The sequence below is a fragment of the Micromonospora sp. NPDC049257 genome (assembly GCF_040678915.1).
GTDB classification, from domain to species: Bacteria; Actinomycetota; Actinomycetes; order Mycobacteriales; family Micromonosporaceae; genus Micromonospora; species Micromonospora antibiotica.
Genome location: NZ_JBFAQU010000013.1, coordinates 23,637 through 81,307 on the forward strand (window position 1 = coordinate 23,637; position 57,671 = coordinate 81,307).

Here is a 57,671-nt window from a genome sequence, read left to right on the forward strand (position 1 = left end):
GAAGTCAGCGTGTCGGGATGGTCCTCACCCGACACCCGCACCCGCCGCCGATACGCACCCTCAGCGACCTCCAACGCCCGCCGAAACTCCCCCACACGACCCAACGCGCTGGCCAGATTGTTCGCAGAAGTCAGCGTGTCGGGATGGTCCTCACTCAACACCCGCACCCGCCGCCGATGCACATCCTCGGCAATTTCGCAGGATTGTTGGTAGCTGCCGAAGGCGCTGTAAACCACGGCAAGGTCGGAAGCGGTGCGGAGGGTGTCAGGATGGTCATAGCCAAGGGTCTTGATTTGGCGGTTGAGCGTGTCGTCGACGAGGGGATAGAGCCGGTGCAACTGACCCAGATCGCGGTATGCCCAGGTCAGTTCGGTAGCAGCGCGCAGGGTGTCGATGTGGTCTGGGCCGAGCCTCTGTTTCCACTCCTGGTGCAGGGTGTCGGCAAGCTGTTTGGCAGGGCGGGTGTCACCACGGCAAATCAGGTAGACGATGGCATCGCGGGCCCGCTGGCGTAGGCCCGGGTTCTCGGTGCGTGCCGGTTCGCCGCGAGCAGGTGCGGCAGGACCATACTCCATCTGGGCCAGTTCGCAGAGTTACGGGGATCACCCGGGTTGACCGTGCCGAGCGCGGCCTCAATACACGTCCTCAATTCGGCTGCAACAACAGGGCCGATTTGGTCCCTGAGAACCGCCTGGACAAGACGGTGCACAGTGATCGTTCCGAGTTCAACTCTTGCAAGACCAAAGGCACCAACCGCGCTGATGGAACGCTGTCGCTGAAACGGCTTGTCAATGATCTGTGCCAACGGAGTGATTGCGTCTAGATGACGGTCAGCATGTGCGGCTATGGTGACGACCAGGTCAGTCGGGATGGGCTCGGGTGCCAGGAACGCGCACAGGTGCAGCACGGCGAGCGCGGCAGTGTCTCTGGCTCCCAACGCGCTGGCATTCAAAATCGTGGCCGCAGCCAGCGAATGCGGATATCCGGCGGGACGCCCCTCGTCAAGGACCCCGACGGTCTCTTCATTAAGCGACTGCCGATAATCGGCAGTTGACATACCGGACTCAGCCAGATAGCTCGCCGCCTGCGCCAGGGCCAAGGGCAGATCACCTAAGTCCTCGGCGATCCGGTCAGCCTCGACTGCACTGATGTTCACAAGGCGCAAAGTTAGCAGTTCGACCGCCTCGTGACGCGGAAGAAGGTTGAGCTCGACAGTCTGAGCAATCTCTCCCCAGTTTCTACCCCGAGAGGTAATCAGCACATGCCCTACGCCATCCGGCAGCCAACGGCGCAGGTCTTCCGGCTTCTCGACATTATCGAAGATCAGCAGCCAACGTTCCCTGATCCCCAGAAAATCTCTGACCTTACTCTGAGCGATCGTACTGTCCGCTCCCACATCCAGGACACCCAAAGAGGTTCCCAGGGCACTGAACTGCTCACCGATCAATCCGGGCTGCTCGGCTGAGATCCACCAGACAACGTCATAATCAGCGCGATGCCGATACGCGTACTCCAGGACCAACTGGGTCTTGCCCACTCCACCTATGCCGTACACCGCCTGCACAGCCGCAACGCCGCCAGAAGACAACCGCGCCCGCAACTCAGCTAGTTCAGCGCTACGACCGGCGAAACTTCGATCCCGAGGCCGAAGGTTCCACACTTGCGGCCTCGGGTCTTCCCCGGCAGGTGGAGCGGCCTGATTGCTAGCCGGCCGAGGAGCAGGAAGGCCGCTCGTGCTGATGTTGACCTGGACGCCAGCGCCAACAACAGCACTCATCCCGTGCCCCTCAGTGTGCACCCGCTGTGTAACAGGCGGCAGGTTGCCGGCCTGCTCGGCAGCTGAACTGTGACCCTGAGATGCCTCAGTCATCGGCGCGCTGGTTCGGGGGTCCGAACGTGTTGACCTGACTGCCATGGCCGAGAACGGCCTGCTGTGCGCTGTCCGAAGCGCTGACATGCTGCACCACATGACCGGCTGAACGGCCTCCGGAAGCCACCGCGACCTGCCTCACCAGCGCATCCAGGTCCGCAGCCGCATCGGGACGCTCAATCAGCAGATCCTCCAACCGGCCCGCCCACAACGCCTCATGCTGCGCACGCACCCGCTCGCCATCCGGACCCGCAGCCTCCACAGCCACGCGAGTCCGCTCCAACTGCTGCGTCACCGCGTCCTCCCGCGCCCGATCCCCACGACCGAGCAACCGCGACACACCGGCCTTAGCCAATCCCCAAGCGTCTTGGGCCACCGCGCCCACCAAAGCTGCACCGCCAGCGCTCGCCAAAGCGAGTAACGCCTCCCCAGCCATCACTACCCCCGGATCATCGACCGCCAGATCAACCCACAGGAATACCCCGAGCCAACCGTCGCGGAGTCTCCGACACGACAGGACCCGCCCCACAGTCGGAAAACCGACTCACAAAACCGACAAGCCGGTCCAACGCCTTGACCAGCGGTCAAGATGCGCTACCGGCCCGGCGCACTTGACCGACATGGTCCCCAGGAATGCAGAAGAGCCAGCCCGATGCATCGGACCAGCCCTCTGACCTGTGTTTTAACCCTGTCGGGACGGCCGGATTCGAACCGACGACCCCTTGACCCCCAGTGGACTAGCAGGTCTACCGGCGACTGCCAGTCGATACCGCCTCCTGCCGAATATGCAGGTAATCGGCCAGGCGGCGGTCCGAGGCAGGTCGGGCTCTACCGGGCCTTCCCGGGCCGTCCGTGAGACGGTTGTGAGATCTCACGGACGGCCCGGCTGCGGAGAGGCGCTAGAGAACGACACCAGCGCCTCTCCGCCACCGAACGCTCAAGGCACAGACCTCTCAACAGCTTGTACAACTTCCTCCCGCGCCCGGTACCCAGTGCTCCGACGCACGTAATTGGCGTTGGCGTTAGCGACCAAGCTGTCGATTCAACTCCTTGAGCATGTCGGCTGTCCCGAGCCGGCCGGCGGCGGCTGGCATGATCCGCGTGGTGCCGTAGGCGAGCTCCACCAATGCCGAGCGCGCGGCGGCAAGCTCCGTCGGCCGCCGAGCCGCCGTTGGCCGCCTCGCCTCAAAGAAGGGCAGCTCCGATAGGAGCTGCGGCTGTCGACGGCCACGGAGACCCGGGTGCCGACATCGCCTCAATGAAGGGCAGCTCAAGTGGGAGCTGCGGCGTCGAACGCGATCGGGACCCTCACGTTGAAGTCGACCGCGCCTCAATGAAAGGCAGCTCCGGTGGGAGCTGCGGCCGGCGAGGTCGGCGTACCCGGCAGTGATCATCTCGTAGCCTCAATGAAGGGCAGCTCCGCTGGGAGCTGCGCTTGCCGCCGGTGCGCGCCAGCGACAGCTGGAGCATCTCGCCTCAATGAAGGGCAGCTCCAGTGGGAGCTGCGCCCGGACGGCTACGACTCCCAGGGCAGCGCCGACGGCCTGCCTCAATGAAGGGCAGCTCCGGTGGGAGCTGCGGCCGGGTCAAGATCCTACCCATCCTGAGCTTCGAACTGTCCACCGCGAAGGGTGCACCTCTCAAGGCAAGCCAGCGCAGCAATAACCGCGATCGAGCCACACCACAAGGCACGTGAGCTGGGCCGCCAGGGCGAAGCCGACCGGGGCCAGCGTGACGACCGGCCCACCACCTCGGAGGTGGAGGAGCTGCGCCGGCTGCGGCGGGAGAACGCCGAGCTGAAGCGGGCCAACGAGATCCTGAAGGCCGCCTCGGCTTCCTTCGTCTCGGAACTCGACCCGTCCCGGCGACGGTCGTGACGCTCGTCGAGGAGCTGAAAGATCGCTTCGGGGTCGAGCCCGTCCTCCGGGTACGGCCCGGCTACGGAAAAGCGCTAGAGAACGTCACCAGGCCTCTCGCCACCGAACGCTCGATGCACAGACCTCTCAACAGCTTGTACGACTTTCCTCCCGTGCCCCGTGCCCCGCGCCCGGTGCCCGGTGCCCGGACGCACGTAATTGGCGTTAGCGACCAAGCTGTCGATTCAACTCCTCGAGCATGTCGATTATCTCGAGTCGGCTGGCATGATCCGCGTGGTGCGGTAGGCGAGCTCCACCAACGCCGAGCGCGCGGCGGCAAGCCGTCGGCGCCGCCGCCACGCGCCCACCGGGCCGCCGGTGGCCGCCTCGCTTCATGAAGGGCAGCTCCGATGGGAGCTGCGGCCCGACGCGACGCTGACGTAGTTGGCGCCGACGGCGACGGTGCCTGGATGAAGGGCAACTCCGGTGGGAGCGGCACGTTCGGCCTGTTCCTCGCCGCCCATGATCCCTATGCCTCAATGAAGGGCAGCTCCAATGGGAACTGCCTCCTGCTGCACCGTGCACGACACCACGTTGTCGAGGTCGCCTCAATGAAGGGCAGCTCCGGTGGGAACTGCGGCCCGTCGGCACCCGGGTACGCCGTCAGCGTCACCCCGCCTCAATGAGGGGCAGCTCCGGTGAGCGCTGCGGCTGCCACTCGACTGTGAACGCCTGTACGCCACGACGAAGCCTCAATGAAGGGCAGCTCGGGTGAAAGCTGCGGCGTGGGCCGCCAGGACGCCACTACCGACCCGCAGTGGATGCCTCAATGAAAGGCAGCTGCGGTGGCAGCTGCGCTCCACACGCATCAGCCCGGCCCAGTCCTCGAGGAACTCCTTGCCTCAATGAAGGACAGCTCTGGTGGAAGCTGCGGCCTCTCCCGCCCTCGGCACGAAGCCGCCGATCGGCGAACCTCAATTAAGTGCGGCCCCGGTGGGGGTTGCGGCCTGGGTCCAGATTCTATCCATCTTGAGCTGCGGTTGGGTCGGTCTGCTGCCGCCGAATCAGATCAAGCATCAGCGGCAGCCGGTTCTGAGCAGCTCACCGAGCATGACCCGGCGTTCGGGTGCGCTGCTGCTGGCGCACCGGTGCACCGGGAAGCGCACGACCGCCGGTTCGCGTCGACCGTACCCGCTTTAGGCAGGGGCCGCAGTACGTGCTCCACCACCTACGCCGCCTCACCGCCGACGCGGGGCTTCCGGCAATCCGGGTGTACGACCTTCGACATATCGCCGCCACGATCATGATCAACCAAGGGGTGCCGATCGCCGTGGTGTCCAAGACGCTGCGCCACAGAAACGTGGGCTCTGTCTCACATTCGGTGGTGACCGACAGTGGTCGGTGTCGTTGAGACCTTGTGTGCGAGATCGATGATCTTATGAAGATGGTGTTCTCAGGGTTGTCCCCGCTGGTGATCGATGACGTCACGGACGAGGGCGAGCGGATTCTGGTGCGGGCTCGGACCCCTGAGACGCCTGTGGCCTGTCCGGGCTGCGATGCGGTGACGGGCCGGGTGCACGGGTATCACCAGCGGACTCTCGCGGACGTGTCGGTCGATGCCCGGCCGGTGGTGCTGCGGGTACGCGTGCGCCGTCTGGTCTGCCCGACGCGGGGCTGCCGCCGCACGTTCCGCGAACAGCTTCCGGGTGTTCTGGAGCGTTACCAGCGCCGCACACCCCGACTGATCTCCCAGGTCGCTGCGGTGGTGCGCCATCTGGCCGGCCGGGGCGGCGCTCGCCTGATGTCGGTCCTGGCGATGGTCGTCATGTCCCGACACACCGCCCTGCGGTCGCTGCTACGCATTCCGCCGCCCGAACGGAGAGTGCCCCGCGTGCTCGGGGTCGACGACTTCGCGCTGTGCCGTCGCCGACGTTACGCCACCGTCCTGATCGACGCGGTCACCCGCCAGCGCGTCGACGTGCTACCCGACCGCAAGGCCCATACGTTGGAGACGTGGCTGCGGGAGCATCCCGGTGTCGAGGTGGTGTGCCGGGACTCCTCCGGCGCCTACGCCGAGGCGATCCGCCGCGCCCTGCCCGCAGCGGTGCAGGTCGCCGACCGCTGGCATCTGTGGCACAACCTCGCCGAGGCCGTCCGCAAAGAGGTCACCGCGCACAGCATGTGCTGGGCCGCCGCCGGCCTGCCGCCCCAGGAGGGTAAACGGGCGGTGACCACCCTGCAGCGGTGGCAGCAGGTCCACGACCTGCTCGACAAAAGAGTCGGCCTGCTCGAATGCGCCCGCCGGCTCAACCTTGGCCTCAACACCGTCAAACGCTACGCCCGGATCAGCGAACCCGAACGCCTGGTCCGCGCACCGCAGTACCGGCCCACCCTCGTCGACCCCTACCGCGAGCACCTACGGCGCCGCCGCCAACAAGATCCCGCCGTCGGCGCCACCCAACTCCTGACCGAGATCAGAGAACTCGGCTACACCGGCAGCCTGAACCTGCTCTACCGCTACATCACCCAAGGCCGGGTCGAAGCCGACCGCCCACCTCTGTCGCCCAGGCGTCTGACCCGCTACCTCCCCACCGACCCTGACCAGCTCACAGAACACCAGCGGACGCTCGTCGACGCCCTCACCGCCGCCTGCCCGGAGATGACCGCGCTGACCGGCTTCATCGGCTCGTTCGCCGCGCTCCTCACGCCAGCAGCCGGCAACGACGACCGTCTCGACTCGTGGATCGCCCGAGGTCAAGGCCACCGACCTGCCCAACCTGCACACCTTCACCCGAGGCCTCGGCCTGGACCGCGACGCCGTCAACGCCGCCCTGACCTACCCCTTCCACAACGGCGGCACCGAAGGCGTCAACACCAAAACCAAACTGATCAAGCGACAAATGTACGGACGCGCCGGGTTCGCTCTCCTGCGACACCGCATCCTGCTCGGCTAACCGACACTCACCGTCACCACCGAATGTGAGACAGAGCCGAAACGTCCACCACCATCGACATCTACGGCCACCTCACCCAGGAAGCCGCCACCGACGGCGTGAGCGCCACCTGCGCAGCCCTCGACGCGGCCGACGCCCGGGCCGCCTGACCGCCGCTGCAAGATCCATGTGTGGATGCGACAGCAACGCGACAAAACAGCCCTGAAAAGATCACAGGGGATATGCCTTCGTCGACATATACCCTGATCAGGTGCGTCGGGACGGCCGGATTCGAGCCGACGACCCCTTGTCACGGAACGTAGCGACCATAGCCTTGTCGATGATTGTCAGAGATGCGCACTGAACTGCACTGACACCATCAAGCGATAGCCGTCGATTGCCACTGATTGTCAACCGCTAGCGGGGTTTTCGGGGGGTAAACGGGGGGCCGAAACGCGGATGCAACGCCCTGCGGGCCCGCCACCCCAGAACCCGCCGATACCAAGAGAGCGGGTGATGCTCCCGCCGTCGCATCCCGACCACCGCAGAACCCCGCTCACACGGTCGACCGCACCCTCCGAGGTCGGTCGGCTGCGGAGATCGTCACTCAACGCCGTGGTCCCGGCGGTAACCGAGGCCGTTGTCCTGGCCAAGCTGCACGACCTGGCCGACATCGACCGGGCCCTGGGCACCGCCGCCCTGGCCGGCCGGTTCTCCGACAACGACCTGCTCCGGCTGCTGGCCCACCAACGCGGCGACGACACCCCCGCGACCCGGGCCAGCGAGACCCACAGCCTGTAACCAGGCACTTCTGCCTGGTCCACGTTCGGCACCACGATCGGAGAACAACAGCAGTGACCATCACCCCGCTACGGGTCACCGGCGCCACCGGTGACCCCCTCGCCGAAGCCATCGAGCTCACCAAACGACTGAAACTGCCACACCTGCGCCGGGCCATGGCCGACCTGGCCAAGAGCCCACATCGGACGAACCGGGCCATTCAAGATCTGCATCTGTCGCTCTATCCGACCACCCGGGACATCGTGCACGGTCTTGCCGCCTGATCGGCGGATTGACTCCGGGTCCGGCGGCCGACAAGATCAGGAAGTGTCATCGGTAACCGATCTGTTCGACCCGGCGGTGACCCGGGCTAGCATCATGTTCGAACTGGATGCGGACCGGCCGGTGGTGTTCAGCGAAGTGGTCGAACGCCTCGCGGCCGCTCTCCGGCAGTCCGGATCGGACGCGGTCGAGGTGCGCCGCGGCGGCCAGGTCATCGGGTTCGCCACCCGGGAGCGGGTGAGCCGGTGGAGTGGGACGCTCGCGGGCACCGAAACGGCGCCGGTCAGTAGCGGTGATCAGGCCACGCTGCCCGGCGAGTCCGGCCAGTACCGTGCCCTCCGCTACGCGTGCCCCGAGCCGCACCAGCCGATCTACGAGGAGTTCCGCATCTTCCACGACGCGCGCTACGGTCCCCACTGCCCGGTCCACGACAAGGCGATGGAGTTGCGCGGATGGATCTGAGCTCGCTGAGCGACCCGCTGGACTCCCTGCGCACCGGCCGTTTGCTCATCGTCGGCTACCTGCCCACCGCGGCCGCCGCGATCTTCGTGCTGATCCTGGTGTGGGCGGGCGCGCCGATGTGGTTGCGGCACGGCGACCATCTGTCCTTCAAGCACGCCTGGACGGTCGCGGCCGATCTCGGGGCGGGCGAGATCGTGCTGCTGGTGGTCGGGGTGACGCTGGTGGCGGTCGTCCTCGCGCCGCTGCAGCTGTCGATGATCCGGATGCTCGAGGGCGGCTGGCCCCGGGCCCTCGGTTCCGGCGCCGGCCTGGCCGTCCAGCGGTGGCGGCGGGGCCGGCTGGAGCCCCGCACCATCCTGCCGGACAACCGGGATGCCCTCACTCCCGTCGTCGTCACGGAGGCGGGCCGGGCCGGTGCGCGGCTGCGACGCCGCTACCCGATGCCGGAGCACCTGATGCGCCCGACCGCCCTCGGCAACGCCCTGGCGGCCATGGAGGACAGCGCCGGGCGCGACTACGGTCTGGACGCCGTGATCGTGTGGCCGCGGCTCTACCCGGTGCTGGGCGACAAGGTCAGGGCGATGGTGGACGATCGCCGGGACATGATGGACGCCGCCGGCCGCATGGCGGTAACGGCCGGGCTGACCACGGCCGTGTCGATCGGCCTGCTCGTCGGAGCCCGGTGGTGGATCCTGCTGGCGCTGATCCCGGCCGGGCTCGCTGTGGTGTCTTACGCCGGGGCGGTGTCGGCCGCGGTCGCTTACGGTGAAGCGGTGCGATCCGCGTTCGACCTCCACCGTGCCGACCTGCTAATCGCGCTTCGGCTGCCTGCGCCGCGCAACTCCGGGCAGGAATACCGGCTGAACCAGGAGCTGTGTGCGATGTGGCGGCAAGGCGTCCCGATGGACGTCGACTACCGGGAGGCCAAGTGAAGCCCACGCAGGTGAGCGTCCTGCCGTACGACCTGATCGTCGGGCAGGACGAGCTGCGCCGGGCCTTGGAGATCGCGTACGTGGTGCCGGAGATCGAGGGGGTGCTGGCAACCGGCGAGCGCGGCACCGCCAAGTCGACCACCGTGCGCGCGTTCTCGATGATGATGCTCGGCCGGCTGCCGGTCACCCTGCCGATCGGCGCCACCGACGACCGGGTGCTCGGCGGGTGGGACATCGACAAACTACTGAAGGGCACGAACGCGCTGCGCTCGGGGCTGCTCGAGCAGGCGCATTCCGAGGAGGGCGGCGGCTTGCTCTACATCGACGAGGTGAACCTGCTCGACGACTACCTCGTCAACATCATCCTCGACGCGGCGGCCGGGGGCGTGCTGCCGGTCGAGCGGGAGGGCATCGACGAGCAGGCCCTCTCGGCGCGGTTCACCCTGGTCGGCACCATGAATCCGGAAGAGGGCCACCTGCGCCCGCAGCTCCTCGACCGGTTCGGGCTGGTCGCCACGGTCACCAACGAGGGCAGCGCCGAGGCCCGCCGCGACATCCTGCGCAACGTCCTCGACTTCGAGGCCGACCGCGGCGGCCGGCCGATGCCCCGGATCGAGGCCGCCCGCCAGGCCGACCGGGAGACTCGCGACCGACTCGTCCAGGCCCGGAAGGCGGCCGAGAAGCTCGAGACACCGGACCACATCGTGTCGCTGTGTGCCGCCATCACGGCCGAGTTCCAGGCGGCCGGGCACCGCGGCGATCTGACCATCGCCAACGCGGCTCGCGCCCTCGCCGCGATCGGGGGAGAGCCGGAGATCCGCCCCGCCCACGTCGCCGCCGTGGTCCCGCCGGCCCTGGTGCACCGGCGCGCCTCGGCCGACGCCGGCGCCATCGTCGGCTGGAATACCGGCGACGCCGAACGACTGGCCGCGCTCATCGCCGCCGCGGAGTGAGCCATGGCGACGACCACCGCGTGGCGCATCCGGACGGTGCTGAGCTGTCTCGCGGTCGACCACCGCATCGGCGGGCTGCTGCTGCTGGACGCCCCCCACGGCCTGCTGCCGGCGATGGTCCGCGGCCTGGCCACGGCCCTCACCGACGAGCGGACGAAGCCGAGCGTGGTGACCGTCGGCGCCTGGGCCGGTGAGGACGACCTCTGGCTGCGCCTGCGGCTGGTCGACGGCCGGTTCGAGCTCATGCCCGGCCTGCTGGTCGAGACCGGCGCACCCCCGATCGTCGTCGTCCCCGACCTGGGGCGGGCCGACGTGGCCGTGGCCCGGGCCGCCGTGACCCTGCTCGACGCGGACACCGCCACCGCCGAACGGTACGGATGGAGCGCCGCGTGGCAGCCCCGGGCGCGCTGGCTGACCGCGACCGACCGGCGGTCGGCGGCCGGGCTGTCGCCGCACCTGCTCGACCGGTTTCCGCTGCGCATCGACGCGTCCGGAGTGGAGCCGGCCGAGTACGAGGTGCCGGCCCCGCCCGCGGTCCCGCGGCCATACTTCTCCGCGGCGGCACTCGACGAGGTGATGCGGACGGCCCCCGGCGGGATCCGGCTGAGCCTGGCCCTGAGCCGGACGGCCGGGGCACTGGCCACGCTGGACGGCGCCGCCGAGACGACCGCGGCCCACGTCCGGCACGCGGCCGAGGTGCTCGGCCTGTCCGCCGGGCCACACCCGGTGGTCGACGCACCGACGGCCGATCCCGCCGTTCCGGAGGCCGAGACCGAGGAGCCGCCGCCGGATCCAGGCCCGGCGGCGGTCAGCCTCGCCGACCCGCCGGCCGCGGTCGACGCCGCCGCAGAGCCGGTCCTCTACCCGGAGACCTTGCCCGACGCCCTGCCCGAGCCCGCCTCGCTGCGCAGCCCGTGGGCCGGGGTGAACCGCCGGCTGCGGATGCGCGGCCCGCGGACCGGCGTCGAACGCACCCGCTCCCGGCTCGACCTGGCCGTCATGCCGACCCTGCTGGAGGCCGCGAAGCACCGCCGGACCCGGGCCGAGCTGGTCATCCGGCCCGAGGACTGGCGCCGCTACCGGCACGGGTGGAGCCCGCACCGGCTGCTGGTCCTTGTGCTCGACCACACCTGCCGGCGTGGCTGGGACTGGACGCCGACGCTGGCGCCGTACCTGCAGTGGGCGTATGCCGAGCGGGCCGCCGTCACCGTGATCGACGTCGGGCACGACACCGCGAGCGACGAGCTGCGCGCCGAGCACTACCGGGCGACCGGCGTGCGCGACCCGCGCGTGCTGCGATCGTTGCGCCACCGGCCCGGCCGGGCGACGCCCCTCGCCGCCGGGATCGAACTCGCGGTCCATGAGCTCCTGCGCCGGTTCCGGCGCAGCCGGGCCCACACCGACCGGGCCTGGCTCGTGGTGGTCACCGACGGCCGGGGCAACGTCCCGCTCGAGGCCAGTGCCCGCGGCGCGGTGTCCAGCCCGGTCGGCCGGCAGGGCGTCGACGACGCGATCAGCGCCGCGAGCGGCGCCCGGTCCATCGGCGGATTACGTACGGTGGTGGTCGCGGCCGGTTCCGGCCCGTACCCCGGCCTGCCGTTCGACCTCGCCGACGCGCTCGGCGGTGTGGTGGTGTCGCCGGCGGTGCAGCCGTGATGCCCGAGCGCCCTGCCCCGGCCGGGATGGCCGGCATCGTCGGGCCCGGTGGCCTCACTCCGGGCGAGCCGTCGACCGCCCCGGCCGCACGCCCGGCCGAGTCCGGCGGCGACGCCGGCGCCGTCGCCTCACCCACGGTCGTCCTGCTCGAGCGCCCCCGTGGCCCGATGCCGGCCCGGCTGCCGGCCGGCACCGCCCTGCTGCGGGTCGCCTACCGGATCGATCACGGCGAAGAGTGCTTCCACCTGGAACTGCACACCGACGACGATCTGCAGATCACGGTCACCGAACCCGATCTGCGGGCGCAGCGGCGCCCCGAGCTCAGTTTGGCCCGCGCCGCGGCCGAGGGCCGTTGGCTGCAGTTCCTGCTGCGGCTCACCAGCTGGTCGGAGAACAAGACGACGCTGGAGACGTGGCTGACCGCGCTGCGCCGCCGGTACGAGGATCGCCTGCGCCTGATCATCTGGGACGAAACCGGATTCGAGATTCCGTGGGAGCTGTTCGCGCACCGCGCGGGACTCCCCGGGGAACACGGCTGGCTGGGCGCCGACGTTGAGATCGTCCGCTGGACGTCGCCGCTGTCCGAGACGGCGATCGACTGGTGGGGCACCGATGCCGCGGAGTGCCACGGGCCGGTCCTGAGCTTCGTCGACAGCGGGCTGCCGATGACGCTGAACGGGCTCTTCGAGCGCTGGTCGTGCGAGGACAGCAAGACCATGGACGCACTGCTGACGTCGCTGGCGGAGGACGGCCGCGGCGTCGGGCTGGTGCACGTCTGGACCCATGGCACGGTCGGCGACACCGGCGATAGGGCCACGCTCGGTGGCCTGTCGAGGGACCGGATTGGTGCCTACCGGATGGGAGCGCTGCGGGCCGGCCGCACGCTGGTGCTGCTCAACGCATGCAGCGGCGCGCAGCTGATGGGCGACACCGATTTCGGGGAGCGTGCGTCCCGCAGCTTCGCCCTGATCTTTTTGCGCCGCGGAGCACCCGGCGTGATCGCCACGGCCGGTCAGGTCGAACCGGCGTTCTCCCGGGATCTGCTCGAACACCTGCTGACCGTCGCCGCGGTCGGCGAGGTGCGGCTCTCCGCCGCGCTGCGCGACTACCGCGCCCGTCTCGCCGCCGGCGTCGGGGATCTGACCCGGGCCGGCACCGACCTCTATCCGCTGCGTGCATTCATCTATGGCGTGATGTACCAGTACATCGGCCGGCTGGACACGACGCTGCGGTTGCAACCGAGGGGTGAGCCGGGATGACCGTCGAAGCCGTCGCCCTCGAACCGCACGTCAGCTGGCCGCGAGCGGCCGTGCCGGGCGAGCGCTACCTGGTCACCGTTGACCTGCGGGCGGCCGACCCGGCCGGCGAGTGGCCATACGACCACGAGGAGTACGCGGTTGGCCTGGTGCTGAGCGGCCCGCCCGGCCTGACCGTGGAGACCCTCGGCCAGACCAGCGTGATCCTGCACCGCTTCGGCGGCACCTACGGCCCGGCCCGCTTCGTGGTCTCGGCCGGGACGTCGCTCGCCGAGGGCACCGAGACGGCGCTCTGGCTCACCCTGCTCAGCGCGGGCGGCGTGCCGTTCCACACCGCCAAGCTGCCGATCCTGATGACCATGGACGCCCCGGCCCGCGAGCCGAGCCCGGAATTCCACTCACCGTCCACCGTCACCGGCTACGAGCCGCTGCCGTCGCCCACCGGCCCGCCGGTGGTCGGCTCGGACGTCTGGTCAGTCGCGATCGTCCCGCAGTTCCTCAGCGTGATCCTGGCGCTGGGCGCGGACGACGGGATCCTGCGCCTGTGGTCGCCGGGCACCCGGGAGTTCACGATGGTCCCGATCGGTGACGGGCCGGTCCGGGTGGCGGTCGGTGACTATGGCCGGCGCCTGTTCGCGAGCTCCGGTGACATGCTGACGGAGGTGGATCCGGCGTCCGGCCAGATCTTGAGCCGGATCCAGGTGCGCCGCGCAGGCTTCGCTCCCACCCGGATCATGTCGCTGTGCTGGTTCCCCACCGACAGCGACGACGGCGACGTCGCTGTGGGCACCGAGGACGGCTATATCCAGGCGTTCGACGTTGCCACGCTGGCCCCACGATGGGACGTCGCCCTCGCCCCGGCGGCCGTGTTCGCGCTCCAGGTAGCCCTGGTCCATGGCATCACCCTGGTCGCGGGGGGCGCTGATGGCGCGCTCACCCTGGTGGACACGGGCCCGCGCACGACGCGCCGGATCGAGGGGGCGCACTCAGCGCAGATCAACCAAATCGCGACGACGATGAACCGGGTCCTGTCCGCGTCCGACGACGGATTGTTGCGGTCCTGGGATCCGGTGACCCTGGCGCCGACCGGCCGCCTCCGGTCCGGCGGATGGGTGAACGCGGTCGCCGAGGTGCGCCGCCCGGACGGTGGCGATTGGATCGTCCTGGGCGACAGCCAGGGGACCGTGCATTGGTCCGACGACATGGCCGTGCCGGCTCTCAGCGACCGGCGGCATACGTCCCCGGTCACCGCCGTGGTCCCGTTCGACACCGGCGGGCCACCGACCGTCGCCGTGCTGCGCCGCGGCGGCGTCATCGAGCTCCATCGTCCACCCGAGCCGCCGGCCGCGACCGGCATCGGCGACCAGGAGTTCGTCGTCCACCTGTTCGCGCTGCTGGACGGCCCGGACGTGGCGAGTGCCGTACAGCAGATCCGCGCCGTGTGGGCCGCCTGCCGCCGGAGCCTCGGCATGACTCACCCGATCATGGAGGCCGGCCTCTCCGCCGAACTGCCGGCCGACCTGGCCCGCGCACCGGACGGCGCCATCGCCGGCATCCAGGACGCGACCGCCGACGTCCAGGCGGTCGTGCGTCGCGACCACGACGTGCTCAACCTTTCCCTGGCCATGGCCGCCGACGCGAATCGCAAGGGTGCTCCGGACTGGGCCGAATTCACCCGGCGGTGGACCGCCCTGGCGCCGGAAACAGCCGGCACGCTGCTCGGGACCGCCGTCGTCTACATGGGCCTGGCCGCGAACCCGTCGACGGACAAACTTCGAGCGGCGCTCGCGGCCGGCCGGGACGGCGCGCCCGGCTGGTGGCGCAGCCGCATCGCGATCGACGAGCTCACCGTCTGGGAGGTCGGGCTGCCGGGCGACGGCCCGGCCCGACGGCTGGTCGCGATCGGCCGCCCCGGCCAGCACGACTCGCTGAGCGGGCTGGCCTGGAGCGACGGCAGCGTCGCGATGCCGCCGCTGGCCCGCTACCTGATGCACGCCGCCAAACTGCGCTACCAGTCCCGGGTGCGAAACCGCGACGACCAGCGCATCGCCGAACTGACCGAACAGGCGACGACGCACCCGGAGACCGTCGACCCCGAAGTCTTCAACTCGACCCTGGTAGCGCTGCGCCGGATGCGTCGTTCGGCCGTAACCGCCAGCACGAACATGACCCGATCGCTGCCCGACCCCCTGCCCTCCGACCTGGCCCTGGCCAACACCCTGGTCAACGCTCTCGGCGACGACATCCGCCGTCTCGAGAGCGCCCGGGAACGTATCGGGCGATCCCTGCCCGCCGGGCCGGCCGAGGTCGTGCCGGCCTCCGAGCCGGAGGAAGCGGTGGAGTACCGAGTCGCGTTCGGGATCGATGTCGTCGAGTTCAGCTCACGCAGCTACTCGCGGCAGCTGGACGTTCAGCGCCGTCTGGCGGAGATGGTCGTTCAGGTCCTCGCCGCCCTCGGCCTCGAGCTGCACGAGACCGACCGTCAGGACGCCGGCGACGGCCTCATGATCGTGCTTCCGCCGCGGATCGCCGTCACCCACGCGCTCCCGGCTTTGCTGTACAGGTGGCGCGATGCCGTAGCGGCCAACAACGCCGGCCATCCGGAGGATCGGATCCGGCTGCAGCTATCGATCGTATCCGGGGCGTTCACCGCGTCGGCGCTGGGATTCACCGGCGCCACGATCATCCAGGTCGGCCGGTTGCTCGACAGTGCGACGGTGCGGGCTGCAGCCTCGGACTTCCCGGACGCCGACGTCGTGGCTCTGGTAGCCGACCGGATCTATCAGGACGTCGTCGGCGAGGGATATCCCGGGCTCTCCCCGGACGAGTTCACCTCGTGCACCGTCCAGGTGAAGACACTCCACTCCGTCGCATGGCTGTGGACGGGCGGCGCGGCACCGGTGCCGGCGGCCGCCACCCTCAGCGCGCATTCCGATCTGAGCCTGGGCGGCCCGCCAGGATCGTCGCGGGATGTCTTCCTCCTCCACGGCCGGGACATGCAGGCCGCTTCCGCCGTCGCCGGCCTCCTGCGGGCGCTGGACCTGCGCCCGCTCGCCTGGGAAGACATGGTCGTCCGGACGGGCCAGGGTGCCCCGAACATCGCCGACGTCATGCGGGAGGGGCTGGCCGGCAGCCAGGTGGTCCTGGCAATCCTGACGCCGGACGTCGCCGCGCCGGGCGGCTCGAACCTACTCCTGGAGTTGGGGATGGCGCTGGCCCTGGACGCGAAGAGAACGATCATCATGGAGATCGGCGAGGTGCCGCCGCTCAGCGACCTGGCCGGCCTCAACATCATCCGGATGAACGGCAGCGTCGTGGCTCTCGCCCAGCTCGCCGAACGGCTGCGCACGGCGGGATGTGCGGTCAGCACGAACGGCAGCGACTGGCTCAACACCAGCCGTTTCGAGGGTCTCGACGCACTACGCGAGAGCTAGAGCGGCGGACCGGAGCGTCGCCGCTCGCGGCCCGGCAACCGAGTCAGGGGTTGGCGCGACCTCACCACTTGTGCCTTCGGAACTGCTTCCGTCGCTTGGCCCGGCGATAGGGTTGGTCTCCTCGGCTTCCAGAGCCTCCGGTCGATCTTCCTTGTCGAACCAGTCGAAACGGTCGATCTCGTTTCCGTTACTATCAAGAACTATGACCGTCTTGGGTCGAATCGGATCGCTGTCGCTCTGACGATGCTTCGCCCATCTCTTCAGCCTTTGGGCGACATCCTTCGCGGCAGCCTAAGAGACTCCTCCTTCAATGCGCACAATGGCGCCTAATCAGCACACCAGCGTCCCGATGACCCAACCAGTCCGCGTCCAGAGGGGTACCGAGAGAGACCCCCAAAGGTGGACGACCTCGACATCCACCGGCTTCGCCGCTCGCGCTCTGACAGCGGACTCGCCGCTGAGACAGGTACTGACACGGACTGTTACAACCCACGGCATCGGGTCTGTGACCGCGACGCGCCCGGTCTCGTGGCGATAGATCGCTTTTTCGATGGCCTCAACCGTGGGTGTCTCGCGGATGCCGCGCTGTTGGCCCAATCGGTGGAGCTCTCGCGCGGCGTGCTTGCGGGACTCCCAACGGCCGCCTTTCGGCCTCCTGCCGAATATGCAGGTCATCGGCCAGGCGACGGTCCGAGGCAGGTCGGGCTCTACCGGGCCTTCCCGGGCCGTCCGTGAGACGGTTGTGACATCTCACGGGCGGCCCGGCTACGGAGAAGCGCTAGAGATCGCCACCAGCGCCTCTCCGCCACCGAACGCTCAAGCACAGACATCTCAACAGCTTGTACAACTTCCGGCCGTGCCCCGTACCCCGTACCCCGTGCTCCGACGTACGTGATTGGCGTTGGCGTTAGCGACCAAGCTGTCGATTCAACTCCTCGAGCATGTCGGTTGTTTCGAGTCGGCTGGCGGCAGCTGGCATGATCCGCGTGGTGCCGTAGGCGAGCTCCACCAATGCTGAGCGCGCGGCGGCAAGCTCCGTCGGCCGCCGGGCCGCCGGTGGCCGCCTCGCCTCAATGAAGGGCAGCTCCGGCGGGAGCTGCGGCGCGTTCGGCCTGGTCCCCGCCCCCCATGATCCACACGCCTCAATGAAGGGCAGCTCGGGTGGGAGCTGCGGCGGTTGTCGACGTCGGGGTCGGTGACGACGTCGAGGCGGCCTCAATGAAGGGCAGCTCCGGTGGAAGCTGCGGCCCCCCGCCGATGCGACGCATGTCGGGGATCTTCTCGCCTCAATGAAGGGCAGCTCCGGCGAGAGCCGCGGCTCGTCGGCGCACAACGCGTGTCTGTCGCCGAAGATCGTGCCTCAATGAAGGGCAGCTCCAGTGGAAGCTGCGGCCTCACCCGACGCGGTCAGCCGCACCCAACCCGGCTCGCCTCAATGAAGGGCAGCTCCGGCGGGAGCTGCGGCACGACGTGCAACCGATCTGCCCGTCGGAGCCCACGCCTCAATGAAGGGCAGCTCAGGTAGGAGCTGCGGCTCGACGCCGTCGGGGTAGGCGAGCTGGTCGATCTGGCCTCAATGAAGGGCAGCTCCGGTGGGAGCTGCGACCGGGTCAAGATCCTACCCATCCTGATCTGCACTTCGACCTGTCCACCGCGAAGGGTGTACCTCTCAAGGCAAAGCCAGCGCAGCAATAACCGCGATCAAGCCACACCACAAGGCACGTGAGCTGGGCTGAAACCCCCGCGACAGCTATACGCTCACGGGCGGGCCCCGGATGCGAGGCCACTGTCTCCGAAACCGTCCGCGCACACGGCCTACGCCACTGCCGGTACCGAGGACTCGCGAAGACCCACGTCCAACACGTCCTCACCGCCGCCGGCACCAACATCATCCGACTCGCTCAACACCAACCCGATTACCGCCAACGACCACGAAGCCGCCTACAAGAAATCTTCCACGCCAGTTAATGATCCACAACCAAGATCACGAACAGCATCTAAAATCTGTGCCAGAGCCAGTCTCAGCGCGTCGTCGACACCTACTGCTACACCCGGCGTATGGCGAAGAGGTACAGACTTGCGGCATAGCCGAGCGGGAGATGAAGGCTAGATGACCATGCCACGATCGATGGCCAGGTAGGTGTCGGCGGTCGCGGACTCGAGCTGCTGCGGTCGCCCGAGCCTAACCGGCGGTTCGCGGTCAACGAGGCTACGCCAGTCGGTGTCGCTCCCCTCTTCGAACCCGACACGCGCGGCGGCCAGCAGGTCTTGGCGGTGCTGCTGCGTTAGTCGCCGGTAGCTACTCAACCGCCACCAGTTCTGGACCTCCGGCTCCGTCCGCTCCCACCGTGGCGGCGAAGCGGAAGGCCTCGCCGTAGCAATCCCCGCGCTCGACGCATCATCGGCGAGGCGCCGCGCCATCGAGTCCTCATACTCCTGCTCCGCCTCAGAATCGGCACGCTCCGCTAGAGCCGCTTCGGTATCGATAAGCGACTGGCAGGCCGCGTACAGACGGCGGGACATACCCACCGAGATGCCGGCGCCCGGCAGTTCGGCGGTGAGCATGTCGACGCCGACTTGCGCCGCCAACTCCGCGGAGCGTTGGCGAAGGTCAACGAGGCGGGATCGAAGCAATGTTGAGGACTGGTCCGACTCGATCAGCGTCACGGGCGATGCGCGAGGCCGCGCCTGGGCACGCCGCGGGTCAACCGCAGCGCCGAGCGGTACGACACTGGCATGCAGCCGCGAAACACCAATTAGAGTCCGCCATCCTGTCTGCCGTTGACACGCACGCTGAGGAGCGGGCCGCAGCCCGACCCGCCAGGTCAAGGGGACCTTGACGGCTCGTACGGACGCTGGCGGGGCGGGCTGGGGCCTGCGCGGCTTCCCCGGGTCGATGGATGACAGGATGGCCCACCGCTACCACCCGCGGAGCCAGCGGCCGTAGACGGCCTCCGGCCATCCTGGAGCCGGAGCGCCCTCGCCGGAGGCGCAATAATCCGCAACCCCGCGCGGCACCCCGACTCGCCGACGCAGCGGATGCCCCCCCCCCGCACACAATGCGCATGGTCGCGCTGCCCTGCCCGGTGCCAGCCGAACGCTGGGCCGGTGGTGGCTCCTACCGCAACGGCGGGAAGGTGCTTCTGCCTCACATCAAGCGTTCGACCTGGAAATTAGAACACCAGTACGTTTTTGCCAGGCCATTTGTTTGCGCGTGTCGCTGGCATGACGTCGGCGAGCGCGATACGTTGTGCGGCTCGCTGCTGGGCCGACCTTCGGCCCTCTCCACTCGTTGTCCGGCACGTGACAAACGCGGCGACTGTCCACGGCCGGCAAGCCGAAAGGGCTCTTCGTGGTCGCCGAACACCCTTCGCAGCGCGTCCTGCTCACCTGGGCAGACATCGCCGCCGCCGCAGCGGGCCTTGAGCCGGATATGCGGGATCTGCTTCTGGAGCTAATCCGGGCCAAGAACCCGAATCTGGCGACAAGTGTCACCACCGCCGACGGGCCCTGGTACGTACGGAACGTGCATGTGCGCGGTCACGTCGGGGTCGCCGAGGAAGCCGTCGACCTGACCCTGAAGCCAACTACCGGTCTCACGATTGTCACCGCTCGCAACGGCACCGGCAAGACGAGCATTGCCGACGGCGCCCGGCACACTCTCAGCGGCGGAACCAAGCGGTCCTACCAGGTGCTGGCGAACAATGTCCACTATCCGCATCGCGACATTGTTGTCACAGTTAGCAACGGACGTCGAGACATCGAGATCGTCTGCGGAGCAGACGAAGTTGTCCAGTGGCGCGACACGAATGGCTCGCTCAGCACCCCGCCCAGCGAGTGGACTGAAGCATTCGAACGCTACATGCCGGTATTGCTGTACCCGGAGATGTCTCAGGTCATTCAGGATCCGAGCAATCTGCACGCGTTCTTGAAACACGCACTGGAATTGACCGCGCTTGAAGAACTGCAGGCCCTCCTGAAGACTGACCGGGAAAAGGGCACGGCGGCCCGGCGTGCGGTGGAGGCCGCACACGCCAGCGCGCTGAACGGCATCGCGAAGGCCGGCCAGGAGGAACTGGCCAGGATGGTGCACGAGTACGGCGCGTTCCCAGACGAGCAGGCGCAGGCTCGGATCATAGGGCTGGCCGAAACTCTCCCGGAGTCGGCACCGCCGCCGCTGGGTCTGCCCGACACCTGGACGATCGATGACGGGCTTCGGAACCGGGCCGTCATCGCCCTTTCACGGCTGGACGATGCCGTTCGATCGGATGCGGCCGGGGCGAACGCGCTCCTCGCGGTGCTCCAGAAGGCGCTCGCCCTTGGCGACACGCGGCTCGACGACCTCCGTGACCGGGACGTATGCCCGGTCTGCCGGACGGCCGGGCAAGAATGGGTACGCCGCGCTTCCGAGGATGCCGAGCGGCTGAGGACGGCCACCCGGGAACTGCGCAGTGCGACCGCCGCCACGACTACCGCCCTGCGGGGCCTTGAAAGATGCTTCCCGGCCGCGCTGACCGTCTCCCTGCGCCGGGCACTGACTCAGCTGACGGATCCGGCCACCGAGCTGCGAATACGGCAGTGGGACCGGCTCGTCCGCTTGGCTACCGATTTCGCCACCGTAGCCCCATCCATCGCATCGCTGACTGAGGCGCTGGACGAGAGCACCGATCTGGCCGGCTGGTACGGGAGCATCCGCGACGGCCTTCTTGCCCGGCGTGACGACGCCATCGCCGCGCAGGCGACGGTCCGCGCGCACATCGAATCGTGGATGGACGTCCGCAGCCAGGAACGCCCGGCACTGGTCAGGCTCGCCGTGGCGGAGCGGCTGGACCGCAAGGTCGACCGGTGGATCCGGACTGCGCGCGAGGACATCTTCGCGCCCATCGGCAAGGAGGTGATGGAGTTGTGGTCCGTACTGAACCCAGACGCGGACCTCAAGCTGACCGGCATCGCCCTGACCGGCGGGACGAAGCTTCGGCGGAGTGTGGCGCTAGACCTCGCCGACGGCGACGTGGCCCTGCCAACCGGCAAGAACAGCTCTGCGGTCCTAAGCACCGGTCAGCGCAACGCTCTCTCGTTGGCCACGTACCTGCCCCGGGCAACCCAGCCAGAGAGCCCGTTCGGATTCCTCATCCTCGACGACCCGATCCATGCGTTCGACACCTGGCGAGTGCGGTACCTGGCTGGGCATCTGATGACCCTCGCTGACCGCTTTCAGGTGGTCGTGTTCACCCACGACGACCGCCTCTGGCGTGAGCTCCGCGGCTTGGGCGCGATGCCAACCCACATTCGGATGGACCGGTACGGTGACGGCCGGCCGCAGGTCCGGGTGAGGCACGTGGCCAGTCCGGGGATTCAGCGGCTGGACGAGGTCCAGCGAATCCTCGGAGCCGAGAAGGGAGCGCCCATCGGAACCCCCGACGCCGTCACCGCGATGACTTTGGCAATGTGCCGGCAGGCCGTCGACACCGAGGTCGTCGCACAGATCGAGATCCTGGGCCGGCGGGTTGGCTCACCCGAGGCCACAGTCGTCGCCGACCTCCGAAGCGCCCGGAAGACTCTCGACCAGTTGGCACTCCTGAACAACTATGCCCGCCGTGCGGGTCTGCGCGCCATCGACGTCAACGGCTTTACCCCGACCGTGCACGCACTCAACGGCGCGGCGCATGGCCGCGCCCCCGAGGGGGACCCACAGCTCTGGGTACGCCAAACCCGGAAGATCATCAAAGCTGTCCAACAGGTCGGGAGCTGAGATGGCTACTTATCCGGACGTCGAGCTAGCGGACCTCCAGGCCGCCTACCGCGGGTGGCCCGGCGGCCCGACCGAAAAGGCGGCGCTCGCAGCGCTGGTGCTTCGCGTTCGCATCGAGCGCGCAGCGGCCGGGCTGCCCAGCACGGTGATTGCTGCGAAGCCTGACATCTCCATGGTCGAACGACGGCTGTACCTCAGCATCGGCGAGCCGGGGCTATCGCCTGAGGCCCAGGTTCGCCGCATGCGGGCGATTGCCGGCGCGCTGGAGGCATACGTCGCAATCTGCGAGATCCTGCATGGCCGCAATCCAGATCCGACACCTCCCCTGGAGGATGTCGATGCGTGGGCTTCGGCCGTCGACGCACTCGAGGATGACCTCTACCCGTCTCCCGCCGCTCGGGTCCGGACCCTGCAGGGCGCAGCTACGGGATGATAAAGCCGCAGTGACAGCAGGCCACCGGCCGCACCCCCGTGTGCGGCTCAGAACGCCGTCGAGCCGTGGCTGGTAGATCCCCACCAGCACCCCACGGTCAGACCTGGTTTGCTTCCGGACCCCGGCGCATCAGGCCTACGTCACCTACGAGTCCGTCCGCCGGCTTTGCTTCCTGTCCTCGGCGGCGACGCCTTCGTCCGCCAGTAGTCGAACTTCGCCGCGGCCTGCGTGTCGAGATGGTTCCGGCCTAGGTTCTGTCTTGCGGATCATGAGTCTCGCTCGTTAAGGCTGGTATGGCGCGAGGTGATCTCACGAACCACGAGTGGGCTGTGTTGGCCCCGTTGTTGCCGGCGCAGCCGGTGCGGGGTGGGCGGTGGCGGGATCATCGACAGGTCATCAACGGGATCTGCTGGGTGAAACGGACCGGGTCGCCGTGGCGGGACCTGCCCGAGCGGTACGGGTCATGGAAGACCGCTCACGGACGGTTCTGCCGGTGGGCGGCCGATGGGACGTGGGCCCGGTTGAAGGCCCACGTCATCGCCCTGGCCGAGCTCGACGACGGTATCGACTGGAACGCCCAGGTCGACGCCACCATCGTGCGTGCCCACCAGCACGCTGCCGGTGCCCGTAAAGGGGGCTGAGCCGGGAGGAGTCGCGGGCAGCGCAGGCCATCGGCCGGTCGCGGGGTGGTCTCACCACGAAGATCCACACCCTGGCCGATGGGCGGGGTCGTTCCCTGGCCACCCTGATCACCCCTGGTCAGGCAGCCGACACCCGCCAACTGATCCCGCTGCTGGGCCAGGTTCGGGTGCCTCGTCCCGGCGGTGTGGGCCGGCCACGTAAGCGGCCTGACTCGTTGACCGGTGACAAGGCGTACTCCTCTCGCGCGAACCGGACCGCCTTGCGGGGCAAGGGCATCACCACGGTCATCCCCGAGCCCAACGACCAGATCGCCAACCGGAAGCGGCGGGGACGACGCGGCGGCCGACCACCAGCGTTCGACAAGGTCGCCTACCAGTGCCGCAACCAGGTCGAACGTGGCTTCAACCGGCGCAAACACTGGCGAGGACTCGCCACCCGCTACGACAAGTTGGCCGCCAACTTCCAGGCCACCCTCGACCTGGTCGAAACCCTCGACTGGCTACGCGCCGTCCCCGACAACCAAGATCCGCGAGACAGAACCTAGGAGCCGAAGCCGTTCTCGGTACAGCTCGGCATATGTGCTTGCCGCCCCGCTGGCGTCCCCGGCCTTCTCCCGCCAGTATGCGAGGTTGCCACGAACGACCATGCAGGTCGTGCAATGTGTGTGGGATGGTCCAGCCGTGAGCCGTCGCCGGACCAGGGCAGGTCTGTATACGGCGCGCTGGACTGACTCCACCGCCGCGCCTCAATGAAGGGCAGCTCCGGTAGGAGCTGCGGCAGTCTCCCCCGACGGGTCGCATGGTCGTCCGCCCGGGCCTCAATGAAGGGCAGCTCTGGTGGGAGCTGCGGCATCGTGATGATCGGCAGACCGTGGGAGCCGTAGTAGGAGCCTCAATGAAGGGCAGCTCCGGTGGGAGCTGCGGCCCGGTGCGTGGTCCTGGCAGGCCGCTTCTACCGGCCTCAATGGAGGGCAGCTCCGGTGGGAGCTGCGGCGGGCACGATGGTCTGACCGCCGACCTGCGGGAACGTGCCTCAATGAAAGGCAGCTCCGGTGGGAGCTGCGGCTCGTACCCGTAGATGACCCGCAGCCCGAACCCCTTGCCTCAATGAAGGGCAGCTCCGGTGGGAGCTGCGGCGAGTACGCCCGCCGACCGGAGGCCCTGGTTGCCCATGCCTCAATGAAGGGCAGCTCCGGTGGGAGCTGCGGCCGACCCGGCGGCGACCCGGATGCCCGGCGGGTGTCGCAGCGCCCGATCACGCCGAGGTCGTGGCTGATCACATCGACTGCCCGGTAGCGCCGAGACCGCGACCCGGTCGGGTCGTCGGCCGGGGTGTGGGCTTGCGTTGCGACCGCCATCTGATGCGTGTCGGTCGTCTCCCCCATGGCCTCCAGCCAGGCTCGTCGCGGGCAGAACGCCTGATGCGCCACCAGACTGACGGGGATCAGCTCAGTCATCAGCGGCGACCGGTCTTGAGTAGTTCACCGAGCATGGCACGACGTTCGGGTGCGCTGTCACTGCCGAAACGGTGCACCGGAAAGCGTACGACGGCGGTGACGCCGCGGCTGGCCAGCCAGCGGCGGGCGGCGTCGCCGGGAGGCGGGTCGTCGACCGAGGCCCGGCCAGCGGCGTCCGGGGACAGTCCGGTCGCCGCGAACTGAGCCAGCTGCGCGCTCGCGACAATGGTCCGGTGCCGGGCGGTCCGCCACCTGCCGTCCCAGACGGGTACGTAGAAGTGACCAGCTGTGCTGCGTCCGAGATGGCCGCTGGTCTGGGCGAACTCGTGGGTGCGGTGGGCGATCGGGAACTGCGAGATGCCCCACAGCGCGCACCAGGCCAGCGCGTTGTCGGTCGGCCCTGGTGCGGCGAATCCGGTGGGCGTACGACTGGTTGATTTGTCCTTGCCGGTTTCGTCGCGGACGCTACGACCGATCAGTCCGTCACTGACCTCGGTGGCGGTTCGGGCCGCCACCGCTGCGGCGAGCGGACGGAGCCGGTTGCCGACGAACTCGGAGCCCTGGTTGCGAGGCTGCATCTCCAGCCGGCTGGCACCGTCATCCTGGAGCCGATCGCCCTTGCGGTTCCTTCGCCAGTAGCTCGGTTCCCCGAGCGCCGCGATCAGCCGGAGGTCGAGCAGTGCCCGGGCGTCGGTGAGTTGGTCGAGTACGTCGAGCCGCCGGCGTTGGAGGGACTGCCAGCCCGCACCGGTGGTGATGACGCTGATCCGGGGGCTCATCAGCGCCCGCTGCTCGCCTTCGCTGAGCTGTCGGCTCGGCCAGCTCTCCGGGGTGCTGTGCCGGGTCGCGTGTCGGCGGACGATCTCGCCGATTGTCTCCGGGCTGGCCTGCGGTGCGCTCAGTACCGGCCTGGGTGTCATGCCTGCGGTCCAGGACAACCGGACGCCTTCCATGCCGCCGTCCTCGACGATTGCGGCGAGTCCGCACAGCGCCAGGTGCGACAGCATCGTTTTCGGGTCGGCGCTGGCCAGCACGAAGTCGGTCATGAGCCCTCCGCGGAGACTTGCCCGTCGGAAGCGCGGAGCAGTGCCTCCAGGTAGGCGCAGCCCCACACCCCCCAGCGGATGTGCGTACGTTCGATCAGCTCGTCCCACAGGCCCTCGTCGAACAGCGTGGCGGCGATCTCGTCGGCGTTGTCGACCAGTTGCGCGCTCGTGTGCGGGAAGCCGTGCCGACCGTGCCCGTGGCTCGTGCCAATCAGTCGGGCTGTCAGGTCCCGGTCCTCGTCGTCCAGCGTTGACAGGCCGGGCCAGGCGGCGACCACGGAGAGCTGTTCGTGTCGCCAGCCGGTCGGCAGTCCCGAGGCGGCACGGAGTTTCCGGTCCCTCCGGGCGTCCCGTACCCCGCTCTTGGCCAGCGGCTGCGCCGATGTGGGGTTGGCTGCCAGCGAACGTTGGAACCGGTCGTCTGCCTTCCCGTCGTCGTGGTGCAGGCCGGCCAGGCGGAGCACGTTCACCAGCTCGGTGGTGAGACCGAGCCGGCCGGCGACGGTGCCGGCCCGCTCGGCTACCGCTTCGGCATGGGTGTGAAGGGGGACGGCTCTCCGGCGCGGGGTCCAGGTCTGCCGCAGTTCCGCGTCGGCGGTCGCCTTACGTAGGTCGACGACGATCAGCCGGGCGAGCGCTGGTTCACCGTCGTCCGAGTCCTCCCAGTTCAGGGTCACCTCGGCCCCAGCCGGCCCATCCGCGGGTTGGTCGAGCAGGTCGGCTGCTGCCGCCACCATCGGTCTGCGTGTCAACTTGTCGAGATGCGCCCGGAGCAGCCGTGCGATCTCCAGGGCCTGTGAGTCGGCGTCAGCCGGGTCGACGGCGGCGATGGCGTCGAGGAGTCTGCCGTGCGCCGCATTGTTTCGTTCGATCCGGAGCACCACTTCACCCGGGCGGGGTTCGTCGAGTGCGTCGAGCACGTCGTCGACCCGTTCGGTGCCCTCCGGGTCGACGACCCCGGCGGTGAACAGCTCGGTGGTGTCGTCGACGACGAGTTGGTCGCCGGCTCGGAGCCGGTCGCCGCCGACCAACGGTCGTGGTGCGTCATCGCCGGGGCGGACCAGCACCGAGCCCGGCTTCAGCCGCTCGAGGATCTTCGTGGCCCGCCGGATCGACACCGGAAAGACCTCGTACTTCCGGGGTGGCAGCGTCTCGATCAGTCGCACTGCCGCTGCTTCGTCGGCCGGCAGCGCATGCCGGACCACGATGCCGAACTCGTGGTCGGGCTCGTCGAGGTCGTCGGAGAGCCACAGGTCGAGGTCGTCCTGGGGGGCGGCCAGATCATCGTTGGTACGGGCAAGATGCCAGGCCTGGGCCAGCTCCAGGCGTTGCAGCAGGTCCCGTTTCAGCGCCGGGGCCGGCGGTCGGGGCTCACGTAGCGCCCACGGCGACAGACCAGCCGGGTCGGCGTGCCGCTGGGCCAGCCAGGCATGCGCCGCCGCCAGGTCCTCGCGCTGGTACGGCCCGGACTGGGCGTCAGTGGGCAGGTCGGTTGCCGGCACCACCACGGTGACCTCTGTGGCGCGCTGTCCGAGCCGGTTGACCCGGCCGGCCCGCTGGGCGATGGCTCCGCCCGGCGCCAGCTCGGTCACTGCGGCGGCCAGATCGAGGTCGACTCCGACCTCCAGGCTCTGGGTGCTGACGAGGACGTCGATCGCCGGGTCGCCGGCGATGCTGAGCAGCGTCGACCTCGGGGGCCTCAGTCGGGCGACGTCGTACGGGCGCAGCCGCCCGCAGATCAGCTCCGTTGCCATACCCCGGGCTCGCAGTTCCCCGGCGACGGCGGCGGCGACCGCGACGCTGTTGACGAAACAACCCACCGTCGGGCCGTACACCTCGCGTAGCCGTACCGCCTCGTCCGCCAACGCCGTGACGCCCGCCTTCCGTGCCGGGCCGCTGCGCGGTATCGGCCAGGACTCCAGGGGCAGCAGGTTGACCGGTTTGGGCGTGGTCAGCCGTTGCCGCAGCGTTTCGTCCGCCTCCAGATCGTCCTGCTCGACGCCGACCGCCACACCGGCGTCGACGCGGGGCGTGGCGGTGGTCTCGACCGCCTGGAGGGTCGGCACGCCGAGCGGCTCCTCGGCGACTGCGGCCAGCTCGGCGATCCGGCGGGCCGTGGTCACGAGCTGCTGGGACAGGTGCGCCTCGTCGACGACGGCGACGGTGTCGTACGCGAGCAGACCGGCCTCGCGGGGCCACGCCTGGGCCCGCGACCCGTAGCCGGACAGCAGCAGTCGCGAGCCCCACATGTCGGGCGTGGCACACAGCACGGCGCAGCCGAGCGGGTCGTCCAGCCATTGCCGGGACGGTGGCGCGCCGCCGCGCAGCAGCGCCGTCGACAGCGGGCTGACGGACGGTTCCCTCCGCCCGACGCGTAGCGAGTCGAGCGCGTCGGCCGTCCGGCCGAGGACGCTGGCGCCTCCCCGGGCTTGCGCCAGCTGGTTCGCAATCGAGGTCGCGTGCTCGTGCTGGTCGTCCACGAGGGCCCGCCGGTCGACGACCAGCGCCAGCCGGCGTGGCACCCGGACCGGGTGGCCGGAGGCCATCAGTGCCACCGCGAACACGTGGACGTCGACAACGCTCGTCTTGCCCGCTCCGGTCGGGGCGACGAGTTGGTCCGGCCACCGACCGGTCCGCAGCACATGGTCGAGCAGGCGCTCCTGCCACCGGAACGGCCGGTGTCCACCCCGGACCGCGGCGAAGAAGGCGCCGAAGTCAGCGCGCGCGACGCTCACCGGGTCAACCTCCGCACGATGTCGGACGGCAGGTCCCGTGGCACGAGCAGGCCACCGCCCAGGTGCCGGCTCTGCCCGATAGCCGCGATCGTCCGAGGTCCGGTCAGGTCACCGAGGCTCAGCACCGCCCGGTACGGCTGGATGATCGTGTCCGGGTTCACCTTGTGCACGTAGCGGCCGACGTCACCGTCCATCACCCGCACCGCCGATTCGACCCGGACCCCACGCCCGACCGCCGACTCGGCCAACGCCCGGTAGCGGGCGTCGCCCCGGCCTGGTGCCGAGATCTCGTGCCGCCAGACCATGGCGACCGACAGCGCGGCGGCGTCGGCGAGGGACCAGCGACCACCGCGCGGCGGCCGACTGTCCGGCACGGCGACCGGCTCGGTCTGCCACCACCGTTCGGTGCCGGCGGCCGGGTCCGGCCAGAACCGGTCGGCCGGGACCTCCACCGGTGGTTCGACCGTGAACGGACCGGTGGCGACCCGGACGTGCCTCAGCCGCTGCGCCGCCATCCGGATCAGGGTGAGGTCGACGTCGCTCGCCTCCCGCGGCAGCAGCAACGCCAACGCGGCACCGCCGACGTGCGGCGCGTCGGGACCGAGGAACTGGATCGCGCACCGGTTGCCGGGCCGCGACACGCCCGGCTCGTACGCGCCGGTCAGGATCGCAGGCGCACCGTCACCGACGAGCGCGACGAGTGCCCGGTGCACGGCGACCGCGTACCGCACCCGGCGTTCCGGCGGGATCGGCCGGTCCATCCGGAACAGCAGCACTGACGTCCATGGCGTCGGCGGTGGCGACGGCTCCGGCCGGGTGTACCGGCCGAGTTCCAGTCCGGTACGCGCCACCGGCGGCGCGGCGGTCGTTTCGGTCGACCGGTGTGCGTCGCTCTTCAGCGACGGCGCGACTAACGTTTCACGGTGCGCCGCCTCCAGGGCGTCGGTCCGTCCGGTGGTGGCCACCGCGAGGTCGAGGCCCTCACCGGCGAACAGGTCGGCCTCCCGGTCGAGGTGGTGTGTCGGCTCGGCCTCGGCGACCGTGAGCCGCACCGGCGACTCGCTGGTCCCCAGGTACGGCACCTCGTGGCAGAGCGCGGCCAGCGTGCCGACGACCGACTCGGGCGGCTGCTGTTCCCACGTCCAGGCGAACCGGCCGGTCACCGCGACGCCGGTCACCGCCGGCTTGCCGACCAGCTTCTCCGCCAACGGGCTACGGCCCTCCTTGACGACCAAGCCCTCCCTCCGATAGGCCGTCGCGGCACCGTCATGGGGCAGCGTCTCCGGCACGACAAGGCCGTCCGGGGGATTCGCCTCCAACCAGCGCAGCGCCTCGCGGTCGGCGTCACAGGGCCGCAGCCCGTCGCCGTCAGCAATGGCCCGGACGCCTTGTGCCGCCGCGCACAGCAGCGCGGCGTGCAGTCGCGCCGGCGACGGCAGCGTGTCGAGCTGACCGCTGCCCACGTGCCCCTTGTAGACGCCGAGGAGCGGCTCAGCGACGATGGCGAAACTCACGGGTTGTCGTCCGTCTCGACCGCACCGGAGACGATGTCCGGGTTGCCGGTGACCCGCATGGCCAGCCCTGACCAGGTGACGTCGGCGGCCTTCTCCGCATGCGCGAGCGCCTCACCGAGTAGCAGGTCAGCCGCATCGATGCTGAGCGGCTCGAGGTCCCGGAACACGCCGCCCCGCTGGTCGAGCCGGACCTTCGGCTGTTCCGCCTCGACCAGGTCGCAGTTCGCCCGTAGATACAGCTCGGCGTCGGAGCGGGCCAGTGCGTTGAGTGCCAACGCGGCCAGCAGCGCCCGGCAGGCGGCGTCCCCCTCGACTCCGGCACCGAACCGCATCTGACGCAGGGTGGCGAAGGAGAGCACATGGGTACGGATGATGGTGTCGCAGGCTACGCCGGCCAGCTGGTCGAGCGACGGCGGGATGCCACCGAGGCCGAGCGCGGACGCCGACTTCGCGTCGCCCGGCTTGATCCCACTGGCCGCCTTGACGATCTCGCCGTACTTGGACGGGCTCAGCTCCGCCTGTTGCCGGGTGGCGGTCTCGGTCATCGCCTTTTTGCCGAGGTTGATCTGCATGCCGACCGGGTCAACCCGCGCCCCGCCGCGCAGCCCGACCCCGGGCTTCCTCAGCAAGCCGGTCTGGTCGCGCCCTGCCGCGACAAAACCGATGATCTCCCCGACCAGGGCGCTGCGCCAGCGGCCCTGTCGGTTACGCCGGCTGGAGTCCCAACCGCCGAAGATCAGCGTCACCGGGCTCGTCTCCAGCAGTGCCCGTGCGTTGGCCGGACTCGCGTCCCGCACCGCTCGGTACGCCGGCGTCTGCGTGGTCGGTTGCCCGTCGATCGTGCCGGCCCGGATGTGGCCGTCGAACACCCGGTGCGGCAGCGTGAGGTCGTAGTAGCGTTCGACTGACCCGTCCCGCTCGTAGGTGACCCGGACGTGCGGCACTCGGGACAGCAGCGGGTGCCCGTCCTCGACGGCCTGGGCCACCGTCATCTCGGCCCGGTTGAGCTGCGACTGCTTTGAATCAATCACCACCGCGTAGCGGCTCTCGTCACCGAGGTAACGCTGCTCGTACGCGTAAACGCCGCCCTTTTTACCCCGCTCGGCGAACTTCGCCGGCGCCACCGACGAGTGACGCCCGCCGGCCGGTTCCAGCGTCGTCGCCGACGTCAGACAACTGGGCCCGCCGGACGATCCGGCGGCGAGCAACGTACCAAGATCCAACGAACGCACTCAGGCTTTCCTTCCCTAGCTACTGACAGAAGCGATCGGGCACCAAGACTCGGTGTCGCCGTGAGGCGCGGCGCACTCGTCGCTCAACTCTCGGTTGCGCCAGACAGCCCTTCCCCTTCGCTTGGGAGCGGGGTCTGCCGGGCGCGGGCGACGACATCCTCGGCGGGCAGCGGGGTGGTGGGTGAGGCAGAGCGGGGTACTGGCCTTACGGAACGGCTGCCCCTCGATCGCCAGGTAGACCTGCCCTCTGCTCAGGCGCGAGATATCCGGCACGTCGCCGCCCTTGAATCGAGCCATCTTCCGGGCTGCCTCGATGTGCACCGGGGCGTTGAGCAGCCCGAAGAACTGCGTCGTGGCGTTGCCCGGTATCTGGCTGTTCAGGCCTTTGGGCGCCTGGGTGGCGAAGACCAGACCGAGACCGTACTTACGGGCCTGCGAAGCGAGTATCAGGGTGTTCCGCGTGCAGGCCGCGACCGGGCTGGAAGGGGCCAGCGTCTGCGCCTCGTCCATCACCAGCAGTCCGCCCAGCGGCCGGTCACCGGCGGGGTGGCGTTTAATCCAGGAGAAGATGGCCAGTTGGAGCTGGTTGACGAACCCCTGCCGTTTCTCCTCACCCGGCAACCCGATAAAGCTGATGATGGAGACGCGGGCACGCTTGCCTGGTACCGGTGTAAGCAGCGTGCCCGGGTCGGCCGACTCGGTCGCAGCAGCAAGGCGCATCCCGGCCTTCCGAAGCTGGCGGCGAGCACCCGGGCGAGTCCGAGGGCACGCACCTCGGGCTGATGACGCCGGGAGTTTCGTCCCGACCCGGACAAGGCACCCGTCGCCAGATCGACTAGAAAGGGGCTGTACTGCGCCGTGCGCGATCGCAAGCGCCCTGACCGCAGCGAGCGCGGCACCGACCGCCATTGTGATGCCTTCCGCTTGCGGGAGCCAGGCAGGAGACTGTTGACCAGCGACCCGTTCCATCTCGTCCAGGCTGGAGTTGACTATCACGCTCTTACTCCGAGATCCAGCCGCTCGTTGGACGATGATCGCCGGAGTTTCCGGCGCAGCCGTCGCCATCGCGCCGTCCAGGTCGTTCGAGGAAAACCCCTCATCCATACCACTCGATCGACTGGGACCTCCGAGAGAGATACGATCACGGCTCACCTAACGTGAGAGTTCGGTATCCATCCTGGCGAGGCGGCAATCGGGCCGATAATAGCCCAGCCGTGGGACACTCGTCACTGACCAAAATCTGTCACCAGCCGATCAAGGGACGCCCACTCAGCCCGCTACCATGGCGGTCCTGGCTGGTTCCCGGACTCGTCCCACGAGCGTCTGATGCGTCATCGCCATTCGGACGTAACCTGCGACCGACTGGACCTCCGATTGGAGGATGCTGGTCTATTGCACAGGCCAAGGCACGTCGCGACCACTTCGACGACGGCATGCCTCTGGGGATCAATTCCGGTAGGAGCCGCCACATGTGCAGGATGGCCCGGGTCCCGAGGCAGGCGACGCCTTGATGAAGGGCAGCTCCGGCGGAAGCTGCGGCCCGGACAGGTCCGTATCGCACGAGGTCAGCACAAGGTTGCCTCAATGAAGGGCAGCTCCGGCGGGAGCTGCTGCGGAGGCGGGCAAGCTGTAGTGCGGCCACATACGCCGGCCTCAATGAAGGGCAGCTCCGGCAGGAGCTGTTGCAGGGTCAGGATCCTGCCCATCCTGAACTGCACTTCGACCTGACCACCGCGAAGGGTGTGTTTCCCGAAGGGTAAGGCGGCGCAGTAATACCACGGTCAGTCCGCACCACAAGGCGCGCAAGCTGGGCTGACACTCCCGCGACAGCTGGACCCTCATGGACGGGACGACGGAGGCTTCGCCAGCGGTCTAGAGGACCGGAGCCTGGCCTGGATCGACGACCAACTCGCCGGCGTCACCCGGCCCGGCCGCCGCCAGCGCGGCGACCGGTACGACGAGGACGACTACTGAACCCGGCGCTTTCCGTCATCTACCACCGCGTGACCGAAAACTGTCCGCAGCGATGAAGTGCAGATGTCGGCGCAGGATGCCGCCCCGGAAGTCGGAGTCTTTGCCGTCAGGTGGTGACCTTCTTCGTGCCCGGGTAGGTGGCCTGTGTCGGACCGCTCTGGCACGCTGGCGTGGCGGTAACACAGGGCAATCTCTCGGTAACGGAGGATCGTGGACGTGGAAGAACCGGAGGGCCGCCAGCGGCGGCTCGGGATGGGCGCGGTGGGACAGCTGCTGGGCGTGCCCCGGCTGACCGTGTGGTGGTGGGTCAAGACCGGGAAGCTGACCGCGACCGGCATTGACGACGGCCAGCCATGGTGGTCCGAAGACGACGCTTACGCGTGGGCGCTGAGCCAGCGCGGAGACCGATGGTCGGGACGGGTGCCGGTGACGGCCTGGCCGCCGACGCCGTACGCCACCGCCTTCATGCGCGCGGTGGAACTGCCTGGGGCGGTCGCCTTGCTCTGGCACACCCGGCAGGGCCCGATCCACCTGGTGTGGCCGCTGCCCACCCGCCAGCGGATACCGCACCAGCACCGGCGGTGGGCCGAACAGCTCGCCCCGCGCGGTGAAGGTGCGGTGGTCGTGGTGTCGGGCGGGTTCTCCCTGCGGCACGGGCCGGAACTCAAGGCCCTGCTGCCCGGCCTGCCTGATCGCACCTATACCCCGACCTGGCTCGACCTGGCAGGGGTGCTGGGTCAGCCGCTGCCGTGGTGGCCGCTGACTCTGCGGGACAAGCAGCTGCTGCTGGACTGGGAGCCGTCGACGGACACGGTCACCGCGATGGCCGTTCCCGCGCTGGATACCGGGGCGCTGCTCATGATGGCTTCCACCTACCCCGAAGCCCACCCCGCTGCCCGAGTGCTGGTCAACCTCGCACGTCTCGCACACGCCCAAGCCGCTGCCTCCGCCGAGCAGCTCGTCGAGATGGTCGAGAAGGCCAAACTGCCGGACGGGGTACTGCGGATCGCGGCACGGCCGATGTCGGTGCCCGAAGCCGACCTGGACGACATCGAACCCACCCAGCGTCGGGCCGGTTGGCTCGACCTACTCGCCCGTACCGACGACCTCGCCCGCCGCTGCGTCCGTGAGGTCACCGACTGGGATGCCGGTGCCGACCTGCCCTACAGCAACCCGCAGCACATCGAGGAAGTCGAGAGCACCTGGGCGTTCAAGTGGACACAGCGGCTCATCCCCACCCAACGCACCGCCGCGTTCGAGCTACTCACACGGTCCGGTGAGCCGGGTGACGCCCTGGTCGATCCGGACACCGATGCCCCGGTCTGGCGCAGCGGCGGCGGCGAGTACACCGCCGCCATGCCGCAGCGGCTGCCCGCGACCGCGCCGCTGGCCGAGCTGATCCTCGACGGGCCGGTCTGGATCCGCACCGCTGACGGGAAGGTCTATCCGGCCCCCCGCGACTCCTACTACGGCATCAGCTGGGGCTACGGCGGATCTGGCCCCGGTTCGCTCGCTCTGCTCGTTGACGCGCTGCTCGACGACATCAACGCCCAAGCCCCCGCCGACATCAACGGCGCACCCGAGGGCCTGGAGGCACTGCTGTCCCGCAAGCTGCCCGAACACACCGTGCTCACCCGCGCCCAACTGGAAGCCGCCCGCCGCGGCGAGCCGGTCATCATCGCCGTCGACGACGTCGACCAGGACGAAGACGGGGACGACGAATGAGCACCGGCACCACCACCGCGCCGACCGGGCCTGCACCGATCGAAGACACCGACACCAGCTGGCCGGCCATGCTCAACGAATGGGCCGGCGACCTCTGGCGCCGCTTCCACCGCACCCGCAACAGCGACGACTGGCCTCCCGAGTGGATTCTGCCGGCGGCTGGTGTCGCCGGGGTGCTACTCGTCGCACTCCTGCTGTTCGGGCTCGTCCTTCCGCTGCTGCGCTGGATCGGCCGGATCCTCGTCGACGCCGTCGACGGCGGCCTCGACTGGCTGCGCGACTGGAACCTCACCCACGTCGTCCTCGACCCGGTCCGCGACTACCTCACCGCCCACTCCGCCGGCCTGCCCATCGACGCCGAAACGCTGTGGTGGACCTGGTGTGCCGCCGGAGTCGGCCTGTTCGCGTTCGCCTTCCTCTGGCGAGCCGTCGCCGCCCGGCTCGGCTGGGTCCTCTTCGGCGCCGCCACCGTGGCCATGGTCTGGGCCACCACCACCGGCCCAGCCCGCACCACCACCGCCGGCATCGCCGCCCTCTGGTGGATCGTGCTCAGCCTCTTCGCGCTCCGCCGGCCCTGGACCCAGCAACGCGTCACCGTCCACCTGCCTGAGCTGCCCTGGCTCGCCCGCATCGTGCAACGCCGCGAGTAGCACCCCTCACACACCACAGGGCCCCCACCGAAGCGCATGTACCGCACTACCGGCGCCGACGTCGAGCTGCCGCTGCGGCTGCGGGACCTGCTGAAGGTGCCCGAGGGCAAGCGGTTCTCCGAGCTGGAGTGGCTGCGCAAGCCGCCCCGGCGGAACTCCTGCCTAGCGACGGGCAGGCCCTGGGCCGGGTCGACGAGGTGCTCGGCGTCGGCGCCGGCACGGCGCAGGTCCAGGCGGCACCGGCCAACCGGATCGCCGCCCTGGCGAAGCACGGTATGGCCGGCAAGCGCCGCCGCTCAAGGGACTGGCCAAGCCGCGCAAGACGGCCACGCTGCTGGCAACCGTCCGGCAACTGGAGGCCGCCGCGGTCGACGACGCGTTGGGCGTGTTCGATTCACTGAGGGTCACCCGGCTGATCAGCCCGGGCCGGCGGGCCACCGACAGGGCGAGGCTGGCGGCGATGCCCCGCTGGAGAAGGCGTCCGCGACGCTGGTCGCGGTGACCCGCACCGTGCTGGAGATACTGGACGCCACGACCGGCGCGGTCGATCTCGCGCAGGTATGAGCCGCGGTCGAGCGCGGCCGGGCCACGCGAGCAGGTCGCCGGCGCGGTGGCGCCGCGCAATCGAGAAGGTGCCGGCGCAGCGCGTGGTGGACGTCCTCAACGCCGCCCTGGCTTCCCGCCGTGGTCCCACGCCCGATGACCAGGCGGACTATCCGGCCTGGAGCGCGTAGCGCCGAGCGAGGTCGTCGAAGAACTGGTCGAGGCGCTGCTCGATGCCAGGCTCGTCCAGTTCGTGACCGCCGAACCGGTAGACCTCGTAGCCACGCAGCCGCAGTGCCCGGTCTTCGGCCATCATCTCGGCATAGCGGCTCGGGTTGGCATACCGGCGCCGGTTGGGCAGCAGCAGGAGGAAGTCCATCCGCTGGCGAGTCAGCGGCGGAGTGTTCGTACCGTAGCGGGCCTGGTGGTAGGGGTCGTAGTGCAGGTAGACCTGCGGGATCAGGGCTGCGATGTCGGGGCCGAGGCGCCGGTAGCGCCTTTTGTACGCGTCCAGGATCTGGCGTTCGCCGGGGTTGCCGCCCAGCGAGCGCTCCAGCCGGTCGTGCAGGTTGTTCCAGACCTCTCGCTCAGGCAGATGTGCCAGGTCGGCGTGGTTGGTCCACCAGTCGCCGAGCTGCCGCCAGGTGAGGCCGTCAGCACCCAACGGCCGGTCGTAGATGAGGCAGTATTCCTCGTTCTTGATCGCTTCGAGATCGTTGTTGAGGGCGTCACGGAAGACGAACTCGGGCTTGGGGCCATCGGCGGCGAAGATGAGATTCTTCATCTCCCCGGCGACACCGGCACCGCTGCCCCGGGCCACCAAGTCCGCGAGCTTGGCCGCGTCTTCTCCGCCCTCGCACTCCTCGAGCACCTGCAGCGCGAGCTGGACCAGTTCGGCCTGTGTCTTGCCGCCCAAGCGACGTTCGACGTAGGCGGCCTTGCTGGTAATGGCGACGTCGTCCGGCGGATTGGGCGGGGCCAGCCCGATGCCAGTGCAGAACTGCTCGACCTTCGGCGCGGTCATCGCCTCGCGCAGCGCCTGACCGATCGCTTCTCGCAGCTTGCGCGGCGTCGCCGTTCCCATCGCTCGACCTTACGGCCCGGTTCCGACAACCCCGGCCGGGCCGGGGTGACCTTAGTAGTTCAACGAGGTTCGTCGGGTGCGGCCGACGGCTGAAGCCGGATGTCGATTCGGTTGCCCGGCAGGCATTCGTAGCGGGCCTTCACCGGCGCCCCGGTCTCGGCGGCGGCCCGCATCTCGCCTGCATTGACCAGGGTGACCTGCGGGGCGCGGATCTCGACCGGCCCCAAATCCATCCGGTGCTCGCCACAGGTGACGGCGTACCCGCCGCCCAGGGCGGTGATCGCGCCGGGCATTCCCTCGTGCTGACCCTGCAGAAAGGCGTCGATCGCCTCGGGCTTCACGGTGATCGCCAGCACATTCTCGGTGAGGGCGATCGCCTGGCCGTCGAGTAGCTGCGCGGCCAGCAGCAGGTCGGCACGCTCCGCCGCGGTGATCTTCGGGGGGACCGGGAACCGCTGCCCCGTGTGGGTCTGGAGTCGGTCCAGGGCGGTGATCAAGTGGCCGTCGTAGCGGAACGCCAGCAGGATCTAGCCCATCTGCTCAGCGTCGACGTCGACCGACGGCCCAAGCGGGCGATCGTTGAGACGCACCTCGATCCGGTCGGTGGCCTCGGCATGACGGAACAACTGCAAGGCGCCAGCCAACTGGTACGGGTGACGTCCGGCCAGGCTTTCGCTGGTGAGGTGGGTGGTGATCGAGCCGCCGTGGTCCGGGTGTTCGGCCAGCAGGCAGGCGGTGAACAGTCCGGACCCGTCGCGCAGGATCATCCGGGCGCCGCGCCGGCCGGACGTGACCGAGTCGACCTGCAGCGCGAGCCGATCGCGAACCGTCCCGCGCTCGCGGTGACCAGGGCTAGGTGGAAGGTAGTGGCCAGGTCGAGCTGAGTGCCCACCGCAGCGATCAGGACCTGATCGTTCGGGCCGGTCAGCCCCAGCACCTGGGCGATCGACGGGGTATCGCTGTCGGCCGGCGCGGTCAAGTACCGGCCGTCGACGACCACCGACCCGCCGTAGTCGCGGACTCGGACAGGCCGCGCTCGACCTCGGCGGTCGCGGCGTCGCCGCCGGACAGATCGAACAGCGGCGGCAAACCGGACCCGTCCGGGTCCGGGGTCTTGGGGGTGAAGAGCAGGCCGATGCCGTCCGGCGTGGTGGTGATGTCCTGGCGCCAGGTGTCGGAGAACGCCTGGACCCGTTCGGTGAGCATCCGGACCCGGGCGAGGACCTCGGCCGGGGAGCGCAGGGCCTGGTCGGCCGCCACCGCCTGCGCCGTGCGCTGGTTGACGGCAGCGAAGGTCAACACCCGGCGGATCACCCGGTCCTGTTTCTTCGCGGCCCGGGCGAGTTTGCCGGTCACCAGCGTACCGGCGAACCGGTTGTTGCTCTTCTCGCGGTTGCAGGGCCCGCAGATCGGCGCCAGGTTGGCCGGCGTGTGCAGGTCGAACCCGGCGGGCAGGTCGTGCTGGCGGATCAGGTCGGCCAGGTGGTCGGCGGTGGCCGTGGCCGGCAGAATGTGGTCGATCTCGACGGTAGCGAACAGCACTGGCTGCTCGCACCAGTAGCAGCGCGACTGCCATTCCTCGAACAGCACATGCCGTAAGAGCCCGTTGTCGCCGCCCAGGCGGTACCGGACGTCGTCCACGCTGTTGTAGCTGGCCACTGCTCCCCCGCGCTGGGTGTCTTCGGTTGCCACGGTTCAGGGCCGCGCGCCGGCCTCGACGTCGGAAGCCTGCGAGCCGTAGGCGCCGGGCAGCGCCGGCTCGCAGAGCTTGCACCGCTTCGGCGGGGACTGGCGCCGGGCCAGCCACGCAGTGAGCTCGGCCGGGGTCATCCGGGTGGAGGCACCGCTGGAGCGCAGGCCGAGCGTCCCGCAATACTCGAGTCTTTCGTGCACGTACTCCTGCAAGGTGCGCCCGGGGTGCTGCACGCGCGGCTCGCGGGGCTGGCTGCGGCAGTTCCAGGCGTGGACCTTGCCGGACGAGCTGACGGTGTAGGGGTGCGACTCCGGGGTGAGCGCCGCCTGTTTCTGCTCTTCACGGGCCAGGGCTTCCTCGTACGCGCGCAGCGCGCGGGCGTAGGGGTCGGTGGCCCCGTCGCAGCGCGGGCAGCAGCCGCTGCGCTCACGGAAGCCGGACATGATTTGCTGCAGCGCGGACCGCAAGTCGCCCGGGCCGATGGCGCCGGTCTCACACGCGGCCACCAGGCTCAACACGACCGGCATGTCGATCATCCACCCCGTGCCGTCGCCGGTGTCCGGGCCCGATCCGTCGTACAGCAGGGTGACGTCGTGGGTGGTGCCGGCGACGGTCGCCTCGGCCCGGAACTGGTAAATCGGCACTGGGGAAGAATAGTCGGTTGGGCCGCTGTGACAGGGCTGCGCGGGGCAACGGCGTACCGCCGGTTGGTGTCAGCGGCTCGCCGACGGCCTCGGTGGGGTTCAGGTCCGGGGCGTAGGCCGGTAGTGCCTTGACCACGAACGTTCGCGGTGTTGGGGTCAGGCTGCGCGGGTAGCAGGTTGGCCCCATCGTCGTTGGCGTTCGCTGCGGATGCGGGCTCGTTCGCGGCGTTGGGCGGCCAGGACGTCGGGGTGGCGGGCGTTGGCGTTGCGCCAGCGCAGGTAAGCCTGCAACCGCCGGGTCAGCGCGGGGTGGTGGGGATGGTTCGAGCCGGCGATGACGAAGGTGCGTAGCGGCCCGAACTGGGCTTCGATCGGGTTGGCCCAGGAGGCGTAGGTCGGGGTGAAGCACAGTTCGACCTTGTGGGTCTTGTGACGTGTTTGTGGGTGTTTGGGCGCGTCGTTGGTGGCGCACGCCGTTGTCCTGCCTAGGTTCTGGCTTGTCGAAGGTCAGAACTGATGGGCGGGGCAACGGCGTGCGTTCGGTAAGGGTATGGGCTCGGTTGTTCGGGGTCGAGCAGGCGGTGGTCGAGGGTGTCGAGTTCGATGCGGTCGAGTCGGTGGTGGTGGCTCGGGTACGGGTGCGTCGGGGTGCTCGGTATCGGTGTCCGCATTGTCGTCGTCGGTGTGCGCGGTATGACGCGGGTGTTCGCCGGCGGTGGCGGGCGTTGGATCTGGGGGCCGTGCGGGCAGTGGTCGAGGCTGATGCGCCGCGGGTGTCTTGTCGGGTGCATGGGGTGGTCGTTGCGGCGGTGCCGTGGGCGCGTCATGGGGTGGGGCATACCCGGGCGTTCGATCAGATGGTGGCGTGGTTGGCAGTGCATACCGCGAAGTCGGCGGTGTCGCAGCTGATGCGGATCAGTTGGCGCACGGTCGGGGCGATCGTGGCGCGGGTGTGGGCCGACACCGGTGCCGTGGTGGACCGCTTCGAGGGGCTGCGCCGTATCGGTGTCGATGAGGTCAGCTATAAGAAGGGCCACCAATATCTGACTGTGGTGGTGGACCACGACACCGGCCGGTTGGTCTGGGCGGCGCCCGGTAAGAGCGCGGCGACTCTGCACGGGTTCTTCGACCTGCTCGGCCCTGAGCGGGCCGCGAAGATCACGCACGTGTCCGCCGACGGGGCGGACTGGATCACCACCGTTATCCGCCGTCGCTGCCCGAACGCGGTCCGCTGCGCCGATGCGTTCCACGTCGTGGCTTGGGCCACCGACGCCGTGGATCGGGTTCGCCGCCAGGCATGGAACGAAGCCAGCGGTCGCGGGGCAGGTCGTCGCGGCGTCGCCGTCGGCGCGGCCCGCGAGCTGAAGAACACCCGCTGGGCGTTGTGGAAGAACCCGGAGAACCTCACCGATGCCCAGCAGGCCAAGCTCGCCTGGATCGCCAAGACCCACCCTCGCCTGCACCGGGCCTGGGCGTTGAAAGAAGGCATGCGACTGGTGTTCACCCTGGCCAAGACCAGCCCCACTGCCGCGGTCGAAGCCCTCGACCGGTGGATCGGGTGGGCGCGCCGCAGCCGCATCGACATCTTCGTCGACCTGCAACGACGCGTCACCCGCCACCGCGACCAGATCATCGCCGCCATCGAACACGGCCTGTCCAACGGCCGCATCGAGTCCGTCAACGCCAAGATCCGCCTCATCACCCGGATGGCCTTCGGATTCCACTCAGCAGACGCCCTCATCGCCCTGGCCATGCTCAGCCTCGGCGGCCACCCACCCCAACTCCCCAGAACATGATCACCAGCGACCCACACATCCAACACAAGACCCGACCTTGTTCCGGGCCGCCCACCTGCGGATCTTGAGCCCTTTGTGCGCGGACAGGTTGTCCAGGATGACGTAGATCGGCGCCCCGTCCGGGCGGGCGGCGCGGATCGACCTCAAGGCGGCGAGAGTGTTCGCGGCGCTCTTGCGGCGTCGGACCACGCCCCAGAGCTGGTCATCGCCCACTGAGTAGCAGCCGTGGAACTGTCGGACCCCGTGCAGCTTGTGATAGTTCGCGGGCAACCGGTGTGGGTGCCCTGCCGGCGCCCACCCGGTGCCGGCCTGCGGGCGGATCACCAGGGGACCGAACTCGTCGAACGCGAACACCCGCTGCGGGAAGTGGCTGCTCACGTACTCGATCCGGGCGAGTTTGGTGTCCCGGTGCGGGTCGGTGGACTCCTTCCACGTCTCGGTCCGCTGAAAGGTGATCCGGTGCCGGTGCAGGAGCTGCCGCAGCCGTTCCCGCTCGATCCGGACCCGGCGAGCGGAGTGGGCATGGAGGTGGTCGGCGAGCTTGCGGATGCTCCACCGGGTGAACGGTCGCCCCAGCGTTTCGGGGCGGGTGGTGGCCGTCTCGACGATGAACTGCTCCTCGTCGCTACTGATCTGGCGGGGACGGCCACCCGCCCACTGAGGGTCCAGGCTGGCCATCCCCATCTCGTTGAACCGGTGGACGACCTGCCGGATCGTGTCCTCATCGGCTTGCACGAGACGGGCGATCGCCGGAACCGTGTTCCCACCGGCCGAGGCGAGCACGACCATCGCCCGCCGCAGTCGGATCGGTGAGCCGGTTCCCCGGCGGGTGATTCTGAGCAGCTGCTGACCCTCCAGGTCACTCAGCCGCCGAACGCGAACGGGTTCTGCCACCGCCACAGCCTGACCGCAACGACGCCGCCCAGCCGGCAGGCCAGACGGCGTGTCATCCAACACCGCGAACGTTCGTGGTCAAGGCAGTAGCCGGATGACGGTCAGCCAATCCCAGGCGTCGATCATCTGCCGCATGGCGGCGCAGGCGTGGGTGTTCAGGTTGTCCCAGACGCACCCGATCGGGCCGCTGAGCTGCTGGTGGGCGGCGTCGAGCAGGGCGATGTAGTCGCGTTCGCTGAAGCTGCGGCGCTCGTTCTTGCGGCCGCGATGGGTGATCGTGCGGTAGATGAACCGCTGGCCGGGCCGGTAACAGGTCAGCCCGGCGATCGAGACCCGGCCGGAGCCCTTGCCCGACACCGGGACCACGGGGGTGTGTCCGCATCGTCCCCAGGTGCGTGCCTTCGGTGGGCGGAGCGTCTGACCGGCCTCGTCCTCGAAGACCAGCCACGCCTGCCACTGCGCCGCTACCGTTTTCCCGCCGGCCACGTCTCCCGCCGCCAAGTGGTGATCGCGGCCTCGTCCCGCTCGACCGCACGATGCGCGGGGACCTGCACTGACTGTCCAGGCCGCTGGGACTTTTCGCCGAGGTATCAGTGCTCAGTTCCTCTCTGGCCGTCAGCGGATCTCGCACGGGTGTCAGAGAAGGGCGCGAGGACCACCGTTCGGAAGAGTCACGCTAGCGATGATCTTGGGATGATGGGGCCGAGCCTGCTGGCCCAAGCCGACCGGTGCGTTAGCCGACTCTCGCCAGCCCGACGCAAGAGCACCATCGGCGCCTAGGATCGCCGCCATGGAGCAGCCCGAAGAGCCATTGCCCACACCCGACGCGGCGATCATGAAGCGGCTCGGATACGTCCGGCTGCTTTTCGACCAAGCCGTCAGCCAGTCCTACGCCCCACCGCCGCTGGGCTTCTCGTCGGTGCTGGCGTTCCACGACGTCATGGAGTTCTTCTTCGTGATCGCGGTCGACCATGCAGGCGCCAACCAGGGCATCAACCTCAAGGACGCGTTCGTCGACAACGCGAAGAAACTTCGCCCAGCCGACAAAGCCCGGATGTCCTGCCTGGACGCAGTCAACCGGATCGGCCACGACCGCAACGGTTTTAAACACAACGGCTCAATCCCTGGCCCTGACCAGATCGAGGCCGCTCGCCGCGGTGCCACGCGCTTCCTTGAGATGAACTGCCCCCGGTTCTTCGGCGTCGACTTCGACGACATCTCGATGCTCCACATCGTCACCCAGGACGACGTGCGCGCCCGACTCACCGCGGCCAGAGCCGCGGCCGATGCCGACGACCTGCGTACCGCCATGGCCGAGGTGGCGATCGCCTTCCACCAACTACTCAGCGACTGGGGCTACGGCAAACGCATCGGCACCGGGTCAAGCCGCGAGACCCTGTACCTGTCGCCGTACCAGGATCACCGATCCAGGCGAAGAATCTCGCCCTCGTACCAGGCCCGGGACAACGACGCGAAGCAGGCGATCTCCGCGCTCCTCTCCTCGGTGACCTCCGCGTTCGAGGAAACCGACAACGAACTCGCCACACTGCGGCGCGTACTGTGTGTGCAGGTCGCCGGCCTGGACATGGCCCGCTACGCTCGGTTCTCGATGCTCACCCCCCACGTGGACATGCAGTTCGGCGGAGAGCTCTACGCTGTCCACCTGCACGGGCAATTCCACTACAGCGCCGAGAACTACGACTTCTGCGAAGTATTTGTTGTGGACTCCGCCCTGCGACTCGGCGCAACCGACTTTAGCATGTGGACGCCAGAGACGTACGGCGATATCACGAGAGCGGAGGAAGCGATGAAGGCAAACGGCGGGAAGCTGCCAGAGGGCTGGAAGTAGTCACCCGGCGTTCGGTCAACTTCGGTCCGGTTCCACAATAGGAAGCTGACCGCCTACGGCAGCCAGAAGTCGTTGGGGGCACTTTTCCATGATCGAAGCGGTGCCCCGCTACCCGATACTGTCCGGCGATCACGCGACGATCCTCGGCAAGGTCCTCTGCGTCCTACACCGCCCCTGATCCGATTCGCCGCCAAGACCTACTGCCAGCAGTACGGCGCCCTTCTAAGATTACCGCTCAGTCAGGTCCGGGCGCGCAAACTCGGCCCGCATTCTGGTCAGATTGATTAGATTCCCGTACATGCGCTGGTACGGCAGCCTCCGTTCGGGGTCATGGCTGGAGTTCGAGGTTGAGGCGTCGGGTGTAATGGGCTTGGCGGACTCGGGCTTGATGGCGGCGGCGCCAGTCTGACCAGCGCAGACGATGGGTGAGGTCGCGGATTGGGCGGAGAACGAGGGTGTTGATCAGCCAGCGGGTCTCGTTGACGGTCAGCTTGATCAGTCTGGTGTCGGTGGAGTCGTCGTCGGTGTCGGCGGCGCAGATCGCCAGGACGGCGAGGGCGGCCAGGGCCAGGGTGGTGAAGCGGTGCCAGGAGTCCAGCGGCGGACCTGGTGCTGGTCGAGACCGACCTGGCCCTTGGCGGCCTGGAAGCTCACGGTGACGCCGCCGCGAGTAGCGAATTCCGTCGGAGGTGAGCATTGGAGATCAGGGCTGTTCCAGGAAACGGGCGATGGTGGGCCGGACTCCGGCCACCACGCCGTGCGCTTGTCCGAATCGTTGCATCGCCTTGTCGAATGCCTGTTGTCGGTGCAGCAGGCCGGCGATGCTGGGGGGATCGACGATTCCGCGGTATCGAGCCATCGTCCGCCCGGTATATGCGGCGGCTGCGAGCGCGGGAAGTACGGAGCCGGCAACGTTGATCGGGTCCGAACCCCAGGTGATCTCCCGGTGCCCCTGTCGCATGCTGTCGGCCAGTCCCCAGGGCATCCCGTGTACGACCGCTGAGAGCAGCGCATATACCTTGGGCATGTCCGGAAATGCTTGCTCAACCAGCTTTGCGGCCTTGGTGACCAGAGGGAACTCGGGGCCGCCTGGACGTACCCGGATGCTCTTGATGAGGTTGCCGGTCTTGTTCAAGACCATTTCGATCCTGGCCTGACGGACCAGCTCCCGCAGCCGATCCCGGTCGGCCTGGACTCGCCTTCCGGGGGCCGACATGTAGGGGTTGCCGGGAATTCCGGCAGCACCGCTGGCGGCGGCATCGGCGTCGGCGAGTAGGAAGGCGACGCCTCGCCCGAGTCGGACGTCCCACGGCTGACCATCCGCGAACAGGTGCACCACGAGGGCGGCGGCCTCCACCGCTGAGCGCGCCAAACTTGCGTGCGCATACAGCGGCACCGCCTGCTGTGGTCGCGCTAGTAGGGCTCCGAGCCACCGCACCTGATCGGCGACGGACACCGCCAGGCTCAGGCCGGCCACCACCGCTTGGCTTGCGAGAAGGCGCCGGTCCGCGCTCCGCAACGCAGCCAGCAGTGCCCGATGGTCCTGGGTCGCCGGCGCGGCGTATGGCGCGGTCCCCTCCTGCACGACGGCGAGAAGGGTCTGTAGTTCGTCGGCCTGCTCCCGGCAGTACCTGCCCGCGCGGGTCAGGAACTCCACGGCGGGACCATTCTGGGTCACAACGGCCTCATCTCGAACGGGCAGTAGACCTCGATCATGGTGCCCGTCGCGCCCATGCCAGCGCATCCTGGAATCGGACCGGGCTCCCGGCCGGTCGCGGCCTCTGTCGGCTCCGGGAAAACTATCGGCACCGTCTGCCCGTCCTGTGGGCAGGGTGGCTGCCCACACCCGTGTTGGGCAACTCGTCCGAAAACCGGAAGGACGGAAACCTAAGTTCTCCTGTCCAATCAACGTCATGACGCAACCGCTCCCGATCTACCTCGGGCCAGGCCTGCCCCGCTGGACGCCCCGCACCGCCGCCGACGTCGAACGGGCAATCACCGACGGGCTGCTGCGGGAGACCCACTGGCTCGATGTGAAGTTGGAGATCAGCAGCGGCAGCGGTGCCAACAAGGAGACCGCCCGCGACATGGCCTCCTTCGCCATCGACGGCGGCGGCATCCTCGTCGGGATCCGCGAGGACAAGCAGGCTGGCACCATGGCCGTCGAGCCGGTCGACCTGCACGGCCTACCTGAGCGCGTCGACGAGATCGCCCGGTCCCGGTGTGACCGCCCGTTGTACATCCGCTGCCACCCCATCCCCATCGACCCCGCCGATCCTCACCGTGGCATCCTGCTGATCGAGATCCCGCCCAGCGCGATGGCCCCGCACATGGTCGACGGCCGCTACTACGGCCGAGGCGACACGACCAAGCGAACCTTGACCGACCCGGAGGTCGAACGGCTCCACGCGGCACGGTCACTGCGGCACCTCGATGCCAGCCAGATCATCGGCCGGGAGATCGCCCGTGACCCGGTGCCAACAGCCCTTCGGTGGCGGGGGCACATCTACGTGGTGGCTCAGCCGATGGCTACACCGCAGGACTGGTTGACCGAACAGATCGAGCAGAGAGACGTCAGCCGCCTCGTGCGCGACACGGTCAACAAGATCAGCAACGAGTTCAGCCCCGGGGTCTCCCTCGCCAGCAACGAGTCGCACCGCGCCGAGGGCGTCGCCTTCTCCTCGTACAGCCTTTCGGCTCGCCAACTGCCCGAATCGTCGGACCGGGACCTCGAAGGCCGCACCGTCGATATCGAAGTCGGCGACGACGGCCGGGTCACGGCCTTCTGCGGCCGAGCCACGGACTCCCGCCCCGGAGAGCAAGAGCAGTTCGTTCTCGACATCGGTGTCGCGCACCACGTCCGAGGAACAGTCGAGATCGCCGCTGCCCTCGGCTCCACCTTCGGCTATGGCGGGCGCTGGCTTCTAGCGGTGGGCGTCACCGGGCTGCAAGGCCGGTACTCGACGGCTGCCCTGGACGGCCTCAGATCGGGCGGCACCCAGCCGTTCACCACGGAGCAGTACACCGAATCCACCGAGGCCGTGACCGCGGAACTCCGCGACAGGCCCGGGGCGATTACTCACCGGCTGGTACGCCGGCTCATGCGCGGCCTCGGCGTCACCGGCGACCGATACGCCGACCTCTTCAAGGACTAGCTCGCCGGCGAGGTTGGACGTCTTCGGCGGCACTGGCCTTGGGCGGACCGCCAGCACGTCGTAAGTAACAGGCTGGTCGGGCGGGCCAGGGTGAGGGAAGATCTCCGGATGGATTCCGTGCCCCACGACGGTGCTGTCGATGAGGAGCGGCTCCGCCTTCTCCTGGGCTTGCAGACTGAGTTGCCGGCGCTGGACTACAAGCAGAGATACGACCTCGCGACGGCCGGCAAGTCGAAGTTCGACTTCGTCAAGGACTGCGCCGCCATGCTCAGCCGCCCCCACGGCGGCTACCTCGTCGTCGGCGTGGACGACCGGGGCCAGCCGGTCGCCCCTGGGCTGCACGCTGCGGACTTCGACTCCAGCCGACTGCGCGACATTCTCGCCAAACACCTCGAAGGCTCCATCGATGTCCGCAGCGCCGTCCACGACATCAACGACGTTCCGGTGGCGTTGATCTACCTCGCCCGGCGAGCCGACGGCCTGTTCCCGATCATCAAATCCGACTTCACCTACACCGAGCCGGGTGGTGCCCAGAAGACCGCGCTCCGCGCTGGCGACGTGTTCGTCCGCGACGGCACCAGCACCCGCCGATGGCGCTCGGCTGACCTTCCCACGCTCCTCGCTCCCTACGTGGAAACGGCCCGACGTGAGGAACGCGCCCGCATCGACGACATCGTCGCAGCCGTTCGGCAGCAGTACCGCGGCTTGGAGGCCGCAGTTGGCCCCGCCGCCGCGTTGACCTGGCAACTGGGCCAGGACGACTTCGACACCGCCATTATCGAACTGTCTCGCCGTCGCGATCAGGTACCGATCCGACTGCTCGGCTTCGATATCGCCCGGGACGGCTGCGCTCTGCTTGACGATCCCGGCACCGACGCATCCGGCCGGTTACAAGATCTTCTAGACCGGGCCGTGTCGGCGCTCGCCTACGGCATCGTGCTCGACGACGAGGACCTGGTCGAACGACTGACTCGCGCGCTCTACAAGATCTACATCCACGGGCTGGTCCTGGATCAGCCCCGTAACGACGTCGACGCCACCGTCCAATTCACGATCGTGGCGCGCGTACTGGCGGCCATCGCGCTCGCCGTGCGCATCGGAGCGTGGTGGGCGGTCCGACCACTCACGCTGCAACCGGTCGGCACCGAGCCTGACGCATACGAGCGAACGTCCTGGCTCCGACACGCGATGGTATGGAACTCTCGGTGGAACACTGCACCCACCAGCGCCGACGGGCACCCGATTCCTGGTGTTCTGATCGCCCAAGCCCGCGAGATCATCACCCGAGTCCCGGCACTCCGCCGCGACGTCGCCGCACCGGTCGGCGCGTTCGCAGTCGGCGAAACACCACAGCGCGACGACAGCCTGCTGGACTCGCTCTGTCAGGCCGACCTGCTGTGGTGCCTCGTCGCGTTCCTGCACGGCGGCAAGGACGGCACCCGAGACTTCTACACCAGTTTCGCGGCACTGTATGAGCATCGTGTCCAGCCGATGGTCCATCGTCTACTCACTGATGATCTCGTCGTCACGGCCGTGTTCCCAGACAGCACTCCCGAGAATCTCCGAGAAGCCATCGCCGTCGTCCTAAGAATGGCAAGCAGCGAGGGAGCCCGATTCGGTCACATCAACTTCGGCCTACGTAATCTCGCTTGACGGTGCGGACCGCAGCACACCTCGACACCTGCCGATCATCGCCCGGTTCAGGCTCCCGCCTCGCGATCGCCGCGGTCCGCCAGGAACACCCGGTATTCCGCCGGGCCCAGGCACATCGCCACTCGGACTTCGGGCGACAACTGACGCTGGACGACGTCGAGAAGCGCGCCGGTCGCCTTAGATCAGATACGCACCCTAACAGGGCAGCAATCTTCGGCCACCAAGCCAAAAACCGCCAATGAGTGGCGGCCGAGCGCATGGTTAGTCAGGGTGATTTCGATCGCCAGGCTCAGAGCCCTCAGGCTGCGAAGTTCGGTCGGCTGAAGGGCTTTCCCCGAGCATTTCAAGGATCCCGGACACTGGAACCAGGTAACGGTGGCCAATCTTCAGGATTCGGACAGGGAATTGTTCTGACTTTGCGAGTTCGTACGCCTTGGTCCGGCCGATCCCCAGGGCGGCTCCAGCGGTCACGAGGTCAGTTACTGCGCCGAGTGCGCGGATGCGCCCGATAGTCCATGCAGCAGGCAGCGCCTCACCGGGGCGCCGTGCAACGTGGTCGCTCACGACAACTCCTATATGTTCTGAGCCGGTACCGCCGAGGTCATAGCCGACGGCGGCCGGGCCTGATGACTTCATGACACGTACCGACGCTCATCCGGCTGTCAGTCAGCTCCAACTGCCTACGCTGCGTCGCAGTCATACCCGCTAACGTCCCAGGGTAAGAAGCTATCGACCTGGCAAAAGCCGCTCTGGCGCTTGCGGTCCGCGCTTCCAGGGAAGCTCCCACATGTGAGCTGACATAGCGCCGCTAGCGCATCCTAGGATGAGCTTCTCTGGCTGTTATTTATTGGTTGGGCGACGGCTGGGCCAGGGTGTGTCACGCCCGGCCCGGCTTCGCTGGACCCTCGGGTACGGCATGCTGAACTGCCGTGCGGGTGGGAGGTTGTCCGAAGTCGACGCCGCAGTTCCGCCGAAAAGTCCCAGAGCAGCCGGGCGACGGCATGGCTCTGGGATCCGAAGCTGGAGGTTGCGAGGCCGGTCGGTCCTCGCGTGCGCCACCATCGTATGGGGCCGAGATAGGTGCCAGACGGTTCATCGGCGGTAGAGGCGAGCAGCAGGGGACGTGCCCTGCCCTCCGGCGACTGCGCGACGATCACTCGCAACGTCGCTACGGCTGCTCGGTGTCTTGCGCTCCGGGCCTTCGGCGACAGGAGTTGTGTGGTTGCCCAGCCTGGTTGGCAGGCGATGCTGCGCATCGCGGCGCCGGCGGCGGTGATCCGGCGGTGGAGGTGGTAGGCGAAGAGAAGGTTCGCCAGTTTGCTCGCGGCGGTCAGGAGCAGGGTGACCGCGGCGGCTAGGAGCTGCGGCGTCTTCGTGCCGAGTTTTGGCCCATCGGCGTCGGGCCGGGTGGGGTTGAGCGGAGACATTCTTCCTCCTGATTGCCGTACGTGCAGTGGGCTGCGGCCGGGAGGGGCGGCGCGCTGATGGTCGGAATGATGTGTGATGGCGTCACCGACCGGAGGTATGGAAGTCGGTGTCGCCCGGCGCTGCTGCGGCACTGGGGGCCGGGCGGAAGGCGGGCGAAGCGGTCGCGGCGCTCAAATCCCCTTGCTGGTATCCGGTCGGGTGGTTGGGCAGTTGAAGACTGGTTCGTGGCGGGCGTCGCGGAGGTAGGGGGTGCCTTCGGTGTAGCCGGTGCCGCTGCGTTCGGGTCCGAGGATGCGCACGGCGAGCCGGTAGTGGGTCTGTCGCCACTGCTGGATCGCGGCGGCGAACTCGCGCATCGCGGCCCCGAGGACCGGGGTGGGGGCCGATTGCTGGGCGGCATTGAGGGCATCGTCGATGCTGACCTGGCCGCGCATGATCGCCGTGCGGACCTCGGGCACTGACAGGTAGGCAGGCGAGGCGAGGCGGGCGTTGCGGGGTGTGCGGCACAGTGACTCGACGATCTTGTAGTGGCGGGACTGGATGGCGCTGGCACCCTCGGTGAACGTTCGGAAGGTGCGGAACGCGGCAGGCTGGATAGTGGCCAGCAGCGGCCAGAGCGAGGCGCTCTCGCGCAGCAGCGATGCGGCGGCGGACAACTTGCTCGCGGCTCGCGGTGGCTGTCCGGCCTCGACGGCGGTGATGACGTCGGTGAGGTCGGTTGCCAGGAGCGCGAAGGTTGTCTCGAAGGCTTGCAGGACCCGGATGAACATCCACTCGTCGTGGACGGTGTGTACGGGCAGCATGCTGACCTGCAGGGCGCGGCGATCTTCCGGGGTGAGGTCCATGGTGACGGTGGCGACAACGCGCCGCAGCAGGGTGACCTGGGAGCTGTTCGTGGTGGGCTCGACGAGGCTGAGGCGGCGCAGTGCGGGCATCGCCGCACGGAGCGCGTGTCGCAGCCGCTTGGTTGTCATGGCGGGTGTCGGGCGCATTCGAGGCAGCGGCGTGTGCTCGTCGAATGCTGCTCGTAGTTCGAAGGCGATGAGGTCGGTCAGCAGGATCGCGTGTAGGCGGTCGCGCCGGGCGAACTGTTGTGCCGCCGTGCCCTTCGGGTGGTCGGGGCCGGGTAGGCGGAGGAGCGGCAGGCCGAGATAGGAGCGGTAGTCGTAGGTTCCGTCGGCCTTGTCGAGCGCGCAGGACAGGAATGCGGACAGGTGCCTGGTGTTGGTGGCGTTGAGCTGTGGGAGTCGGTCTCTCGCGGCAACCAACGCGTGTGTCCAGTCGTGGGGAACGAAGTGTTTGCCGTGGTGTTGGTAGGCGGTCACGACCGCGTCGTACGGGAAGCGCTCGGCTGAGGGACGGCGCTGTGCGAGCCACCGACGCACAGGTTCGGGGCTGGTCATCGCGATGCTCCGATCGGCGTGTGGGCACGGGACTTGACTCGGTAAATGGCGATGGCGTCGCAGAGCGCGTCGATGTCGGTGTCGCTGGTGTAGGCGTGTGTGGCGACGCGGATGACGTTGCGGCGGGGAGCGACGGCGATGCCGTGGTGTTCGAGCCAGGCGGCCATCGCCCAGGCGTGGGGCTCGATGAGCGTGAGGTGCGCGCCTCGCTCGTCCGCCGTGTGCGGCCAACGCACGACTTCGCCTTGGGCGGTCAGCCGGTTCGCGGCGGAGGTGAGGAGCCGCTGCGTGTGCGTGCGGACCGCCGCCAGGTCCAGGGTTTCGATGAGCGACAGCCCCGCGACTGCGGTGTAGGCCGCGGCGACGGACGGCGTGCCGGTCTCGAACCGGCGGGCGTGCGTGGGGAAGTCGAGCCGGGTCGGGTCGAGTGCGTGCGGGTCGCACCGCCCGAGCCAGCCGGTCAGGGCCGGGGTGGTTGCTTTCGGGTGGCGGGCGTAGAGGAAGGCGAGGCCGGGCAGACCCAGCAGGTACTTTCCGGTGCCGGCCAGCAGGTAGTCGCAGCGCAGGGCGTCGACGTGCAGCGGCATCACGCCGGCGGCTTGGTAGGCGTCGACGATGACGGTGGCACCGGCGGCGTGGGCGGCGTCGGCGATGCGGCGGATGTTCAGGCGGGTCGCGTCTCGGTAGGTGACGGCAGGTACGGACACGAGCGCGGTGTCGGTGGTGATGGCGCGTAGGTAGTCGGTGGAGCTGATCTGGCCGGTGGGGGTGCCGCACCGGCGCACCCGGGCCCCTCGCTGTTCCTGCGCCAGCCACACGTGTGCGACGCCGGGGAATTCAGCGGTGGTGCTGAGCAGCTCGCGTCGCCGGCGCCATCGCATGCCGGATACCGCCTGGTGGGCGGCGATGCTGACGTTGGGCAGGATCGCCACCTGATCGTCCTCGGCGCCGATGAGTCGGGCGAACCGGCGCCGGGCGTCGGTCACCTGATCTTCGGCCGCGGCCCAGAAGCCGGGGCGGGCCAGGTCGTCCAACATCGTGGCCAGCGCCTGGTCCATGTCGATGCTGCGGGGGGCGATGCTGCAGGCGGCCAGATGGGCCGTCTGTTCCAGGCTCGGGAACCGGCTACGGACCGCTGCTGGCAGCGCGGCGGTCATTGCGGTGCCTGCCGGCTCTGGCGGCCTCGTGGGCTGGACTCGGTCAGTTCGGTGCGGGCCTCCCACAACGTCGGGAAGCGGCGGTGGGAGATGAGGCGGGTCAGGCTGTCGACCGGGGTGTTGCGGGTGCCGAGTACACCGTGGCCGATGATGCGGGTGGCGACGGTGTAGTGCTCGGTGCGCCACAGGGCGATCTGCTCGTCGAGGGACACCAGTGTCTCGGCAAGCCGGTACAGCGGGTCGGAGGGTTCGCCGCGGTGCAGGTCCACTGGCGTCAGGTCGAGTGAGACGAGCATCTTGCTGAAGGCGATGTCGAGTTCGGTGGTGGCGTCGCGCAGGTGCTTCCAGCCGGGGGACTCGAAGCCGGAGCCGTTGCCCAGCGCATCTCGGAAGGCGGCGAACCGTGCCGGGTGTAGGTGCCTGAGGATGTGCAGCTGGTCGGTGACCAGCCGCAGGCTCAGCGCCGCTCGCTGGATGAGGATGTCGGCCGCGCCGGGGTGGTCAGCGGCGATGTGGTCGACCGCGCGCGCCAAGTCGTCGTGGATCAGTTTGAACCACAGCTCGGAGGCTTGGTGGACGACCTGGAACAGCAACTCGTCGGGGTGGGCCCGCTCGGTGGGACTGCGCTGGAGTGACAGTAGTTCGTCGGTGCGCATGTAGCGGGCGTAGTCGGTGCTGCCCGGACCGGGTAGCAAGGCGGGCAGGGATGTCGTGGACACGATGTGGTCCTCCGCGTTGATCGATTCGGTGTTGTCGCGGTGAGCGGGATGCTGGCGGGGATGCGAGGGTCAGGCGCGCCGCACGGTCAGTGCGGCTGCCTTGCCCGATGTCGGTCACGGCCCCTCGCGCCAGTGGCGGGTTCAGTTACTCGAATTCTCATTCTTCGACGAACCAATCTGAGGGCATAGCGCATCAGCCCGACGCAGCAATAAGGCGGACCAAAGAGCCCCGCCCCTCCCCCGTTGTCGAGCACTGGGTCTGACCGGCATCGAATCCACCACAGCACCCTGCCCGTGTCCATCGATGCAGCTAAAGCTAGCTGAATATGAGCCAACGCCGACAACGCGTCATATACCCGCTGGGCTGGGAAAACAATGGCCACTCTGGCCGCTACCGGCATAAGGGAGATGGTGTCCGAGTCTCGGAGACGCTAACGTCCAACCGGCATTAGCGGTCGCGGCAGCATCGAAACATGCCCCACCGCAAAGGCATTTCTTAGAAGAAGGGGATACCAGTTCGTGGATGCATCTGCGCAACGCGCGCGACGACACCTGACCGCCGCAGCGGTCACCACTTCCACCCTGATGGCCGTGGCGCTTCTCGCGTCACCTGCCTGGGGCGAGACGACCCCGTCAGCTGCCGCAGCCACGACGGCCGGCACTGATGGACCGAAGCCGCAACGGCCCCATATGGCAACCAAGCCCCCCGCGGCAGCGGAGCCGGCAGACACCGAAGCTCCCGACCCGACCAACCCACCGCCCGACCCGGATCCCACCACTGCCCCGCCCGCTCCCACCACCCCACCCGATTCCGCCCCTCCGCCGGGCCCCGATCCGAGCACCTCACCGCCCGATTCCCCTCCCCCGCCGGAGCCGACCCAGGCAAGGCCGCAGCCCACGAAGAAGCCGGCCCGAGGCAGGGACACGGGGCTTCAGCCAGGCGCGGACACCGCGGAGAGCGGCGGCGGCGGACCGCAGGCCCCCAGCGCAGACTCCGGCCCGTCGCTGCCGGTCACGGGCGACAGTCTCGCTCCGCTCGTCGGCACCGGCGGCGTGGCCCTGATCGCCGGCGTGGGCCTGCTGCTGGTTGGTCGCCGCAGAACCCGATGAGCCACGGCCAAATCACCTGCAACAGCAAGGAGTAGCCAGTGACGACGCCGCACCCGGACCGGGCAGTCTGGCCATCCTCGACCGAGGACGTCCCGGCCACCGCGCCCGGCCGGGTGCCTGCGCTCTCCCCCGTACGCCCGGCAGCGTCGCCTCCACCGGACGACGGCATCGGCACAACGACGGACCTGCCGCACCCCGACCGCCAGCGTTCAGCTACCTCAACCCCTGGCCCGGGCCGGCACCGACGGTGGGACCGAGGACCTGCGGCACTCGCCTTGGCAATTCTGCTCACCGGCACCAGCATCGGATTCGGGCTTCACTCATGGGTAATGCCCCGCCCCAGCCAGACACCGGCAGCCGCCGCACCCACCCCACCCGTCGGTGCCCTGTTCCATCAACGACAGGCAGCCGCTAACCGGGCCCGCCTGCCGACGCCCGAGCTCGCCGACTTCGCCAGCCCGTGGCTCGGCATCGGCGGCTGCTCCACCGACGCCATCAGCGAGGCCCAGCGTCGCAACGGCGAAACAACCCGCACACGCTGCACGGCCGGCATCGTCACCAGCTACTGGATCACCTATCGCAGCCTCACCGACAGGGATGCCGCCCATGCGCGGTACCGCACCCAAGCGATGATCACTCCGAAACTGGCAGCAGGTTCGACGGCCCCGACACAGCAGATCGCCGCTGGGCGAAGGGTCCAGTACATCGAGTACGCCTATCGAATCCCCTCCGGCGACCGAGCCGGACACATCGTGGCCGCGATCTGGTGGAGCGACCCCACAGAGCCGCTCGCCGGGGTCTTCACCTGCTACTGGGACGATCTAGCCTCGTCGTGGATGCCGCTACGAGACCTGTGGACGCCGGCCGACACGGCCCTCCGGTCAGCGATAGCCGGCTCGGGCCGCTGAGGTGCCGGTGTTTGCGAGGTCGCGGATTGCTCGATGAACGTGTTCGGCGTTCACCAAGGCCGGGCGGCCGCTGCCGGGAGTCCGCAAGGTCACGTAGTGGCAATTGGCGCACCATGTGCCCGCGCGCCACACGCTCGTCGCTCGCGTCGTCGTCGCGGTTTGCCGCGTACGTCGCCAGCGCGTAGCTGCCACGGCTGCGGCCAGGGCGGTGGTCGTGGTAAGGACCGCCGCCACGCACAACGCTGCTGAGGCGTCTTGCGTGGAGATCGTCGACGAGGTCAGCAGCCCGTAGAGGATGGCAAGGGCTAGCGCCGCGCATCCTGCCGCTGCTGCGGCTGGCCGTGACGCGGAGCGCTGCCGGGCGGGGGGACGCAGTTGTGTCGCCAGCAGGCTTGATGACCGGGTCAGGTTGCGGCTGCGGACGGCGACCGCGCCTCCGAGGATGGTGGTGGTCGAGGTGCGCGTCATGCGCGTTCCTGCGGCGTGCACTGCGGGAAGGGTGTAGGTTGCGCCCGTAGTTCCACAGTGGTGGCACGTCGACCCGTTCACCATGCCTTGAAGTATGGCAAGCACCTACGGCAGCCGGCCAGGGCTTTCGCACCGTGCTGTCTCGATGCTCAGTTGGTTGCTACCGCGCCCCGCATCGGTGAACCGCCGGGGGTCGTGGCGTAGGGGTCCGGCTCGCTCAGTTCGGGTCGCCAGTTGTTGAGGGGAACAAGGCCGGGTGCCATGAGGCGGTACTCGCCGAGTAGTGCGGCGATCTGCTCGTCGGTGCGCAGGGTGATCTCGGTTGCGGCGCGGGCAAGGAACACCTTCTTAGCCGTGGACACGCCGTCTTCGCCATAGGTGTCGGTCACTGCAGCGCTCAGGTGGGAGATGACGATGGCGCTGCCGGGGGCGAGCCGGTCACGGATCGGCGCGACGACGTCCATGATGCGGTCGTCGGGAACCTGCTGGAGTACGGCGCAGTAGATGAGGGCAATGGGCTGGTTGAGGTCGATCACCGTGGCGGGGTCGCCGTCGTCGAGGGCGTCCAGGATCAGGTCGGGGCGGTTGAAGTCGCCCTCGATGGCGCGGCAGCCGGGGTTGCCCATCAGGATCTCGTTGGAGGCGACGACGGCGACAGGGTCGATGTCGACGTACAGGACCCTGCTGGCGGGGTCGACGGCTTGGGCGATCTCGTGCACGTTGCCCTTGGTGGGGATACCGGAGCCGAGGTCGAGGAACTGCGTGATGCCCGCCTCGGCCAGCACTCGGACCGCGCGGCGCAGGAACAGGCGGTTGGACCAGGCGATGTCGGCCGCCTCGGGAACGGCCTGCAGGAGCTGTCGTGCCGCCTCGCGGTCCGCGGGGAAGTTCTGCTTGCCTCCGAGGAGATGATCGTAGATGCGTGCGACGGTGGCCCGCCCGCCGGCTGCGGCGTGTGTATCGGATTGCTGGTCGCTCACTGCTCCCCCGTCTTGTGGACGTGTGCGGTGGAACGTCGATGGCTGTTGATGAGGAGGGGGAGCTTAGCCGACATCGTCTGTTCCAGTGGGGAGGGCGATGATCGGGCACCCGCAGGTGGCCAGTCGGACGCTACACTCTGACCTTTCGATCGTTACTGATCGTAGTTTGGGGGGAGGTTGCGGTGGTTTGGGCTCGCGCGCGCCTGCGGCGGCGACTGCGTAAGGCGAGGGTGCCGCCACCACCCGAGCCCTACACAGTGGAAGCGTGGTGCCGGGCGATCGGAGCTTCCCAGGGCCGGCCGTTGATCATCCGGTACGAGCGGTTCGGAGCGGACTACCCCTCGGGTGTACTTGTCCCTCTGGACCGGGCTAACTACATCCTTGTCGACGCGAGCTTGCCGACGCTTGCGCGCACGCAGAGCGTGCTGCACGAGGCCGCTCATCTCGTCCTTGGCCACGGCGGACACGCGATGCACTCCGACGTTGATCCCGCCGTGGAGGCCGAAGCGGAACTGGCCGCCGACCTGCTGTACCAGCAGATGACTCGCGCCGCCGCCAGGTCCGGCGGCGCGCCGGACAAGAAGCCGGCACGGCTGCGGTGCTGGCGGCCGTCG

At 68.8% G+C, this 57,671-nt stretch carries 43 protein-coding genes, 5 pseudogenes and 2 CRISPR repeat arrays (1 of these 50 only partly in view); of the genes and pseudogenes, 24 read left to right on the forward strand and 24 right to left on the reverse strand.

Annotated features, from left to right (window positions below; translation table 11 throughout):
• The 3 genes from AB0K25_RS19645 to AB0K25_RS19655 form a co-directional block, all read right to left on the reverse strand.
• Positions 1 to 575: tetratricopeptide repeat protein (locus AB0K25_RS19645; RefSeq protein ID WP_363821574.1), on the reverse strand; the 575-nt coding region annotated here is incomplete at its 3' end.
• Positions 479 to 1,969 carry an FxSxx-COOH system tetratricopeptide repeat protein gene (fxsT, locus tag AB0K25_RS19650; protein WP_363821577.1) on the reverse strand — a complete coding sequence of 497 codons (1,491 nt, stop codon included), beginning with the start codon at positions 1,967 to 1,969 and terminating at the stop codon, positions 479 to 481. The genes AB0K25_RS19645 and fxsT, both read right to left, overlap by 97 nt.
• Entirely contained in the window at positions 1,863 to 2,165 is a 303-nt protein-coding gene (locus AB0K25_RS19655) for a hypothetical protein (RefSeq protein WP_363821580.1), read from the reverse strand. The genes fxsT and AB0K25_RS19655 overlap by 107 nt, the downstream gene beginning before the upstream one ends.
• Positions 2,166 to 3,531: 1,366 nt before the next feature.
• On the opposite strand from AB0K25_RS19655, the pseudogene AB0K25_RS19660 reads away from it, so the two are divergent.
• The 12 genes and pseudogenes from AB0K25_RS19660 to AB0K25_RS19715 all read left to right on the forward strand — a co-directional run.
• A pseudogene (locus tag AB0K25_RS19660) lies at positions 3,532 to 3,713 on the forward strand (hypothetical protein); the annotation flags it as partial.
• A gap of 1,229 nt (positions 3,714 to 4,942) precedes the next feature.
• Entirely contained in the window at positions 4,943 to 5,137 is a 195-nt protein-coding gene (locus AB0K25_RS19665) for a tyrosine-type recombinase/integrase (RefSeq protein WP_363821583.1), read from the forward strand.
• A gap of 27 nt (positions 5,138 to 5,164) precedes the next feature.
• Positions 5,165 to 6,680: pseudogene (locus AB0K25_RS19670) on the forward strand (ISL3 family transposase).
• Positions 6,681 to 7,274: 594 nt separating this feature from the next.
• Complete coding sequence (locus AB0K25_RS19675) at positions 7,275 to 7,460, forward strand: hypothetical protein (protein ID WP_363821586.1); 186 nt, start codon at positions 7,275 to 7,277, stop codon at positions 7,458 to 7,460.
• Positions 7,461 to 7,513: 53 nt separating this feature from the next.
• A complete protein-coding gene (locus AB0K25_RS19680) occupies positions 7,514 to 7,723 on the forward strand; it encodes a hypothetical protein (RefSeq protein ID WP_363821588.1) in 210 nt (69 codons plus the stop codon).
• Between the two features lie 94 nt (positions 7,724 to 7,817).
• Positions 7,818 to 8,183, forward strand: a complete 366-nt coding sequence (locus tag AB0K25_RS19685; protein ID WP_363821591.1) for a hypothetical protein — start codon at positions 7,818 to 7,820, stop codon at positions 8,181 to 8,183.
• Positions 8,174 to 9,115, forward strand: a complete 942-nt coding sequence (locus AB0K25_RS19690) for a hypothetical protein (protein WP_363821594.1) — start codon at positions 8,174 to 8,176, stop codon at positions 9,113 to 9,115. The genes AB0K25_RS19685 and AB0K25_RS19690 overlap by 10 nt, the downstream gene beginning before the upstream one ends.
• Positions 9,112 to 10,068 (forward strand): AAA family ATPase, encoded by a 957-nt coding sequence (locus tag AB0K25_RS19695; RefSeq protein ID WP_363821596.1) that lies wholly within the window; start codon positions 9,112 to 9,114, stop codon positions 10,066 to 10,068. The genes AB0K25_RS19690 and AB0K25_RS19695 overlap by 4 nt, the downstream gene beginning before the upstream one ends.
• A gap of 3 nt (positions 10,069 to 10,071) precedes the next feature.
• Positions 10,072 to 11,724 (forward strand): hypothetical protein, encoded by a 1,653-nt coding sequence (locus AB0K25_RS19700; RefSeq protein WP_363821599.1) that lies wholly within the window; start codon positions 10,072 to 10,074, stop codon positions 11,722 to 11,724.
• A 26-nt stretch (positions 11,725 to 11,750) separates the two neighbouring features.
• The gene (locus AB0K25_RS19705; protein ID WP_363821602.1) at positions 11,751 to 12,983 is read left to right on the forward strand and encodes a CHAT domain-containing protein; all 1,233 of its coding nucleotides are present in this window, start codon (positions 11,751 to 11,753) and stop codon (positions 12,981 to 12,983) included.
• Positions 12,980 to 16,414 carry a CATRA conflict system CASPASE/TPR repeat-associated protein gene (locus AB0K25_RS19710; protein WP_363821605.1) on the forward strand — a complete coding sequence of 1,145 codons (3,435 nt, stop codon included), beginning with the start codon at positions 12,980 to 12,982 and terminating at the stop codon, positions 16,412 to 16,414. The genes AB0K25_RS19705 and AB0K25_RS19710 overlap by 4 nt, the downstream gene beginning before the upstream one ends.
• 1,066 nt (positions 16,415 to 17,480) lie before the next feature.
• Positions 17,481 to 18,020: a CRISPR direct-repeat array (repeat unit 23 nt; unit sequence GCCTCAATGAAGGGCAGCTCCGG).
• A 116-nt stretch (positions 18,021 to 18,136) separates the two neighbouring features.
• The gene (locus AB0K25_RS19715) at positions 18,137 to 18,382 is read left to right on the forward strand and encodes a transposase (protein WP_363821608.1); all 246 of its coding nucleotides are present in this window, start codon (positions 18,137 to 18,139) and stop codon (positions 18,380 to 18,382) included.
• 138 nt (positions 18,383 to 18,520) lie between these two features.
• Here the strand turns inward: AB0K25_RS19715 and AB0K25_RS19720 are convergent, their stop codons facing one another.
• Complete coding sequence (locus AB0K25_RS19720) at positions 18,521 to 19,081, reverse strand: hypothetical protein (RefSeq protein WP_363821611.1); 561 nt, start codon at positions 19,079 to 19,081, stop codon at positions 18,521 to 18,523.
• A 685-nt stretch (positions 19,082 to 19,766) separates the two neighbouring features.
• Here AB0K25_RS19720 and AB0K25_RS19725 point away from each other — a divergent pair.
• From AB0K25_RS19725 to AB0K25_RS19735, 3 genes and pseudogenes are all read left to right on the forward strand, one after another.
• A complete protein-coding gene (locus tag AB0K25_RS19725) occupies positions 19,767 to 22,166 on the forward strand; it encodes a hypothetical protein (protein WP_363821614.1) in 2,400 nt (799 codons plus the stop codon).
• A gap of 1 nt (position 22,167) precedes the next feature.
• The gene (locus tag AB0K25_RS19730) at positions 22,168 to 22,599 is read left to right on the forward strand and encodes a hypothetical protein (protein ID WP_363821616.1); all 432 of its coding nucleotides are present in this window, start codon (positions 22,168 to 22,170) and stop codon (positions 22,597 to 22,599) included.
• 293 nt (positions 22,600 to 22,892) lie between these two features.
• Positions 22,893 to 23,785, forward strand: a pseudogene (locus AB0K25_RS19735) (IS5 family transposase).
• 198 nt (positions 23,786 to 23,983) lie between these two features.
• Positions 23,984 to 24,449: direct repeats of the CRISPR family, unit length 36 nt; unit sequence GCCTCAATGAAGGGCAGCTCCGGTGGGAGCTGCGGC.
• Between the two features lie 247 nt (positions 24,450 to 24,696).
• On the opposite strand, the gene AB0K25_RS19740 reads toward AB0K25_RS19735, so the two are convergent.
• The 5 genes from AB0K25_RS19740 to AB0K25_RS19760 are packed head-to-tail and all read right to left on the reverse strand — an operon-like array spanning position 24,697 to position 31,944.
• The gene (locus tag AB0K25_RS19740; protein ID WP_363821619.1) at positions 24,697 to 25,743 is read right to left on the reverse strand and encodes a hypothetical protein; all 1,047 of its coding nucleotides are present in this window, start codon (positions 25,741 to 25,743) and stop codon (positions 24,697 to 24,699) included.
• A complete protein-coding gene (cas3u, locus tag AB0K25_RS19745) occupies positions 25,740 to 28,478 on the reverse strand; it encodes a type I-U CRISPR-associated helicase/endonuclease Cas3 (RefSeq protein WP_363821622.1) in 2,739 nt (912 codons plus the stop codon). Before cas3u ends, AB0K25_RS19740 begins: the two co-directional genes overlap by 4 nt.
• The gene (gene csb2, locus AB0K25_RS19750) at positions 28,475 to 29,992 is read right to left on the reverse strand and encodes a type I-U CRISPR-associated protein Csb2 (protein WP_363821625.1); all 1,518 of its coding nucleotides are present in this window, start codon (positions 29,990 to 29,992) and stop codon (positions 28,475 to 28,477) included. Before csb2 ends, cas3u begins: the two co-directional genes overlap by 4 nt.
• Complete coding sequence (cas7u, locus tag AB0K25_RS19755; RefSeq protein ID WP_363821628.1) at positions 29,989 to 31,224, reverse strand: type I-U CRISPR-associated RAMP protein Csb1/Cas7u; 1,236 nt, start codon at positions 31,222 to 31,224, stop codon at positions 29,989 to 29,991. The genes csb2 and cas7u overlap by 4 nt, the downstream gene beginning before the upstream one ends.
• Positions 31,225 to 31,239: 15 nt before the next feature.
• Positions 31,240 to 31,944: a hypothetical protein gene (locus AB0K25_RS19760; protein WP_363821631.1), complete on the reverse strand. Its 705-nt coding sequence runs from the start codon at positions 31,942 to 31,944 to the stop codon at positions 31,240 to 31,242.
• Positions 31,945 to 33,414: 1,470 nt separating this feature from the next.
• On the opposite strand from AB0K25_RS19760, the gene AB0K25_RS19765 reads away from it, so the two are divergent.
• Both AB0K25_RS19765 and AB0K25_RS19770 read left to right on the forward strand, forming a co-directional pair.
• Positions 33,415 to 34,923 (forward strand): hypothetical protein, encoded by a 1,509-nt coding sequence (locus AB0K25_RS19765; protein ID WP_363821634.1) that lies wholly within the window; start codon positions 33,415 to 33,417, stop codon positions 34,921 to 34,923.
• Positions 34,920 to 35,573 carry a hypothetical protein gene (locus AB0K25_RS19770; RefSeq protein WP_363821637.1) on the forward strand — a complete coding sequence of 218 codons (654 nt, stop codon included), beginning with the start codon at positions 34,920 to 34,922 and terminating at the stop codon, positions 35,571 to 35,573. Before AB0K25_RS19765 ends, AB0K25_RS19770 begins: the two co-directional genes overlap by 4 nt.
• Before the next feature lie 712 nt (positions 35,574 to 36,285).
• On the opposite strand, the gene AB0K25_RS19775 is transcribed toward AB0K25_RS19770, so the two are convergent.
• From AB0K25_RS19775 to AB0K25_RS19805, 7 genes and pseudogenes are all read right to left on the reverse strand, one after another.
• The gene (locus AB0K25_RS19775; protein WP_363821640.1) at positions 36,286 to 37,200 is read right to left on the reverse strand and encodes a hypothetical protein; all 915 of its coding nucleotides are present in this window, start codon (positions 37,198 to 37,200) and stop codon (positions 36,286 to 36,288) included.
• Between the two features lie 59 nt (positions 37,201 to 37,259).
• Positions 37,260 to 37,697, reverse strand: coding sequence for a hypothetical protein (locus AB0K25_RS19780; protein ID WP_363821643.1), 438 nt, complete (start codon positions 37,695 to 37,697; stop codon positions 37,260 to 37,262).
• 30 nt (positions 37,698 to 37,727) lie between these two features.
• Positions 37,728 to 37,967 carry a hypothetical protein gene (locus tag AB0K25_RS19785; protein ID WP_363821645.1) on the reverse strand — a complete coding sequence of 80 codons (240 nt, stop codon included), beginning with the start codon at positions 37,965 to 37,967 and terminating at the stop codon, positions 37,728 to 37,730.
• Positions 37,964 to 38,200: a hypothetical protein gene (locus tag AB0K25_RS19790; RefSeq protein ID WP_363821648.1), complete on the reverse strand. Its 237-nt coding sequence runs from the start codon at positions 38,198 to 38,200 to the stop codon at positions 37,964 to 37,966. Before AB0K25_RS19790 ends, AB0K25_RS19785 begins: the two co-directional genes overlap by 4 nt.
• Positions 38,176 to 38,892, reverse strand: a complete 717-nt coding sequence (locus tag AB0K25_RS19795; protein WP_363821651.1) for an HNH endonuclease signature motif containing protein — start codon at positions 38,890 to 38,892, stop codon at positions 38,176 to 38,178. Before AB0K25_RS19795 ends, AB0K25_RS19790 begins: the two co-directional genes overlap by 25 nt.
• Positions 38,893 to 38,895: 3 nt before the next feature.
• Positions 38,896 to 39,537 carry a hypothetical protein gene (locus AB0K25_RS19800; protein WP_363821654.1) on the reverse strand — a complete coding sequence of 214 codons (642 nt, stop codon included), beginning with the start codon at positions 39,535 to 39,537 and terminating at the stop codon, positions 38,896 to 38,898.
• Positions 39,538 to 39,693: 156 nt separating this feature from the next.
• Positions 39,694 to 39,960 (reverse strand): annotated as a pseudogene (locus AB0K25_RS19805) (hypothetical protein); the annotation flags it as partial.
• 110 nt (positions 39,961 to 40,070) lie between these two features.
• Here AB0K25_RS19805 and AB0K25_RS19810 point away from each other — a divergent pair.
• The gene (locus AB0K25_RS19810; protein WP_363821929.1) at positions 40,071 to 41,333 is read left to right on the forward strand and encodes an ISL3 family transposase; all 1,263 of its coding nucleotides are present in this window, start codon (positions 40,071 to 40,073) and stop codon (positions 41,331 to 41,333) included.
• A 21-nt stretch (positions 41,334 to 41,354) separates the two neighbouring features.
• Here AB0K25_RS19810 and AB0K25_RS19815 read toward each other — a convergent pair.
• Both AB0K25_RS19815 and AB0K25_RS19820 read right to left on the reverse strand, forming a co-directional pair.
• A pseudogene (locus tag AB0K25_RS19815) lies at positions 41,355 to 42,227 on the reverse strand (IS630 family transposase); the annotation flags it as partial.
• A gap of 78 nt (positions 42,228 to 42,305) precedes the next feature.
• Positions 42,306 to 42,713 (reverse strand): transposase, encoded by a 408-nt coding sequence (locus AB0K25_RS19820; protein ID WP_363821657.1) that lies wholly within the window; start codon positions 42,711 to 42,713, stop codon positions 42,306 to 42,308.
• A gap of 304 nt (positions 42,714 to 43,017) precedes the next feature.
• Here AB0K25_RS19820 and AB0K25_RS19825 point away from each other — a divergent pair, with 304 nt between their 5' ends.
• Positions 43,018 to 44,076, forward strand: coding sequence for a hypothetical protein (locus tag AB0K25_RS19825; protein ID WP_363821659.1), 1,059 nt, complete (start codon positions 43,018 to 43,020; stop codon positions 44,074 to 44,076).
• Positions 44,077 to 44,404: 328 nt separating this feature from the next.
• Here AB0K25_RS19825 and AB0K25_RS19830 read toward each other — a convergent pair whose 3' ends face one another.
• The gene (locus tag AB0K25_RS19830) at positions 44,405 to 44,773 is read right to left on the reverse strand and encodes a hypothetical protein (RefSeq protein WP_363821662.1); all 369 of its coding nucleotides are present in this window, start codon (positions 44,771 to 44,773) and stop codon (positions 44,405 to 44,407) included.
• Between the two features lie 6 nt (positions 44,774 to 44,779).
• A complete protein-coding gene (locus AB0K25_RS19835) occupies positions 44,780 to 45,733 on the reverse strand; it encodes a hypothetical protein (RefSeq protein ID WP_363821665.1) in 954 nt (317 codons plus the stop codon).
• A gap of 256 nt (positions 45,734 to 45,989) precedes the next feature.
• Here AB0K25_RS19835 and AB0K25_RS19840 point away from each other — a divergent pair, with 256 nt between their 5' ends.
• Positions 45,990 to 47,231, forward strand: coding sequence for an ATP-binding protein (locus AB0K25_RS19840; RefSeq protein WP_363821668.1), 1,242 nt, complete (start codon positions 45,990 to 45,992; stop codon positions 47,229 to 47,231).
• Positions 47,232 to 47,339: 108 nt separating this feature from the next.
• A complete protein-coding gene (locus AB0K25_RS19845; RefSeq protein ID WP_363821670.1) occupies positions 47,340 to 48,884 on the forward strand; it encodes an ATP-binding protein in 1,545 nt (514 codons plus the stop codon).
• Between the two features lie 1,598 nt (positions 48,885 to 50,482).
• Here the strand turns inward: AB0K25_RS19845 and AB0K25_RS19850 are convergent.
• The 3 genes from AB0K25_RS19850 to AB0K25_RS19860 form a co-directional block, all read right to left on the reverse strand.
• Positions 50,483 to 51,637 carry a tryptophan 2,3-dioxygenase family protein gene (locus AB0K25_RS19850; RefSeq protein WP_363821673.1) on the reverse strand — a complete coding sequence of 385 codons (1,155 nt, stop codon included), beginning with the start codon at positions 51,635 to 51,637 and terminating at the stop codon, positions 50,483 to 50,485.
• Positions 51,638 to 51,711: 74 nt separating this feature from the next.
• Positions 51,712 to 52,872, reverse strand: a complete 1,161-nt coding sequence (locus AB0K25_RS19855) for an aminotransferase class V-fold PLP-dependent enzyme (protein ID WP_363821676.1) — start codon at positions 52,870 to 52,872, stop codon at positions 51,712 to 51,714.
• On the reverse strand, positions 52,869 to 53,591 hold the full coding sequence (locus AB0K25_RS19860) for a tryptophan 2,3-dioxygenase family protein (RefSeq protein ID WP_363821677.1): 723 nt from the start codon (positions 53,589 to 53,591) through the stop codon (positions 52,869 to 52,871). Before AB0K25_RS19860 ends, AB0K25_RS19855 begins: the two co-directional genes overlap by 4 nt.
• Before the next feature lie 690 nt (positions 53,592 to 54,281).
• Between AB0K25_RS19860 and AB0K25_RS19865 the strand changes: the two genes are divergently transcribed.
• Positions 54,282 to 54,701, forward strand: coding sequence for an LPXTG cell wall anchor domain-containing protein (locus tag AB0K25_RS19865; RefSeq protein WP_363821680.1), 420 nt, complete (start codon positions 54,282 to 54,284; stop codon positions 54,699 to 54,701).
• 275 nt (positions 54,702 to 54,976) lie between these two features.
• Complete coding sequence (locus AB0K25_RS19870) at positions 54,977 to 55,609, forward strand: hypothetical protein (protein WP_363821681.1); 633 nt, start codon at positions 54,977 to 54,979, stop codon at positions 55,607 to 55,609.
• A 617-nt stretch (positions 55,610 to 56,226) separates the two neighbouring features.
• Here AB0K25_RS19870 and AB0K25_RS19875 read toward each other — a convergent pair.
• On the reverse strand, positions 56,227 to 57,057 hold the full coding sequence (locus AB0K25_RS19875; RefSeq protein ID WP_363821683.1) for an SAM-dependent methyltransferase: 831 nt from the start codon (positions 57,055 to 57,057) through the stop codon (positions 56,227 to 56,229).
• A 302-nt stretch (positions 57,058 to 57,359) separates the two neighbouring features.
• On the opposite strand from AB0K25_RS19875, the gene AB0K25_RS19880 reads away from it, so the two are divergent.
• Positions 57,360 to 57,671 carry the 5' portion of a DUF6545 domain-containing protein gene (locus tag AB0K25_RS19880; RefSeq protein ID WP_363821686.1) on the forward strand. It continues 543 nt past the right edge of the window, so only the first 312 of its 855 coding nucleotides appear in the window; its start codon is at positions 57,360 to 57,362; the stop codon falls past the right edge of the window.

Bases quoted from the DNA above. Each gene is read 5' to 3' on its own strand.
- AB0K25_RS19770 (WP_363821637.1), top strand. From the start codon at position 34,920: ATGAGCACCGGCACCACCACCGCGCCGACCGGGCCTGCACCGATCGAA.
- AB0K25_RS19830 (WP_363821662.1), bottom strand. From the start codon at position 44,773: ATGCTCACCTCCGACGGAATTCGCTACTCGCGGCGGCGTCACCGTGAG.
- AB0K25_RS19700 (WP_363821599.1), top strand. From the start codon at position 10,072: ATGGCGACGACCACCGCGTGGCGCATCCGGACGGTGCTGAGCTGTCTC.
- AB0K25_RS19840 (WP_363821668.1), top strand. From the start codon at position 45,990: ATGACGCAACCGCTCCCGATCTACCTCGGGCCAGGCCTGCCCCGCTGG.
- AB0K25_RS19865 (WP_363821680.1), top strand. From the start codon at position 54,282: ATGGCAACCAAGCCCCCCGCGGCAGCGGAGCCGGCAGACACCGAAGCT.
- AB0K25_RS19690 (WP_363821594.1), top strand. From the start codon at position 8,174: ATGGATCTGAGCTCGCTGAGCGACCCGCTGGACTCCCTGCGCACCGGC.
- AB0K25_RS19730 (WP_363821616.1), top strand. From the start codon at position 22,168: ATGGCTACTTATCCGGACGTCGAGCTAGCGGACCTCCAGGCCGCCTAC.
- AB0K25_RS19705 (WP_363821602.1), top strand. From the start codon at position 11,751: ATGGCCGGCATCGTCGGGCCCGGTGGCCTCACTCCGGGCGAGCCGTCG.
- AB0K25_RS19685 (WP_363821591.1), top strand. From the start codon at position 7,818: ATGTTCGAACTGGATGCGGACCGGCCGGTGGTGTTCAGCGAAGTGGTC.
- AB0K25_RS19825 (WP_363821659.1), top strand. From the start codon at position 43,018: ATGGAGCAGCCCGAAGAGCCATTGCCCACACCCGACGCGGCGATCATG.
- fxsT (WP_363821577.1), bottom strand. From the start codon at position 1,969: ATGTGGTGCAGCATGTCAGCGCTTCGGACAGCGCACAGCAGGCCGTTC.
- AB0K25_RS19845 (WP_363821670.1), top strand. From the start codon at position 47,340: ATGGATTCCGTGCCCCACGACGGTGCTGTCGATGAGGAGCGGCTCCGC.
- AB0K25_RS19775 (WP_363821640.1), bottom strand. From the start codon at position 37,200: ATGGGAACGGCGACGCCGCGCAAGCTGCGAGAAGCGATCGGTCAGGCG.
- AB0K25_RS19710 (WP_363821605.1), top strand. From the start codon at position 12,980: ATGACCGTCGAAGCCGTCGCCCTCGAACCGCACGTCAGCTGGCCGCGA.
- AB0K25_RS19760 (WP_363821631.1), bottom strand. From the start codon at position 31,944: ATGCGCCTTGCTGCTGCGACCGAGTCGGCCGACCCGGGCACGCTGCTT.
- AB0K25_RS19785 (WP_363821645.1), bottom strand. From the start codon at position 37,967: ATGATCCTGCGCGACGGGTCCGGACTGTTCACCGCCTGCCTGCTGGCC.
- AB0K25_RS19855 (WP_363821676.1), bottom strand. From the start codon at position 52,872: ATGACCGCCGCGCTGCCAGCAGCGGTCCGTAGCCGGTTCCCGAGCCTG.
- AB0K25_RS19740 (WP_363821619.1), bottom strand. From the start codon at position 25,743: ATGACCGACTTCGTGCTGGCCAGCGCCGACCCGAAAACGATGCTGTCG.